This window comes from Lactobacillus gasseri ATCC 33323 = JCM 1131 (assembly GCF_000014425.1).
Lineage (GTDB): Bacteria > Bacillota > Bacilli > Lactobacillales > Lactobacillaceae > Lactobacillus > Lactobacillus gasseri.
The window spans coordinates 1,838,393-1,894,360 of record NC_008530.1; the positions used below are offsets into that span (position 1 = coordinate 1,838,393).

52 protein-coding genes, 1 pseudogene and 1 riboswitch (1 of these 54 running past the window's edge) are annotated in these 55,968 nt (G+C 35.1%); of the genes and pseudogenes, 33 read left to right on the forward strand and 20 right to left on the reverse strand.

What is annotated here, in order from left to right:
* The 3 genes from phnD to LGAS_RS09095 form a co-directional block, all read left to right on the forward strand.
* Nucleotides 1–412, forward strand: the 3' portion of a protein-coding gene (gene phnD / locus LGAS_RS09085; RefSeq protein ID WP_003648175.1) for a phosphate/phosphite/phosphonate ABC transporter substrate-binding protein. It extends 521 nt beyond the left edge of the window; the window shows 412 of its 933 coding nt (coding positions 522–933); its start codon lies beyond the left edge, outside the window; it ends in the stop codon at nucleotides 410–412.
* A 92-nt stretch (nucleotides 413–504) separates the two neighbouring features.
* On the forward strand, nucleotides 505–1,578 hold the full coding sequence (locus tag LGAS_RS09090) for a BMP family ABC transporter substrate-binding protein (RefSeq protein ID WP_011679001.1): 1,074 nt from the start codon (nucleotides 505–507) through the stop codon (nucleotides 1,576–1,578).
* Nucleotides 1,579–1,739: 161 nt separating this feature from the next.
* A complete protein-coding gene (locus tag LGAS_RS09095) occupies nucleotides 1,740–2,624 on the forward strand; it encodes a proline iminopeptidase-family hydrolase (RefSeq protein WP_025012183.1) in 885 nt (294 codons plus the stop codon).
* Nucleotides 2,625–2,677: 53 nt separating this feature from the next.
* On the opposite strand, the gene LGAS_RS09100 is transcribed toward LGAS_RS09095, so the two are convergent.
* Together LGAS_RS09100 and LGAS_RS09105 are read right to left on the reverse strand one after the other, a co-directional pair.
* Entirely contained in the window at nucleotides 2,678–3,694 is a 1,017-nt protein-coding gene (locus LGAS_RS09100) for a serine hydrolase domain-containing protein (RefSeq protein ID WP_003648173.1), read from the reverse strand.
* Nucleotides 3,695–3,759: 65 nt separating this feature from the next.
* Nucleotides 3,760–5,217, reverse strand: coding sequence for a PTS sugar transporter subunit IIC (locus LGAS_RS09105; protein ID WP_021314935.1), 1,458 nt, complete (start codon nucleotides 5,215–5,217; stop codon nucleotides 3,760–3,762).
* A 242-nt stretch (nucleotides 5,218–5,459) separates the two neighbouring features.
* Between LGAS_RS09105 and LGAS_RS09110 the strand changes: the two genes are divergently transcribed.
* From LGAS_RS09110 to LGAS_RS09145, 8 genes are all read left to right on the forward strand, one after another.
* On the forward strand, nucleotides 5,460–6,347 hold the full coding sequence (locus LGAS_RS09110) for a BadF/BadG/BcrA/BcrD ATPase family protein (RefSeq protein ID WP_021314936.1): 888 nt from the start codon (nucleotides 5,460–5,462) through the stop codon (nucleotides 6,345–6,347).
* A gap of 15 nt (nucleotides 6,348–6,362) precedes the next feature.
* Nucleotides 6,363–7,454, forward strand: a complete 1,092-nt coding sequence (locus tag LGAS_RS09115; RefSeq protein WP_011679003.1) for a DUF871 domain-containing protein — start codon at nucleotides 6,363–6,365, stop codon at nucleotides 7,452–7,454.
* Between the two features lies 1 nt (nucleotide 7,455).
* Nucleotides 7,456–8,250: an alpha/beta hydrolase gene (locus LGAS_RS09120; RefSeq protein ID WP_003648171.1), complete on the forward strand. Its 795-nt coding sequence runs from the start codon at nucleotides 7,456–7,458 to the stop codon at nucleotides 8,248–8,250.
* Entirely contained in the window at nucleotides 8,250–9,305 is a 1,056-nt protein-coding gene (locus tag LGAS_RS09125) for a dipeptide epimerase (protein WP_021314939.1), read from the forward strand. The genes LGAS_RS09120 and LGAS_RS09125 overlap by 1 nt, the downstream gene beginning before the upstream one ends.
* A gap of 4 nt (nucleotides 9,306–9,309) precedes the next feature.
* Nucleotides 9,310–10,041: a serine hydrolase gene (locus LGAS_RS09130; protein ID WP_011679005.1), complete on the forward strand. Its 732-nt coding sequence runs from the start codon at nucleotides 9,310–9,312 to the stop codon at nucleotides 10,039–10,041.
* 15 nt (nucleotides 10,042–10,056) lie between these two features.
* Complete coding sequence (gene murQ, locus LGAS_RS09135; protein WP_003648170.1) at nucleotides 10,057–10,950, forward strand: N-acetylmuramic acid 6-phosphate etherase; 894 nt, start codon at nucleotides 10,057–10,059, stop codon at nucleotides 10,948–10,950.
* 73 nt (nucleotides 10,951–11,023) lie between these two features.
* Nucleotides 11,024–11,785, forward strand: a complete 762-nt coding sequence (locus LGAS_RS09140) for a sulfite exporter TauE/SafE family protein (protein WP_011679006.1) — start codon at nucleotides 11,024–11,026, stop codon at nucleotides 11,783–11,785.
* Nucleotides 11,786–11,919: 134 nt separating this feature from the next.
* The gene (locus LGAS_RS09145) at nucleotides 11,920–12,330 is read left to right on the forward strand and encodes a hypothetical protein (RefSeq protein ID WP_003648168.1); all 411 of its coding nucleotides are present in this window, start codon (nucleotides 11,920–11,922) and stop codon (nucleotides 12,328–12,330) included.
* A 91-nt stretch (nucleotides 12,331–12,421) separates the two neighbouring features.
* On the opposite strand, the gene LGAS_RS09150 is transcribed toward LGAS_RS09145, so the two are convergent.
* Nucleotides 12,422–13,261: an aldo/keto reductase gene (locus tag LGAS_RS09150; RefSeq protein WP_011679007.1), complete on the reverse strand. Its 840-nt coding sequence runs from the start codon at nucleotides 13,259–13,261 to the stop codon at nucleotides 12,422–12,424.
* Between the two features lie 129 nt (nucleotides 13,262–13,390).
* Between LGAS_RS09150 and nagB the strand changes: the two genes are divergently transcribed.
* The 3 genes from nagB (at nucleotide 13,391) to LGAS_RS09165 (ending at nucleotide 15,638) form a co-directional block, all read left to right on the forward strand.
* Nucleotides 13,391–14,110 (forward strand): glucosamine-6-phosphate deaminase, encoded by a 720-nt coding sequence (nagB, locus tag LGAS_RS09155; protein WP_003648167.1) that lies wholly within the window; start codon nucleotides 13,391–13,393, stop codon nucleotides 14,108–14,110.
* A gap of 181 nt (nucleotides 14,111–14,291) precedes the next feature.
* Nucleotides 14,292–14,942, forward strand: coding sequence for a deoxynucleoside kinase (locus LGAS_RS09160; protein WP_003648166.1), 651 nt, complete (start codon nucleotides 14,292–14,294; stop codon nucleotides 14,940–14,942).
* Between the two features lie 21 nt (nucleotides 14,943–14,963).
* Complete coding sequence (locus LGAS_RS09165) at nucleotides 14,964–15,638, forward strand: deoxynucleoside kinase (protein WP_003648165.1); 675 nt, start codon at nucleotides 14,964–14,966, stop codon at nucleotides 15,636–15,638.
* A 56-nt stretch (nucleotides 15,639–15,694) separates the two neighbouring features.
* Here the strand turns inward: LGAS_RS09165 and LGAS_RS09170 are convergent, their stop codons facing one another.
* Complete coding sequence (locus LGAS_RS09170) at nucleotides 15,695–16,933, reverse strand: alpha-hydroxy-acid oxidizing protein (RefSeq protein ID WP_003653222.1); 1,239 nt, start codon at nucleotides 16,931–16,933, stop codon at nucleotides 15,695–15,697.
* A gap of 238 nt (nucleotides 16,934–17,171) precedes the next feature.
* On the opposite strand from LGAS_RS09170, the gene LGAS_RS09175 reads away from it, so the two are divergent.
* Together LGAS_RS09175 and LGAS_RS09180 are read left to right on the forward strand one after the other, a co-directional pair.
* Nucleotides 17,172–18,482: an NCS2 family permease gene (locus tag LGAS_RS09175; protein WP_003650577.1), complete on the forward strand. Its 1,311-nt coding sequence runs from the start codon at nucleotides 17,172–17,174 to the stop codon at nucleotides 18,480–18,482.
* Nucleotides 18,483–18,710: 228 nt separating this feature from the next.
* Complete coding sequence (locus LGAS_RS09180) at nucleotides 18,711–18,890, forward strand: hypothetical protein (protein ID WP_003648163.1); 180 nt, start codon at nucleotides 18,711–18,713, stop codon at nucleotides 18,888–18,890.
* Nucleotides 18,891–19,233: 343 nt separating this feature from the next.
* On the opposite strand, the gene LGAS_RS09185 is transcribed toward LGAS_RS09180, so the two are convergent.
* Nucleotides 19,234–19,968: a MerR family transcriptional regulator gene (locus LGAS_RS09185; RefSeq protein ID WP_021314941.1), complete on the reverse strand. Its 735-nt coding sequence runs from the start codon at nucleotides 19,966–19,968 to the stop codon at nucleotides 19,234–19,236.
* Nucleotides 19,969–20,272: 304 nt separating this feature from the next.
* Here LGAS_RS09185 and LGAS_RS09190 point away from each other — a divergent pair, with 304 nt between their 5' ends.
* From LGAS_RS09190 to LGAS_RS09205, 4 genes are all read left to right on the forward strand, one after another.
* Nucleotides 20,273–21,583, forward strand: a complete 1,311-nt coding sequence (locus LGAS_RS09190) for an NCS2 family permease (protein WP_003650572.1) — start codon at nucleotides 20,273–20,275, stop codon at nucleotides 21,581–21,583.
* A gap of 10 nt (nucleotides 21,584–21,593) precedes the next feature.
* Nucleotides 21,594–21,893: a nucleoside triphosphate pyrophosphohydrolase gene (locus LGAS_RS09195; RefSeq protein ID WP_003648162.1), complete on the forward strand. Its 300-nt coding sequence runs from the start codon at nucleotides 21,594–21,596 to the stop codon at nucleotides 21,891–21,893.
* 80 nt (nucleotides 21,894–21,973) lie between these two features.
* Nucleotides 21,974–22,071: riboswitch (purine riboswitch) on the forward strand.
* A gap of 84 nt (nucleotides 22,072–22,155) precedes the next feature.
* On the forward strand, nucleotides 22,156–23,469 hold the full coding sequence (locus LGAS_RS09200; RefSeq protein ID WP_003648161.1) for an NCS2 family permease: 1,314 nt from the start codon (nucleotides 22,156–22,158) through the stop codon (nucleotides 23,467–23,469).
* Nucleotides 23,470–23,608: 139 nt separating this feature from the next.
* The gene (locus LGAS_RS09205) at nucleotides 23,609–24,022 is read left to right on the forward strand and encodes a peptide deformylase (RefSeq protein ID WP_003648160.1); all 414 of its coding nucleotides are present in this window, start codon (nucleotides 23,609–23,611) and stop codon (nucleotides 24,020–24,022) included.
* A 61-nt stretch (nucleotides 24,023–24,083) separates the two neighbouring features.
* Here LGAS_RS09205 and LGAS_RS09210 read toward each other — a convergent pair whose 3' ends face one another.
* Complete coding sequence (locus LGAS_RS09210; protein ID WP_003650569.1) at nucleotides 24,084–24,629, reverse strand: hypothetical protein; 546 nt, start codon at nucleotides 24,627–24,629, stop codon at nucleotides 24,084–24,086.
* Between the two features lie 20 nt (nucleotides 24,630–24,649).
* Entirely contained in the window at nucleotides 24,650–25,207 is a 558-nt protein-coding gene (locus tag LGAS_RS09215; RefSeq protein ID WP_003653228.1) for a hypothetical protein, read from the reverse strand.
* Between the two features lie 158 nt (nucleotides 25,208–25,365).
* Between LGAS_RS09215 and LGAS_RS09220 the strand changes: the two genes are divergently transcribed.
* From LGAS_RS09220 to LGAS_RS09235, 4 genes are read left to right on the forward strand one after another with little or no spacing between them, the layout of a single operon-like run.
* Nucleotides 25,366–25,800 carry a CopY/TcrY family copper transport repressor gene (locus LGAS_RS09220; RefSeq protein ID WP_003650565.1) on the forward strand — a complete coding sequence of 145 codons (435 nt, stop codon included), beginning with the start codon at nucleotides 25,366–25,368 and terminating at the stop codon, nucleotides 25,798–25,800.
* 12 nt (nucleotides 25,801–25,812) lie between these two features.
* The gene (locus LGAS_RS09225; protein WP_003648155.1) at nucleotides 25,813–26,190 is read left to right on the forward strand and encodes a cupredoxin domain-containing protein; all 378 of its coding nucleotides are present in this window, start codon (nucleotides 25,813–25,815) and stop codon (nucleotides 26,188–26,190) included.
* 17 nt (nucleotides 26,191–26,207) lie between these two features.
* A complete protein-coding gene (locus tag LGAS_RS09230) occupies nucleotides 26,208–26,495 on the forward strand; it encodes a cupredoxin domain-containing protein (RefSeq protein WP_003648154.1) in 288 nt (95 codons plus the stop codon).
* Nucleotides 26,495–28,429 (forward strand): copper-translocating P-type ATPase, encoded by a 1,935-nt coding sequence (locus LGAS_RS09235; protein ID WP_003653230.1) that lies wholly within the window; start codon nucleotides 26,495–26,497, stop codon nucleotides 28,427–28,429. Before LGAS_RS09230 ends, LGAS_RS09235 begins: the two co-directional genes overlap by 1 nt.
* Before the next feature lie 53 nt (nucleotides 28,430–28,482).
* Here the strand turns inward: LGAS_RS09235 and LGAS_RS09240 are convergent, their stop codons facing one another.
* Complete coding sequence (locus LGAS_RS09240; RefSeq protein WP_003650561.1) at nucleotides 28,483–29,349, reverse strand: helix-turn-helix domain-containing protein; 867 nt, start codon at nucleotides 29,347–29,349, stop codon at nucleotides 28,483–28,485.
* 98 nt (nucleotides 29,350–29,447) lie between these two features.
* Between LGAS_RS09240 and LGAS_RS09245 the strand changes: the two genes are divergently transcribed.
* Complete coding sequence (locus tag LGAS_RS09245; RefSeq protein ID WP_003650559.1) at nucleotides 29,448–31,394, forward strand: M13 family metallopeptidase; 1,947 nt, start codon at nucleotides 29,448–29,450, stop codon at nucleotides 31,392–31,394.
* A gap of 208 nt (nucleotides 31,395–31,602) precedes the next feature.
* On the opposite strand, the gene LGAS_RS09250 is transcribed toward LGAS_RS09245, so the two are convergent.
* On the reverse strand, nucleotides 31,603–33,081 hold the full coding sequence (locus LGAS_RS09250) for an APC family permease (protein WP_003648151.1): 1,479 nt from the start codon (nucleotides 33,079–33,081) through the stop codon (nucleotides 31,603–31,605).
* 243 nt (nucleotides 33,082–33,324) lie between these two features.
* Here LGAS_RS09250 and LGAS_RS09255 point away from each other — a divergent pair, with 243 nt between their 5' ends.
* The gene (locus LGAS_RS09255) at nucleotides 33,325–35,424 is read left to right on the forward strand and encodes a putative ornithine decarboxylase (RefSeq protein WP_011679015.1); all 2,100 of its coding nucleotides are present in this window, start codon (nucleotides 33,325–33,327) and stop codon (nucleotides 35,422–35,424) included.
* Between the two features lie 3 nt (nucleotides 35,425–35,427).
* On the forward strand, nucleotides 35,428–36,696 hold the full coding sequence (locus LGAS_RS09260; protein ID WP_003653252.1) for a methionine gamma-lyase family protein: 1,269 nt from the start codon (nucleotides 35,428–35,430) through the stop codon (nucleotides 36,694–36,696).
* A gap of 65 nt (nucleotides 36,697–36,761) precedes the next feature.
* Here the strand turns inward: LGAS_RS09260 and LGAS_RS09265 are convergent, their stop codons facing one another.
* Nucleotides 36,762–37,202 carry a GNAT family N-acetyltransferase gene (locus tag LGAS_RS09265; protein ID WP_003648150.1) on the reverse strand — a complete coding sequence of 147 codons (441 nt, stop codon included), beginning with the start codon at nucleotides 37,200–37,202 and terminating at the stop codon, nucleotides 36,762–36,764.
* 237 nt (nucleotides 37,203–37,439) lie between these two features.
* On the opposite strand from LGAS_RS09265, the gene LGAS_RS09270 reads away from it, so the two are divergent.
* The 3 genes from LGAS_RS09270 to LGAS_RS09280 all read left to right on the forward strand — a co-directional run bounded on the left by LGAS_RS09270 (nucleotide 37,440) and on the right by LGAS_RS09280 (nucleotide 41,310).
* Nucleotides 37,440–38,783 carry an MFS transporter gene (locus tag LGAS_RS09270; protein ID WP_003648149.1) on the forward strand — a complete coding sequence of 448 codons (1,344 nt, stop codon included), beginning with the start codon at nucleotides 37,440–37,442 and terminating at the stop codon, nucleotides 38,781–38,783.
* Between the two features lie 53 nt (nucleotides 38,784–38,836).
* Nucleotides 38,837–39,235: an iron-sulfur cluster biosynthesis family protein gene (locus LGAS_RS09275; protein WP_003648148.1), complete on the forward strand. Its 399-nt coding sequence runs from the start codon at nucleotides 38,837–38,839 to the stop codon at nucleotides 39,233–39,235.
* Between the two features lie 212 nt (nucleotides 39,236–39,447).
* On the forward strand, nucleotides 39,448–41,310 hold the full coding sequence (locus LGAS_RS09280; RefSeq protein WP_011679016.1) for an endonuclease MutS2: 1,863 nt from the start codon (nucleotides 39,448–39,450) through the stop codon (nucleotides 41,308–41,310).
* 70 nt (nucleotides 41,311–41,380) lie between these two features.
* Here LGAS_RS09280 and LGAS_RS09285 read toward each other — a convergent pair whose 3' ends face one another.
* The gene (locus LGAS_RS09285) at nucleotides 41,381–42,031 is read right to left on the reverse strand and encodes a Crp/Fnr family transcriptional regulator (RefSeq protein WP_003648147.1); all 651 of its coding nucleotides are present in this window, start codon (nucleotides 42,029–42,031) and stop codon (nucleotides 41,381–41,383) included.
* A 143-nt stretch (nucleotides 42,032–42,174) separates the two neighbouring features.
* Between LGAS_RS09285 and LGAS_RS09290 the strand changes: the two genes are divergently transcribed.
* Nucleotides 42,175–42,732 (forward strand): hypothetical protein, encoded by a 558-nt coding sequence (locus LGAS_RS09290; protein WP_003650542.1) that lies wholly within the window; start codon nucleotides 42,175–42,177, stop codon nucleotides 42,730–42,732.
* A gap of 383 nt (nucleotides 42,733–43,115) precedes the next feature.
* Here the strand turns inward: LGAS_RS09290 and LGAS_RS09295 are convergent, their stop codons facing one another.
* Nucleotides 43,116–43,964 (reverse strand): helix-turn-helix domain-containing protein, encoded by an 849-nt coding sequence (locus tag LGAS_RS09295; protein ID WP_021314942.1) that lies wholly within the window; start codon nucleotides 43,962–43,964, stop codon nucleotides 43,116–43,118.
* A 95-nt stretch (nucleotides 43,965–44,059) separates the two neighbouring features.
* Between LGAS_RS09295 and LGAS_RS09300 the strand changes: the two genes are divergently transcribed.
* Nucleotides 44,060–45,319: an MFS transporter gene (locus LGAS_RS09300; RefSeq protein ID WP_011679018.1), complete on the forward strand. Its 1,260-nt coding sequence runs from the start codon at nucleotides 44,060–44,062 to the stop codon at nucleotides 45,317–45,319.
* An 87-nt stretch (nucleotides 45,320–45,406) separates the two neighbouring features.
* A pseudogene (locus LGAS_RS09605) lies at nucleotides 45,407–45,484 on the forward strand (isochorismatase); the annotation flags it as partial.
* 61 nt (nucleotides 45,485–45,545) lie between these two features.
* On the opposite strand, the gene LGAS_RS09305 reads toward LGAS_RS09605, so the two are convergent.
* The 8 genes from LGAS_RS09305 to rpmH form a co-directional block, all read right to left on the reverse strand.
* The gene (locus tag LGAS_RS09305; RefSeq protein WP_025012185.1) at nucleotides 45,546–47,099 is read right to left on the reverse strand and encodes a ClC family H(+)/Cl(-) exchange transporter; all 1,554 of its coding nucleotides are present in this window, start codon (nucleotides 47,097–47,099) and stop codon (nucleotides 45,546–45,548) included.
* A 90-nt stretch (nucleotides 47,100–47,189) separates the two neighbouring features.
* On the reverse strand, nucleotides 47,190–48,578 hold the full coding sequence (gene gndA / locus LGAS_RS09310; RefSeq protein WP_011679020.1) for an NADP-dependent phosphogluconate dehydrogenase: 1,389 nt from the start codon (nucleotides 48,576–48,578) through the stop codon (nucleotides 47,190–47,192).
* A gap of 144 nt (nucleotides 48,579–48,722) precedes the next feature.
* Nucleotides 48,723–50,531: a pyruvate oxidase gene (gene spxB / locus LGAS_RS09315; protein ID WP_003651252.1), complete on the reverse strand. Its 1,809-nt coding sequence runs from the start codon at nucleotides 50,529–50,531 to the stop codon at nucleotides 48,723–48,725.
* A 252-nt stretch (nucleotides 50,532–50,783) separates the two neighbouring features.
* Nucleotides 50,784–52,679, reverse strand: coding sequence for a tRNA uridine-5-carboxymethylaminomethyl(34) synthesis enzyme MnmG (gene mnmG / locus LGAS_RS09320; protein ID WP_003651620.1), 1,896 nt, complete (start codon nucleotides 52,677–52,679; stop codon nucleotides 50,784–50,786).
* Nucleotides 52,680–52,686: 7 nt separating this feature from the next.
* Nucleotides 52,687–54,072 (reverse strand): tRNA uridine-5-carboxymethylaminomethyl(34) synthesis GTPase MnmE, encoded by a 1,386-nt coding sequence (gene mnmE, locus LGAS_RS09325; protein ID WP_003648144.1) that lies wholly within the window; start codon nucleotides 54,070–54,072, stop codon nucleotides 52,687–52,689.
* 109 nt (nucleotides 54,073–54,181) lie between these two features.
* Nucleotides 54,182–55,057: a YidC/Oxa1 family membrane protein insertase gene (locus LGAS_RS09330; protein ID WP_003648143.1), complete on the reverse strand. Its 876-nt coding sequence runs from the start codon at nucleotides 55,055–55,057 to the stop codon at nucleotides 54,182–54,184.
* Between the two features lies 1 nt (nucleotide 55,058).
* Nucleotides 55,059–55,427: a ribonuclease P protein component gene (gene rnpA, locus LGAS_RS09335; protein ID WP_003648142.1), complete on the reverse strand. Its 369-nt coding sequence runs from the start codon at nucleotides 55,425–55,427 to the stop codon at nucleotides 55,059–55,061.
* Between the two features lie 48 nt (nucleotides 55,428–55,475).
* Entirely contained in the window at nucleotides 55,476–55,616 is a 141-nt protein-coding gene (gene rpmH, locus LGAS_RS09340; protein ID WP_003648141.1) for a 50S ribosomal protein L34, read from the reverse strand.
* Between the last annotated feature and the right edge of the window lie 352 nt (nucleotides 55,617–55,968).

Below are 55,968 nucleotides of genomic sequence, written 5' to 3' on the forward strand. Positions count from 1 at the left end.
AATTGCCGAACTTCACAAGAAAGGTTTAAATGTACCAAAGGATTGTAAGTTAGTTCAAGTTAAGGGACACGATCAAGCTGTTTTATCAGTTTATAACGGAGACGCTGACGCTGCCTTTGTCTTCTCAGACGCTCGTCCACTTGCTGCTAAGGATGCACCAGCTGTAATGAAGGATGTTGTTCCAATTTACTTCACTAAGTACATTCCAAACGATACTGTTTCAGTTAGAAGTGGTATGTCTAAGTCATTCAAAAAGAAGCTTGCTAAAGCATTCAAGGATATTGCTAAGACTAAGAAAGGCAAGAAGATCCTTGAAAACATTTACCAACACTATGGCTATGTAGATTCTAAAGACTCTAACTTCAATATTGTTCGTGAATATGAAGCTGAAGCTAAAAAAGCTCAAAAATAAGTTTAATATTTTTAAAGGCCACCCTGCTTTGACTTGTAGGATGGCCTTTTTCTCGTTTAAAATTAGAGTAGATTTTTAACCGAGGTTTTTAAATGAAACTAAATAAAAAATTTTCTCTATTACTAATAGCAAGTATGATCTTTCTAAGCTTAAGTGCTTGTAGCAAACCCACTCATGAAGACCAAACAAATAAAAAATTAACTAATCACATCGCCTTAATCTCAGACACCAACGGCATTAAGGATAATTCTTTAAATCAATCTGCTTGGCAAGGTGTTAAGAATTACGGTACTAAGAATAATCTTGTTGAAGGAAATAAAGGCTACAATTACTTCGTTCCTAAAGATCCTAAAGATTATCAAGCAACCATCTCAAAAGCCTTAGACAATGATTTTTCAACAATTATTGGCGTTGGTTATACACTTAGGCCTAATATTATTAAGGCAGCTAAGAATAATCCTAAAAAGAACTTTGTTATTATTGATACTCATGCTTCTAAGATCAAAAACTTGGCTAGTATCTCTTTTAAAAATCAAGAAGGAGCTTATTTAGCAGGCGTTGCAGCTGCCTACACCACAAAAAGCCACACAGTGGGACTTATTTTAGGACAAGACAGTAAAGAAATGGATTCCTTTAAAGCTGGTTTTACTCAAGGTGTTGCAGCTACTAGCCGTAAACTTCACAAGCATATTAAAGTATTAACCCAAACTGTAGGTAACTTTTCGGATGCTAATAAAGCTCATGATATTGCCCAGGAAATGTACAGCAAGAAAGCTGATATAATCTTTCAAGCTGCAGGCAAAAGCGGTCAAGGCGTCTTTAAGGCTGCCAAAGAAGTCAATCAAGCCAATCCGGTAGGACAAAAAGTTTGGGTTATTGGTTCAGATGAGGATCAAACAAAACTTGGAAATTACCAGGCAAAAGGCGGTCAACCAGCTAATTTTACCCTTACCTCTGTAATCAAAAGCGCAGATGTAGCTGTTGAAGATCTTGCTAATCAAACTGCTAAGGGTGATTTTCCTGGTGGAAAGAACTTAAATTACGGTCTTAAAAACAAGGGTATTTCTCTAGTACAAGGTAATTTATCTTATCACACCTGGATCAAAGTTCAGAAAGCTAAGCAGAAAATTATTGATGGTAAAATCAAAATAATGGTTGATCGCTAAAAAAGCTGTAGCATATATAAGTTCAGCACAAAAAAGTCATATTAACTTCTGGCAAAAAGTTACTTGTGGCTTTTTTTCTTTACTCTTGTTTCTCCATTAGTACTCATATTACAAAACACACTATAATATAGTTGTATAGATACAAAGAAAGCGTGTTTAAGATGGCTAATGAAAGTAAAATAGTAACTCTAAAAAATGGTTATCATGTATGGACTCGTAAAGAAGGACATGGTCCGATTAAGATTTTACTTCTGCACGGTGGTCCCGGTATGGATCATGAATATCTTGAGCCTTTTTCCGATTACATTAAAATACATCCTGAGATAGAAATTATCTATTATGATCAATTGGGATCATACTTTTCAGATCAACCTAATGATCCAAAGCTATGGACAATTCCTCGTTTTATAGAAGAAATAGAAGAAGTTCGTAAAGCATGGAATCTAGATCAATTTTATTTATACGGTCAATCATTTGGCGGATTATTTGCTTTAGAATATGCCGCTTCTAAATATGGTAAACATGTGAAAGCCCTAATTGATTCAAACATGGTCGATTCATATCAAGATTACGCAAAATATATTAATAAGTACCGCGAATCAATGGATCCTGCTGATGTTTCATATATGAAGAAGCAAGAAGAACAACACAACTATAATGATCCTCATTATCAAGAATTATTGATGAAACTATATCACCGCTGCATTTGTAGAATATCCCCATGGCCAGATGCCGTGCAAAGAACTTTTGACCATATGAATGAGCAAGTTTATGTCACCCTACAAGGACCAACGGAATTTAACATTACTGGTTCATGTAAAAATTGGACAATTCGGGATCGTTTATCCAAAATTACGATGCCTACTCTTGTATTAGGAGGAAAATATGACAGCATGAATCCAGATGACATTAAAGCTTTGGCCGATAGATTACCTAATGGCACAGCTCATATATGTCCTAATGGAAGCCACTTTTCTATCTTCGATGATCAAGAAGATTATTTTAATGCTATTACCAACTTTATTACATCAGTAGAAAAAGAATAAGAAAAAACTAGAGCTTACAAATTTAAGCTCTAGTTTTTTGTGCTATGACGATGTTATGGTAATTGTTCTGGGCTATTGAAAAATAGACTTACTGCCAATCTTCTCACATTTATCCATTTTTGGTTTCTTCTAGTAGGATTTACTCGATTAGTTAAACAAATAAAGAAAGTAGAATGATCTAAATCAAGTGCAATTGATGTTCCAGTAAATCCAGTATGCCATAAAGTTTTACTATTTTTATTCCATCTTTGCCACCCTAAAGTTCTACCCATAAAGTTATATTTAAATAGTACATTAATTATATCAGATGGAATTATCGTTTTGTCTTTATACCTTCCTTTTTGAAGATACATTATGCAGAACTTTTTTAGATCCCCAATTGTAGAAAATAATCCTGCATTACCTGAAACTCCATTTAACATATAAGCTGTTTCATCATGAACTTCGCCCTGAATCAATCCTCTTTGATCCGTCTTTTCTGTTGGTACAAAATCCTGTTTATTTTTATTTAAACAATATCCTGTACTATTCATTTTTAAAGGTTCAAAGACATGGACCTTTAAGCTTTCATCAAGAGACTCTTTATCCACTTTTTCAATAATCATCCCTAGCAAAATAAAATTAAGATCAGAATATATCATATCTGTTCCAGTTGGATAAATAAGTTTCTGTTTAAAAATAGCATCTATCACTTCATCTTTATTTGCATATGAATATACATTGGATAAATCAGCAGCCAATCCAGAATTATGAAGCAAAAGATTCTTAATAGTAATATCTGGATAACTAATTTGTGGAAAATATTTACTTACTTTATCATCTAAATCAATAATTTTCTTCCCCAATAATTGAAGTATACGACTTGTTACACCAACAACTTTAGTTAGCGATGCTAAGTCATAAACATCGCCATCTTTTAACGGTATTTCCTTGTCATAAGTTTTGTACCCTAAAAAACTAGTTTCTACTATTTTATTTTTTATATCTTCTAAGGCATAGCTTATCCCGGGCGTAGCACAATCAGTTATTGCTTGTTTCATTAATATAGATATTTCATTAGTATTTTTCATTTATATTTCTCCAAAATTAAAGCCCACTATAACTTTTCTAGCTATAGTGGGCTTCCTATTAAACACTAAGCATTTTCTTTTGCTAATCTCTTAAACTTATTCAGCGTATCAAAAAGTGCAATTATCTTTGTGCTTATAGTTGTTTTTAAAGAACTAGATTCAACCGATAAATTATTGTCAGTTAAATTAATTGCTTCAACATTATTACCTTTTGAAGCTTCTGTATTAGTAGATTTACTTGCGCTGTCTTTAGCTTCCTTTTCTAGTTGTTTCTTATCCCAAACTTTAAAGAATGGATAGTAAATAACAATAGAAATAATGACGTTAATAATAGATAAAACAGCAGCACGCCAATCAAATCCAGTTGCCATATAAGCCCCAATTGGTCCTGGTAAAGTCCATGGAACCAAAGCGATAGTACGTGATACTAAATGAAGAGCCATTGCAAAGTATGTCAAAGCACCAGTTACCATAGGTGTTACAACAAATGGAATTGCAAAGTATGGGTTTAAAACAATTGGTAAACCAAAAATAATAGGTTCATTAATGTTGAAAATACTTGGAATAATAACTGCCTTACCTAAGGTCTTACCAAATGAAGACTTAGACATAAAGGCTAACAAAATACATAGACCTAAGATAGTACCTGAACCACCAATATAAACAAACCATTGGAAGAATTGTTCAGTCATAAATCTTGGAGCATTAGCAGCGCTCACGCCATGTGCAATTGATGCCATGTTTGCATCTAGGTTCTTGTACCAGTATGGATAAATTGGAGTCGAAGTAATAGCACCATGGATACCAAATAACCAAAATAGTGAGTTAAAGAATGGTGGAATAACTGATGAAATAAAGTTATCTTTACCAAAGTTAGACAATGGTGACAATATTGCCAAAAGTCCTGCATTCAAGTCAAAATGCAATACTTCTTTAATTACCCAAGCTAAAATAATAATTACTGAAGCTGGTACCAAAGAAACAAATGAATTAGAAACTGCAGGTGGAACACCATCCGGCATCTTAATAACTAAATTCTTCTCTTTAAACCAACGAATAATTTCAACTGATATCATTGAAACTAACATTGCAGTAAACAAACCTTGTGCACCAAAATTGGTTGAAGGAAGAACTGTTCCAGCTAACATGCCAGATAATTTAGCTGCTTTAGCTGTTAAAGTACCTGGACTTACAGCTAATATAAAGAATGCCATCGTTGCAACAGTAGCTGAAGAATTTCTATCCAGTTGATAGTGCTCAGCCAATGCAGCAGCCATCGCATAGCATGAATACAAGGCCATCATACCAATAGAAAAAGTAACTGGTACTTGCAATGCAGGTAAATATGGAGTAATAAACTTTTTCCAACTATCTATTGGAAATTGAGAAATAATTGTAAAGAATGAACCGACAATAGCTACGGGAATAATAACTGCCATCCCATCTCTAATTGCCACAAAATAGCGATTACCCGCTAGTTTCGACATTTTAGAGGTGATTTTTGCGGCATTAAACTTAGCCATATTAATACCTCCCGATATATGAAACAAAAGTTAATATAACGTATGAATGAATACGCTATCACTTCTGGCTTTAATATAGCACTATTTTTCAGAAAATGAAATATTTTTTCTTAATTATGTTTATTTTATGCATTTTTAGATATTTTGTGAAATATTTTTTCAAGTTTTATTGAATAGTTACATAAAAAAAGTTACTATGAAATCGCATACAGTATTAGTAAAAAGTGCTTAGGAGGTTTCTCATGAGCTATGTAATCGGAATTGATAGTGGCGGTACCCACATAACGGCTACCGCTTATAAAGATAATATTGCAATTGCTACCACTACTGCTGGTCCAGGAAATATATTTCTGGATCCACAGCAAACCATTAAGAATTTAATTAACGTTATTACTGAAATTTCAGAAAAGTTATCATCAAATACTTGTAACTTAATTTTGATTGGAATTGCCGGACTAGAAAGTGCTGATAATCCACAGCCTTATTTAGATAAAATAAACGATCACTTCAAGTCATTAACTAAAAATATTATTTTTATAAGTGATGCCAAACTGGCTTTAATAAATGGTCTTGAAGGAAAAGATGGATTTTTAGCAATTGCCGGTACTGGATCAATTGTATATGGAAAACAAAAGAATAAATATTTACGTGCTGGCGGTTGGGGATATTTATTAGATGATATTGGTTCTGGCTATCGCATCTCCCAAGAAGCAGTTACCACCGCATTAGAAAAAATGGATCGAGGAGAAAATTCTTCTTTAACACCTGCTATTCTTGAATACTTTAAGGCGGACAATTTAAAAAATATAGTTAGTGAATATTACAAACTTAATCGTACAGAAATAGCAGCTTTTTCATTAAAGCTTGCTCAAGAAGCCGATCGGCAAAATGATGAAGCAATTATGATCTTACAACATCAGGCCGACTTATTAGCTGATGAAATTATTCACTTAATTGAACGTTATCCTCAAGAAAGTATTTCTCTAAATCTTGCCTTATCAGGATCCGTTTTAGTCAATAACCTTATTATTCAGAAAGAAATCGCATCAAAAGTAAAACATGTTTATCCTACTATAAAAATTATGGTTTCTGACAGAAGTAATACAGCAGCAGTCAATTATATTCAGTAAAGGAAGTAGTTAAGTATGACAATGAGAAATTTAGGCCTGTCAATCTATCCAGACCATAGTAATTACGATGACAATGTTCAATACCTTGAGCTTGGACATAAATATGGCTTTAAGCGTATTTTTATGAGTATGCTCGAAGTACAAGGAAGCGTAGAAGAAACTAAAGAAAAATACAAAAAGATAATCTCAATGGGAAACAGATTGGGATATCAAACGTTTCTGGATGTTTCACCACGTATTTTTAAAGATTTAAAAATTGATTATCATGATCTATCCTTTTTCCATGATATTGGGGCAACTGGATTACGATTAGACCAAGCATTTGATGGAGCAACTGAAGCTCTAATGTCTTACAATCCTTATAATTTAATTATTGAATTAAATATGAGTAATAATGTGGACTACTTAAATAACATTATTTCTTACCAAGCAAACACGCCATATATCTATGGTTGCCACAATTTTTATCCACAAAAAGGCACCGCTCTTCCTTATGATTTCTTTGTAGAATGTTCAAAACGCTTCAAAAAATTTAACATTCACACAGCTGCATTTGTTACGAGCCAAGTTGGAAAAATGGGACCATGGAATGTCACAGATGGCTTACCAACACTTGAAGAAGATCGTTACCTTCCAATTCAAGTTCAAGCAAAGCAGCTGTGGGCAACTGGATTAATTGACGATGTTATCATAGGTAACGCTTATGCATCTGGGGAAGAACTAAAAGCATTGTCTGAAGTTAATCCATATCAATTAGTTTTACATGTAAACTATGTTCCAAAGATAAACGACATTGAAAAGACAATTGTTGAAAAACCACAACATTTCCGTAGAGGCGACATGAATAGTATCGTTATTCGGTCAACAATGCCACGTGTAACTTATAAAGACATCCCTAACCCAGCTCACGATAATGAACAAGAATTTAAACGCGGGGATGTTTTAATTGGAAATGATAGCTTTGGAATATATAAAAATGAACTACAAATTGTATTAAAGCCACACATGGAATCAAGAAAAAATAAAGTCGGAGAAATTTCAAAAGATGAATTATTCTTATTAGACTTTATCAAACCGTGGACTAAGTTTAAGCTGTCATCAAAATAAAATGAGTACCATAATAACATCCACACTTTACTCTCCGCATTTAAAATTAGATTGGAACTATGATATCTATCTTCCAGATCAAGTTAATGTCCAGCAAAAGTATCCATTGCTTTTAATGCTCCATGGATTATATGGAAATCATACTAATTTTTTAGATACTAATCGTATTGACTCAAAAAATATCCTAGATAACCTAATGCGCAATACCAAAAAGAAAATTATCGTAGCTTTTGTAGACGGGTTTAATAGCTTCTACATCAACTCTCCATATGGTTTCAAAATGGAAACAGCAATTATTCAGGACTTATTACCCTATCTAATTCAGCAGTATCCTATCGCTACCAAAATTGGTATTGGTGGCATTTCAATGGGTGGATATGGTGCATCAAGACTTGCTTTAAAATATCCTCAAATATTTTCGGCAGCGTTCTTAATTTCACCTGCTGTTTGGAATATTAAACATATTCCTCATTTTATTCATAATTCTATTCATACATTTCAAGATGAACAACATAGTTGGTCAGAAAATTTCTACAATAAAATCTATCCGACTACTTATTTATCACCTATTTCAAATAAAATTAATTTTTATATTGAGAGTAGCAAAACAGATAACGTTGTTCCTATCGAAGATGTAATATGTTTTGCTCAAAAAGTTTCAAGCAACCAGAATCGTGTTCAACTAATAACTGATTCGTTTGGCGCCCACGAATGGAGCTATTGGCAAAAAGCAATAGTTCCAGCTTATATATGGATGATCGATCAATTAGAGCAGAAGAAAGGAGTGATAAATTAATGAATTTAAAAATTAAAAATATTACATGTTCCATTAAAAAAGTCCCATTAAAGAGACCGTTTATTACTGCCTTACACAAAGTCACAGAAATTGAAGGACTGAAAATTGTTGTTGAATTAAGCGACGGTCAAACAGGTACCGGAACTGCAACTCCTAATGAAAAAGTCACCGGCGACACCTTACAAAGCTCGTTAGATATTGTTAATCAAGTCATTAAACCTGCATTAATAAACCAAGACTTCAAAAATTGGAACAAACTTTTAACCACACTTCAAACCTGCATCGTTCATAATACTGCCGCAAAAGCAGCAATGGATATTGCCTTATATCAATTAAAGGCTAAAGAAAACAATGAATCTCTAGTCAACCTGCTTGGCAGTGAAAAAGGTAAATTAACAACCGACTATACAATTAGTATCGGTTCAGATGACCATATGGTTTCTGAAGCTAAATCCTTAGTTAAAGACGGCTTTACTGCTATCAAAATTAAATTAGGCAACAATTCTGTGAGTCATGATATTAAAACCATTCAAAAAATTAGTAAAGCGGTTGGTCCTGATATTTCCTTACGTATTGATTGCAATCAAGCCTGGAATTACAAAGACACTTTAAAAGCTAGTCGAATCTGGGCACAGGATAATTTAAATATTGATTTTATTGAGCAACCTGTTCTAAAAGACGCAATCTCAGATTTAACTTTATTAAGCGAAAATTCACCTTACCCAATTATGGCTGACGAAAGTGTCGCTTCATATCAAGATGCCATTAACTTAATCAAACATCACGCTTGTGACTACATCAACATTAAGTTAATGAAAACTGGTGGCTTATCAGAGGCAATCAAAATTAACGATTTAGCACAGGCTTGTGGTATTAAAACTATGGTTGGTTGCATGATTGAGCCGGTTGAAAGTATTGCCGCAGCTGCTGCATTTGCTGTTGCAAATAAAAATGTTAAATTTATTGATCTCGATTCAATTTTTATGGCTACACAAGATCCCGATCTTGGTAAGTATTTAAAAATTAAAAATAATGAAATTATTCTAAAGGACTAAGACAATGCAACTGGCCAAGATTCAAAAACAAATAGAAAATAATCCTTGGAAAACAGCAATTACTATTCGTAAAAATAATCAAACGATTTTTGAAACTTCAAACGCTAATATGGTTTTTAAATCAGCTTCATTAATAAAATTAGGGATTGCTCTTTATATTGAAGAAGAAAAGCCTGATACAATTGACAATACTCTTAACCTATCTAGTGATGATATTGTTGGAGGAGCTGGCATTATCAATAGGCTAAGCATTAAATCATGGCAGATTAGTGATTTATTAGACCTGATGTTATCTGTTTCTGATAATACAGCTACTAATGCTTTATTGAATTATTACAACATAAATACTATTAATGATTATTTACAGCAAAATTTTCCAAACATTTCTTTAGGTAGATTTTTAATGAAAAAAAGCACTAAAGAAAATACTTGTACAGCAAATTCTATGATGGACGTTTTTGAAAAGCTGCTTGCAGCCAATAACAAAGTTAGTCATGTAGTTCTCAATGCCTTAAAGCACCAAGAAGTAAGAAATAAACTAGTAGCTTACAGCAATCCTAAGTATGAAGTCTTCAATAAAACTGGCGAGTTATTACATGAGCAGCATGATATAGCACGCTTTAAAGCAAACGCTGATGTGATTGATTGCTGCGTATTAACCAATTATCAAAGTCAAAAAGATTATGAAAATATTTTAAATATGATGCAAAAGATCGGAAAAATACTTACACACTAGAAAGAAGTATTTACAATGGAAATTAAAAACTTAACTACGGAGCAACGGAACCCCGCGACTATGCACATTGATTCCATGTCAACTATCGACATGGTCAAAACTATTAATAAAGAAGATCAAAAAGTCGCTGTAGCAGTCGGAACTCAAGACGACAAAATTGCCCAGGCAATAGATGAGGCAGCTAAGCGCTATAGCAAAGGTGGACGTTTAATCTATATCGGTGCTGGAACAAGCGGCCGTCTTGGCGTTTTAGATGCTGCCGAATTAGTTCCTACCTACGGTATCAAACCAGAACGCGCAATCGGATTAATTGCTGGCGGTAAAGGTGCGATGTATGTTGCTGTCGAAGGTGCTGAAGATTCACAAGATCTAGCAAAAAGAGATTTAAAAGATCTTAAACTAAATAAAAACGATATCGTCTTAGGGCTTGCTGCCAGTGGCCGCACTCCATATGTAATTGGCGGTCTTGACTATGCTAAAGCCATAGGTGCTCTAACTATTTCCATTGCCTGTGTTAAAGACTCTAAGATAGGCCATCACGCCGATATAGCTATTGAAGCTGTTGTTGGACCTGAAGCGATTACCGGTTCAACTAGGATGAAAGCCGGAACTGCTCAAAAGATGATTTTGAATATGATTTCTACCGGTGTCATGATTAAGCAAGGAAAAGTCTTTGAAAATGTCATGATTGATGTTAAACCTACTAATTCTAAGCTAATTGATCGTGCCTGTCGCATTATTCAAACTACTACTGGTGTATCTACCCCAGAAGCTAGAAATACTCTTGAGAAGGCGAATAATGATGTTGGTTTAGCAATTGTGATGCTGAAAACTAATTCTGATCTTAATCAGGCTAAAAACTTATTAAAAGCAGAAAACGGAAATGTCGCAGAAGTTTTAAATAAGTAGCTTGCTAGCTAAACAGAAGGGGCTTATAATACCTACCATTGCAATATATCAATTTACAATGTGAGGTGAAATTATGAGTCCTTTTTTCTTATTCATTTATCTGATTTTTGGTGGAATTTTAGGTGGCCTTCTCTCAACAATTGCAAGTATGGCGTCCCTTGCCACTTATCCAGTCCTCCTTTCAGTTGGTATTCCCCCAGTTTATGCAAATACTACTAATGATGCAGCCTTAATCTGGACTGGTGTTGGATCAACTGCATCTTCACTTAAAGAACTAAAGGGTCACTGGAAACAAGTTAGTTTCTATTCAATTTTTACAATTATTGGATCAGCTTTAGGCTGTATGCTTTTAATTCAATTTCCCGGAAAAATATTTGAGAAGATTGTTCCCTTCTGTATCGCTTTTTCTGGTTTAATGATTTTATTCAGTGGAGAAATTCATCTTGGAAATGAAAGTGATCATCCTAATCGCTTAGTTCAAGCTCTATCACTTTTATGCTTATTGATTGCTGGAGCTTACGCTGGTTACTTCGGTGCTGCTAGTGGCGTTTTAATGTTAGTTATCTTGAATGCAATCAGTGACGACGATTTTCTGACTGTTAATGCTATGAAAAACATTATTGGCGCACTATCAAACTTGGTTGCGCTGATCATTTACATGTTTACTGAAAAAATTTATTGGAACGCTGCTATTCCCTTGGCAATTGGAGCGTTGATTGGTAGTTACTTTGGGCCACGTATCATGCGCCACATTCCGGTTAAGATCATTCGTTTGGTAATTGCTGTTTTAGCTCTCATTCAAGCTGCTTACTTTGCTTATACTGCATATAAATAAAAAAAGATTTTTATCTAGGAAAAATAAATTGGCTTTGCGTAATAAACATATGGGATGACTTCCTCAAATATTTAAAAGATGATAAATTTTATGAATCTTATCATACATATTCTGATCAAGATAGGTCAAAACAATTGCAGGATGGCGTGACAAAGATTATCATTAATTCACAAGTTTCAGCTGAAGGTCAGAGCGAAGATTTAAAAGCCTTGGCTAAATTAATGAACAATGAACCTGTGAATTTAAATAAACATTTTGATTACGCGCAAAGAAGAATTAAAGAAATTAACGAAGATCCAGAAACGAGGGAAAAGATCATACTTTACGAAACGAGAATGCTAGAACGTGAACAAGCTGCAGGAAAAGCTGGATATGAACAAGGAATGAGACATGGCGTTGAACAAGGAAAAGTGGATTCTGCTAAAATTATTCTCGAAAATCAATTGAATAATGGCAGAACTTTGGAACAAGCTACGGAATTTGTGAAAAAATTGAAGCTGATTTCTGATAAAGATCTCGAAAAATTGATCAAAATATATAAATAAAATTGTCAAAAAATAATTCTTAAAACAACAAAAGATTGATTAATCTGCGTTACTAAAACGTTGGTTAATCAATCTTTTTATTTTTTCTAATCTATATCATCGCAAGCGGCGTCTTTTCAGTCGGCTGTGGGAAGTCATTATCTATTAATTTTATTTCGTCTGATGTTAATTTGATATCTTGAGCAGCAATATTCTCCTTCATATGCTTAACCGTTCCCGCTTTAGGAATCGATAAAACATTACCATGTCTTAAAGTCCAAGCTAACATAATTTGGTGCGGAGTTACATTGTGCGCACGAGCTACTATTTTAAGATTATTAGTAATCCTAATCGAATCGCCTTTACCTGAGTTAAATGGAGAATACCCAATAAAACTGACGCTATGCTTTTCTTGCCAAGGTAAAACATCGTACTCTACCCCGCGTTCAGAAAGATTATACAGGTCTTCATTAGCAAAACAATCCTTGCCACCTGGAACACTAAACAGTTCTTCTAAGTCAGCTACATCAAAGTTAGATACACCCCAATGGCGAATTAAGCCTTCCTTTTGTAATTCTTTTAATCCACGTACTGTCTCAGATAAACGCTTATCGCCACGCCAATGAAGCAGATACAAGTCTAAATAATCAGTTCCTAGTCGTTTTAAACTCTTTTCTAAGCTCTGACGCTCTAATTCTGGAGAAGCATGATATGGATAAAATTTTGAGATCAAAAAAATTTGACTGCGATCATAGCCTTTGATTGCTTCACCAATTAATTTTTCACTTTTTCCTTCACCATACATTTCTGCAGTGTCAATTACCTTAATTCCATTATCTAAACCATAGCGAAGCGCCGCTAATTCGTCTTTTTTCTTAGAAGCGTCTTCGCCAATTCCCCAAGTTCCCATGCCTAAACCTGACAAGTTATTTTCTTGAAAACTCTTCTCCATCTCTTCTCACCTCATCTAAATTTTACCGCAGAAAAAAACAAATTTAAAAATGTTAGCGGTTTAAGTTGACTAGACCAATTTTATATTTTATAATGGACTAGACCAATGAATGAGGAGGTACACATAATTATGAAAATCATCGTAACTAAAGATAATATTGAAGGCGGCACTAAGGCATTTGAAATTATTAAAAAGGGAATGGAAAACGGCGACAAAGTTTTAGGCCTTGCAACTGGTTCTTCCCCAATTCCAATGTATGACGATATGTGCGACAGCGACTTAGACTTCTCTGACATGACAAGTATTAACTTAGATGAATACTACGGCTTAAAACCAGATAATGATCAAAGCTATCACTACTTCATGCAAAAACACTTATTCGATAAGAAGCCTTTCAAGCATTCATATATTCCAAATGGAATGGCAAAAGATATTGACGAAGAAGTTGACCGTTATAACGACATTATTGCTGCTAACCCAATTGACATCCAAATTTTAGGTATTGGTAGAAACGGACACATTGCCTTTAACGAACCAGGTACTCCATTTGGCAGCTTAACTCACAAGGTTCAATTAACTGAAAGTACTATTAAGGCAAATTCACGCTTCTTTGACAATGAAGACGAAGTTCCTCGCCAAGCTATTTGTATGGGAATTAAGTCAATTATGCAAAGTAAGAAGATTGTTTTACTAGCCTTTGGCGAATCAAAGCAAGATGCAGTTAAAGCATTAGTTGAAGGTCCAGTTACTGAAGAAGTTCCTGCATCTATTTTGCAAGATCACCCAGATGTAACAGTTATTTGTGACGAAGTAGCTGCAGCAAAACTTGATCCAAAATACAGAAAATAATCCTCATTTAAGACTATTTACTTTGACGAATTAATCTTTTAGATTAGTTCGTCTTTTCTTTTTGCACTTTTTTGATGTGTTCTCTTGACTTTTTTCTTTTATAGCAAATTAAAAAACTACTTGTTTTCATACCAGATATTGAATTACACTATTAAAGCAAACTATATCTTGTAGAAAGAACGTGATGACAGTTATTGTATTGAGCGGGCCTATTGGAGCCGGAAAATCCAGTTTAACCAGTCTTCTTGCAGAGCATCTAGGCACCCAAGCATTTTATGAAGGTGTAGATAATAATCCAATTTTGCCACTTTATTATAAAGACATGGCACATTACACCTTTCTTTTAAATACTTATCTTCTAAACCACCGTTTGGCTCAAATTAACCAAGCTATTCGCGATCATAACAGTGTGTCTGATCGTTCAATTTATGAAGATGCCTTATTTTTCAAAATGAATGTTGACAGTGGAATCGCAGATCCGACTGAATTCAAGATCTACGATAGTTTACTTGAGAATATGATGGAACAAGCTCCAGGCAACCCAAGTAAGAAACCTGATTTGTTAATTTATATTCATGTATCTCTTGATACCATGCTTCACCGCATTCAAAAGCGCGGTCGTACATTTGAACAATTATCAACTGATCCAGGCTTAAAAGACTACTATGCTCGACTTTTATCTTATTACGAGCCTTGGTATGAAAAATATAATGCATCCCCTAAGATGATGATTGACGGCGATAAATATGACTTTGTTGCAGATGAAGAGGCACGAAAAGAAGTTATCAGCACAATTGATCAAAAGCTTACTGATCTAGGTAATCTAAACTAGCTAACGAATAGAAGGAACGTGATGACAGTTATTGTATTAAGTGGGCCCATTGGAGCCGGAAAATCCAGTCTAACAGGTATTCTATCTAAGTATTTGGGTACTAATCCCTTTTACGAAAGCGTAGATGATAATCCTGTTTTGCCATTATTCTATGAAAATCCTAAGAAGTACGCATTTTTATTGCAAGTTTATTTCTTGAATACTCGCTTCCAAAGTATCAAGTCAGCATTAACTGATGATAATAACGTACTCGATCGTTCTATCTACGAAGATGCACTTTTCTTTCAAATGAACGCCGATATTGGCCGTGCTACTAAAGAAGAAGTAGATACTTATTACGAACTTCTACACAATATGATGAGTGAGTTAGATCGGATGCCTAAGAAGAATCCAGATCTTCTTGTTCATATTGATGTATCATACGATACAATGCTTAAACGTATTCAAAAGCGTGGTCGTAACTATGAGCAATTAAGTTATGACCCAACTCTAGAAGACTACTACAAGCGTTTGCTTCGCTATTATAAGCCTTGGTATGAAAAGTATGATTATTCACCAAAGATGACTATTGATGGTGATAAATTCGACTTCATGGCAAGTGAAGAAGATCGTCAAGAAGTCTTGAACCAAATTGTTGCTAAGCTCAAAGAAATGGGCAAGCTTGACGAAGATTGGAAACCAAATTTAGTTAAATAAAGCAAAAACTGCGATCCATACTGGACCGCAGTTTTTCATATATTCACACCATTAAACTAATGTCTTGAAGCGCCGCTTACTGCATCTGCCGCTTCACCTGTTAGTTGATTTTCTTTAGTAACAGGATATGGCTTCATCACACTCTTACTCGTTGAAGAAATTCCCCAATCAGCAGTGTAATCAAGATGATCAATTTTTGCATGTTTAATATCTTCAATTGTCTTACAACCAGTTAATTGCATATCAATTAACAATTCCTTATTCAATTGATCAATAACTGACTGAACGCCTTGAGCACCGCCAAGTGCTAAGCCGTATAAGAAGGGACGACCGATACCGACTAAGTCAGCGCCTAATGCTAATGCCTTAAAGACATGTGATCCGCGACGAACGCCACCATCAAGGATAATCGGAACAGGGTGATCACAACTCTTCACAGCCTTTGCAATTTCAGGCAAAACGTCAATTGTAGCAGGAGCGCCATCAACTTCACGTCCTCCGTGGTTAGAAACTACGATTCCGTCTGCACCTGCACCAATTGCAAGCATAGCATCTTCAGCGCATTCAACACCTTTAACAATTACAGGTACATCTGCAATTTCCTTAATCTTGCGAATATCATCTGGCCCAATATTTTGAGCAGATGAAGCGTACATTTGAGCAACGCTTTGTCCCTCTCCTTTTCCACCAGTCCATTCATTAAAGAAAGCAAGTGGAACAGGATAAGTAAAGTTAGTCCGTAAATTGGCTTCACGGTAGCCACTAACTAGTGCATCTACAGTTAAGAAGAAACCAGTAAAACCGGCTTTAACTGATTCTTCAATCACCATCTTATTGAAGTCCCAGTTCTTGCTTAAATATAATTGCATAAAGCGAGGCGAGTCACCGACTGCGCTTTGCACATCTTGAACACTCTTATTCGCATAAGTACTCATCCCAAATAAAGCGCCAGCAGCCTTTGCACCCTTAGCTGTATCAACTTCTGCTTCTGCATTTGCAATACCATGACAGGCAATTGGACAAATCATGACCGGTGTCTTTAACTCCATCCCTAAAAATTCAGTATTTAGTTTCGGATCCTGCATCCCAGTTAAAGCACGAGGCACAATTTGAAAATGGTTAAATGCTTGGGTATTATTCCGCCAAGTCCATTCATTTTCAGCACCACTAGCTATGTAGTAATAGGCTGCTTCTGGTATTACGTACTTTGCTTCGTTTTCTAGTTCATCCAAGTTAACCATGTGTAGCTTTTCTTCTCTAGTACTTTGTGGAAAGCCCTTATAGTAAGTTGTCATTGATATTTCCTCCAATCATTAAGTAGGTTTCTATACACCTTAATTTTAGGACGATTTCATCAATTTATTAAATAAAAGCTATTATGAAATAATTCACTAAGTCCGACATACTTACTATTTATGTCTTTCATAGCGCTTTCTTTAATTAAAATTCGTGTTTACATTTATTTATCAGAATGCTACACTGTAAAAGTTGCTTATTTAAAGCTAAAAACGAACATTATGTCTGGAGGACAAAATGAATTTTATCAAAAACTACTTTCATTTAGAAAAGTTGGGAACTAATGTTAGAACTGAATTTATTGCAGGTCTAACAACCTTTATTAGTATGTCTTATATTCTTTTCGTTAACCCAAGTGTTCTTGGCGCTAGTGGGATGAATACTGGCGCTGTATTTACCGCAACTGCTTTAGCCGCTGCTCTTGGTACAGCAATTATGGGTATTGTAGCTAACTATCCAATTGGTGAAGCACCTGCCTTAGGTATCAACGCTTTCTTTGCCTACACTGTATGTATTGGGATGAAGGTATCTTGGGAAACTGCTTTAGCCAGTGTTTTCGTTGCATCAATTATCTTTATTTTAATTACCTTGTTTAAGCTAAGAGAAAAGATCATTGATTCTATTCCTTCAGACCTTAAATTTGCCATTTCATCAGGTATTGGTCTTTTTATTGCCTTCCTAGGTCTACAAAATGGTGGCCTAATTGTGGCTAATAAATCAACTTTAGTTGGTTTAGGATCACTTCATAATCCACTCGTTTGGATTACAATTTTTGGTTTAATCGTTACTGTAATTTTAATGATCTTAGGCGTTCCAGGTGCAATTTTCATCGGAATGATTGCTGCATCAATCTTTGGCATTTGTACTGGTCAAATTGCTGTACCACATAAGTTCATTTCTTTAGCACCAAGTCTTGCACCTACCTTTGGTCAAGCCGTTTTCCACGTTAAAGACATTAATTCTCTCCAAATGTGGGTTGTTGTTTTAACTTTCTTACTTGTTACATTCTTTGATACTGCTGGTACCTTAATTGGTCTTGCTCAACAAGCTGGCTTTATGAAGAACAACAAAATGCCACGTGTTGGTAAAGCATTAGCCGCTGATTCAACTGCTATGATGTTTGGTTCTATCTTTGGTACTTCACCTGTTGGAGCTTTCGTTGAATCAAGTGCTGGTATTGCAGTTGGCGGTCGCTCAGGTTTAACTGCTGTCTTTGTTGCCATCTTCTTCTTAATCTCAATGATCTTTAGCCCACTACTTGGCGTCTTCACTACTCAAGTAACTGCTCCTGCTTTAATCATTGTTGGGGTTTTAATGGCACAAAATACTGCTCACATTCATTGGAATAAGCTAGAAATTGCCGTTCCTGCCTTCTTGATTTTACTTGGTATGCCACTTACCTACTCAATTTCTGATGGTTTGGCATTAGGAATGATTACTTACCCAATTTGTATGGTTTCTGCAAAACGTGGTAAAGAAGTCAGTCCAATGATGTGGGTACTGTTTGTAGTATTCATCATCTTCTTGTGGGTTTTGAATTTTAAGTAGGATAAAATTTACTAACGAAAATACCGATTATCATCCATCTTGATAATCGGTATTTTTGTTGCTTTTATTATCTGTAAAGTATACTTAACAAAAAGCGCGATTTTTATAAAGTATACTTTACAGCATCTATAATTAAGTCGTTCATAGTATAATATAAGTATAAAAGTAATCCTTATTTTCCCCACTCAACTGTTTAATTTTTGCAAATACAGAACAGGAGGAATAAAAATGATCATTACGGGTAAAACTATTTTTAAGATAGTCTATATACTTAGCATAATATTCAGCATTACTTACATCGTTTGGAACACTCTTCAGCATAATCCATTAGATCCAACTTACCTTTTGGTTGCCGTCATCAGTATCGTAGCAATGACTTTAGTTTTTATAAAAATCAACAAAGAATAATAATTTCATATCATAAAAAAGGCCCGTACATTCGCACGAGCTTTTTAATTACCAGTTATAATCTGCCAACAAAAGTTTCACTATTCAAACTTTGAATGCAATCTTTACTAAATTGATTAATCTTTTTGCTTGGTACTTTTTTGTTAGCTTTGTCAACCTACATCGACCACCACAAAAAATAAAAACGCCGCTCAATATTATAACTTTGGAAGAGTTATTGAGTAGCGTTCACCGTAAAAAATAATCTTAACCACCGCTCTTAAAGCGGGCTGTATAAGGAGATCCCCGCATCGCCTTTTTTCATATCTAATTATATAGTAATGAATGTCATTTTGATATTTCTTTAATCTCTACAAATTTCTAAGCAATATAATTTCTTTCCACATTTTGGACAAGTTAATTTTCTAAACTTAGGTGTGTGCGGAGAAAAATTAAAAGTTAAAAATGACGGAATAAAGACATCTCCGCAATTTGGGCAAACATATTCAACTTGTTCATAGTAATACCTTGATAATCCCCAAGCTGTTGCAAAAACTATTGCAATTAAAGCTACGACTTCAATTACTAATATTGTCGTCATCTTCATCTGATATAAATAAACTGCAGTCCCAATTCCTGCTATCTCAAATAGCGTTAGGAGTCCACCCCATACCAAGAGTCTGCTTCTCAAAGCTGTCAAATTCTTTTCTTTTCTCATAATATTTGTAATGTCAGAAATATTGGTTAAAGTAGCAGGTAAAAAATTAATTTTTTGTAGATTCTCTATTTGTTTTTGACGCTTGTTTAATTCATTAATTTTTTGTTTATTTTCTCGATACTGCTGCTCTAAAAGCAAATCAAGCGATTGCCCACCACGCTCATCTTGAATGAGCAACTTTATCTGCTTTAATGAAAAGCCAAGTTCTTTTAGATAAATAATTAATTCTATCTGCCTTATCTGTTCTTTTTCATAAAAACGATAGCCATTTTCTTCAATATAAGCTGGCTTAACAAGTCCTTTTTCATCATAGAATCTTAGAGTACGCGTACTTACTTCCAGCATCGCAGCTACTTCACCAATTGAATATTTTTCTTGCATTACTTTCACCTCCTAGCTTCAAGATATCAATTAACGCAAGGTCAAAGTCAATATTTAAATTATAAAATATTATATTTCCCAGGTAATAATGTTCGGATTCTACAAAAAATATATCATTTCTTAATTCATTAGTATCTTTTTTTGTAATTTAATCGAATAATTTTGACTATCATCCTTGAAATAGTTAATATTTTAGATATAATTTTAGTTGAAGATTCGTTTTTGAATGGCTAAAGAGTTAATTTAGTTGTTTAAAATTTTATTTTCTTTCAAAATACGAACATTACCACATCTGGAGGGTTACATGAATTCAATTGGTAAATTTTTCCATTTAAATGAAAACCACACTTCATTTAAAACAGAGTTTTTAGCTGGACTAACTACGTTTGTGAGTATGTCTTACATTCTGTTTGTTAACCCAGCTGTTTTAGGAGCAAGTGGCATGAACAAGGGAGCGTTGTTTACTGCAACAGCCTTATCTGCTGCTTTCACGTGTATTGTAATGGGACTAGTTGCCAATTACCCTATTGCTTCTGCACCAACCTTAGGACTTAACGCATTCTTTACTTACACCGTCTGCTTAGGAATGCACGTTAAATGGCAAACTGCTTTAGCTGCTGTTTTTGTTGCTTCGATTCTTTTCATCTTACTAACTGTATTTAAAGTACGTGAGATGATTATCGATGCTATTCCTAGTGATATTAAATACGCAATCTCAGCTGGTATTGGTTTATTTATTGCCTTTATTGGTCTTCAAGGTGGTAAATTAATTAGCAAGAGTGATTCCACTTTAGTTACTGTTGGTGCTTTGAACAATCCACTTGTTTGGATCACAATTTTTGGTTTAGTTGTTACTATTTTCTTAATGATCGCCAGAGTCCCTGGTGCCATCTTTATCGGAATGATCGTGGCTGCTGTCTTTGGCATCGCCATCGGTCAAATTCCAATGCCTAAGGCCTTTATTTCAGGAGTTCCAAGTCTTTCACCAATTTTTGGTCAAGCTGTTTTCCATATTAGTGATATTAATACTGTCCAAATGTGGATCGTTGTCTTCACTTTCTTACTGGTTACTTTCTTTGATACTACTGGTACTTTAATCGGACTTGTTCAACAAGCAGGCCTCATGAAAGACAACAAAATGCCACGCGCCGGTGAAGCTCTAGCAGCTGACTCATCTGGTATGTTAGTTGGTTCTGTTCTTGGTACTTCACCTGTTGGTGCCTTTGTTGAATCAAGTGCTGGTATCGCAGTTGGTGGTAGAACTGGTCTAACTGCTGTCTGGGTTGGTATTTTCTTCTTAATTTCAACTATCTTCAGCCCAATCTTAAGTGTCTTTACTACTCAAGTAACTGCTCCTGCTTTAATTATTGTTGGGGTATTAATGGCTGAAAACTTAGCACACGTTCACTGGACTGACCTTGAAATTGCAATTCCATGTTTCTTAATCGCACTTGGCATGCCTCTTACCTACTCAATTTCAGATGGTCTTGGCTGGGGCTTAATTATTTACCCAGTATCAATGCTTGCTGCTAAGAGATTCAAAGAAATCACGCCAATGATGTGGATTTTATTCTTTGTCTTCGTCATTTACTTCGTAGTTCTAAATGTGAAATAGGGTTAGGATAATGAAAAAGCTAGTTAGAGACAAAATACCTGAATTCGCTACCTATGCATCTTATCGTCAACTAAAACCTGATGAAAGAGAAGATGCCTTGAAAAATAAAATCGTCGAAGAAGCTAATGAGGTTAAAGCTGCACCCGACGATCAAAATCTCCTTGAAGAATTAGCTGATGTTTATACAGTGTTAGAAGCATTTTTAGATTTTAAAAATATTAGTAAAGAGGAATTACTAAAACAAGTAGAGGCAAAAAAAGCTGAAAAAGGCGGCTTTACCAAATTCCTTTTGATGAATACTGATAAATAATATCTCCTTAAACAAGTAGTTCACATGACTACTTGTTTTTTATTTATCTCCATTTGCGTATACGATAAATTTCTGCTAGAATACTTAACAATCAAGTTATCTATATATCGTCGAAATAAGGTCGACAGTATCTACCCTGAGCCATAAATTCAGGACTATAGGTATCAGACGTCATAAATTTGCTTTAAAGGACATCTTTTACCCATGGCTTTTTTGGGTAAACTGTGTCCTTTTTTCATTTTTATTTTATGTTGGAGAAATGATGCAATTTTTAGATAAAGTCTTTCATTTAGAGGATGCACATACTAATGTCAAACGCGAATTAATCGCTGCTCTTACCACGTTTGTTTCATTGTCATACATCCTTTTTGTTAACCCTAATATTTTAAGTGCAGCTGGTATTAATAAAGGCGCTGCTTTCACTGTTACTGCAATCGCAACTGCAATTGGTTGTTTCTTAATGGGATTCATTGCTAACTACCCAATTGCCTTAGCACCAACTCTTGGTAGTGCAGCCTTTTTCTCATATAACGTAGTTATTGGAATGCATATCAATTGGCAAACCGCTTTAGCTAGTGTGTTAGTTGCTTCAATCTTGTTTATTTTAATTACTGTTTTAAAATTACGTGAAAAAGTTGTTGATGCTATTCCTCAGGACTTAAAATATGCAATCTCTGCTGGTATTGGCCTATTCATTGCTTTTATTGGCTTACAAAATGGTAAATTAATCGTTGATAATAAATCTTCTCTAGTTGGTTTAGGATCATTCAATAATCCAGCTGTTTGGATTACTTTATTTGGCTTAATTTTAACTGTCATCTTAATGGCTGCTAAAGTTCCTGGTTCAATCTTCATCGGTATGATCGTGACTGCTATCTTTGGAATGGTAATTGGTCAAATTCCAATGCCACATGGTATTGTTTCAGGTGCTCCAAGTATTGCGCCTACTTTTGGTCAAGCAGTCTTTCATTTAAAGGACATTAACACGCCACAACTATTTATGGTTGTTTTAACATTCTTATTAGTTACTTTCTTTGATACTGCTGGTACTTTAATTGGGATGACGCAACAAGCCGGGATGGTTGACAAAAACGGTAAAATTCCACGTATTGGTAAAGCCTTCTTGTCAGATTCACTTGCTATGGTTGAAGGTTCTGTTCTTGGTACTGCTCCACTTGGTACTTCTGTTGAATCAAGTGCAGGTATCGCAATGGGTGGTAGAACTGGTTTAACTGCTATTTTTGTTGGTATTTTATTCTTAGTTTCAATGATTTTCAGTCCTCTTCTAGCAGTAATCCCAACTACTGTGACTGCCCCAGCTTTAATTATCGTTGGGGTACTAATGGCAGGAAACCTTAAATATATTCACTGGGATAACTTCGAAATTGCCTTTCCATCATTCTTGGTTGTTGTTGGTATGCCATTAACTTACTCAATTTCTGATGGTTTAGCCTTAGGGATGATTGCTTACCCAATTACGATGATTGCTTCTAAGCGCTACAAAGAAGTATCACCAATGATGTACATTCTATTTGTAATATTCGTTATCTTCTTCCTTATTACAAATATGGGATAAAAATAAAAATGAGATCGTACGCGATCTCATTTTTTATTACCTCGGCAATAATTTACTAGCTTTAGATCATTATTTATTCCATAATGTTAGATATATTTACTAGTGCGCCAAGCTAGTCAATCGAGGAGTATTTGGAATAATGTCAGTTAAACCTATCATTCATGATGAACTTTCTTTAAAATTCAAATCTACGCTAGTCACCAAGCAGGATCTAGCAGCAGCTGAAGATTTGAAAGACACCTTAATTGCTAATAATGGCAAAGCTGCTGGACTTGCAGCAAATATGATCGGTGTACAAAAGCGAATTATTGCTTTATTTGTTGGTCCACTTCCAATTGTGATGCTTAATCCAATTATTGTTAAAAAAGCTGATAAGTATTTAGCTTATGAGGGATGTCTTTCTTTAGAAGGAGAACGTCCGACAGAAAGATATAAGAAAATTACAGTGAAATACCAAAATGAAAACTTTGAAACTCGTCAGCAAGCATTTTCTGATTTCGTCGCTGAAGTAATTCAACATGAAGTTGATCATTGTAATGGAATTTTGATTTAAACTATGTATTTTCAAAAAAGGTAGCACCTCGACTAAAAATCGAAGATGCTACCTTTTTCTTCTATAATTCACGATTTGTTGGTCCACGTTCAATCTTAATTCTAACAATTAAATGAACTAAGTTATATAGCAGAGTAAATGCTAGTAAAATCAACCAAAAATACCAAAATGCATAAATAATTAACAAAATAGCTGGAAAAACACTTAAAATAACTGCAATTAGACTATCAGCTAGTTTCAATTTTTTATTAAAAATTCCACTTCTCACTAATTGATATGACTTAAAACCTAAATATCCTGCACCAGTTAGTCCAAATATTCTTAATAGCACGTCAACATTCACAAAGACACATACCATGCTTAATCCCATATACAAAACGCCAATGACAATCAATATAATTCGTACTGATCTAGTAATAGCATGGCTTTCTTCTAATCCTTGCTCTATATCAACAAGATAATAAATAATCGCGCATAAACCGACTAATCGATACAACCAGCCAATATTCCAAAATGCCAAAAAGAACATAACGCAACTTAAAATAACTTCGGCCACACCAAGAAGACGGTTTAGTTTTCTGTTCTTAACAATTAAGTCTGGCCGCATACAATCATTCCCATCTGATCCTATAATTCACGATTTGTCCCATCGTGTTCAACCTTAATTCTGACAATTAAGTGTAATAAGTTATATGCCAACGCAAAGATCAAAAGAAATAGCCAGAGAATATCTCTTGGAGCTAATGCAACTACTAATGACGCCACTACTATTCCCAAAAAAATTGCTATCATGCTATCGGCAAACTTCAGATTCTTATTCTTCAAGTCTTTACGTAAGACCGCATTAGTTTTAAAGCCCAAATATCCAGCACTGACAATTCCAAATGCCACTAATAAAAAATCTAAATTAACAAAGACAAAAATAATACTCATAAGCTCGTAAATTGTACCAAGAACAATAAAAATAATTTTTTGCGTGCGACTAATTACCTTACTATCTTCTAGCATTTGTTCCACATCAATCCAGAAATAAAGAATAACCGCCACCACAATAAAAATGAGTAGCCAGCCGATGTTTTTTACAGTAAAAAAGACCATCATAACTACAATCAGCAAACTGATAAATCCAAAATACTTATCTTGCTTTTTTCTTTTTGCTAATTCAATCCATCTTTTATCGTCCATCTACTCACCTTCCCGTTTTAGTTGTCTAGATTTTACTATGAAATATTTGCTTTAACAATATTTTAATCATATTTTTATACAAATTGTGTAGTTTTCATTGTTGACAAGCGTAAACATAAAGATATATGATTACAGTTGTAAACGAAAGGAAAGTAAAAATGAACGAAAAGAATTTATCTCCTATTTCAGACAGTGAATGGGAAGTAATGCGTATTGTCTGGACATTAGGTGAAACTCACACAAATCAAATCCTAAAAGAACTTCAAGCAAAAAAGAATTGGTCAGACTCTACTATCAAAACACTAATTAGACGTTTAGTTCAGAAAGGCTGGTTAACTGCCAAGCACGAAGGACGACGTTATACCTACACTGCTACTGTTAGTCAGACAGATATGATGTACAACGAAGCTAAATCCTTATTAAACCGAATGTGTGACATGCATAAGGGCGAAGTGATCTTAAAACTTTTAGAGGACTCACCTATTTCTAAAGGCGATTTAATGAAGATGCAAGAAGAAATTAGTCAAAAAGAAAAAACAGCACCGGACATGGTTCCATGCAACTGCTTAAAAACCGGCTCTACTATTTGCTAGGAGGACTTAAAAATGAATACTAGTCAAATCATCGTCTTAATTATCGGAATAATTTTAATTGGCTTTATTGTTTGGTGGTTCTTTGGCAAACATAAGGAAGCTACAGGAAGTGGAACTATTGTTAATGACGAACAAACTGCGACAATTGTAGTTAACGGTGGATACTCTCCTTCAACAGTAGTTCTAAAGAAAGGGATACCTGCACAAGTTAATTTTGATATGCGCGATTCTACTGCCTGTTTATCCCACGTTGTCTTTGAACAATTAGGCGTTAATAAAGATCTAACTAAACAAAAAATCACTACTGTCAATATTCCAACTGACAAAACTGGTACTTATAACTTTGCCTGCGGAATGGACATGTTTCATGGAAAAGTAATTGTTAAATAAAGAAAGGAACTACTAAAATGAGTATTTTTTCAAAAAAACAAACTAAAAAAGTTGTTGTTAATGCAGAAAATCACGGCTACAAACCAGATGTAATTACTTTTAAATCAGGTAAACCCGCACAAGTTAAGTTCATTCCTTCTGATAACATGGGCTGTATGAACGAGATTGTCTTCAAAGATCTTGGTATTGACAAGGTTCTTGACGGTAAAAACGAAGTAGTTGTTAACATCCCAACTGATAAGCCAGGTACTTACAATTTTGCCTGCGGAATGGATATGTTCCATGGAAAGGTCGTTGTTAAATAATGAAACTATCAAATATTAAGCGTTTTTGGATATCATTCATCCTATCTATTCCAATGCTTATTCAAATGTTCGCCATGCCTTTTCATTGGATGATGCCAGGATATAACTGGATTGCGCTTATTACGACTACGATCATTATGGCGATTTCTGCCCTACCTTATTGGAAAAGTGCAATTGCTGCTTTCAAAAAGCACAGTGCTAATATGAACACCCTAGTTGCTACAGGTACAGCAGTTGCTTACTTCTATAGTATCTTTGCGATGATTACCAACCGTCCAGTTTACTTTGAAAGTGCAGCCTTTGTTACTGTCTTTGTCCTACTTGGTGATGCGATGGAAGAAAAGATGCACGATAACGCATCAAACGCTCTAGGTAAATTGATGGGCTTGCAAGCAAAAGATGCCGAAGTTCAAAGAGATGGTAAGTTCGTTAAACTTCCACTTGATCAAGTTAAAGTTGGCGACATTATCCGCGTTAAGCCAGGTGAAAAGATTCCAGTTGATGGCGAAATCTTAGAAGGTGTTACAACGCTTGATGAATCAATGGTTACCGGCGAAAGTATGCCAGTTGTCAAAAAAGTTGGTGACACCGTTGTAGGTTCCACTATTAATAGTAACGGCACAATTACTTTCAAAGCCACTAAGGTGGGCTCCGACACAATGCTCGCTCAAATTGTTGACTTAGTTAAAAAAGCGCAAACTAGTCACGCTCCAATTCAAAATTTAACAGATAAGATATCCAATATCTTTGTTCCAGCTGTAATGATTATCGCTATTTTAACTTTTATTATCTGGTATTCATTTTTAGGTGCGACTGCTGTAGAAGCCATGCTATTTGCCGTTAGCGTTATCGTCATTGCCTGCCCATGTGCTTTAGGTTTAGCCACACCAACCGCATTAATGGTCGGAACTGCTCGCAGCGCCAAAATGGGCGTCTTAATCAAAAACGGTGAAGTATTACAAGAAGTTAGCGACTTAGATACAGTTGTATTTGATAAAACTGGTACTATCACAGTCGGTAAGCCAGAGGTGACTGACGTTGTAGGTGATCAAAAGCAAGTTCTAACTATTGCTGCTAGCCTAGAAGAGTCCTCGGAGCACCCTCTTGCTACAGCAATTGTCAAAAAAGCTGAAACTGAAAAATTAGCAATTGAAAAAGTTGATGATTTTGAAGCAATTGAAGGTAAAGGCGTTAAGGCTAACTACAATGGTCAAACTGCTTTTGTTGGTAGTGATCGCTTACTGGCAGATGTTGATATTTCCCAGGAAATGTCACAAAAAGGTACTGCCTTACAAAATGAAGCTAAAACGGTAGTCTATGTTGGCTTAGACGGGAAAATTATTGGCTTAGTTGCTATTCAAGATGTACCAAAGCCAAGTTCACATGAAGCTATTAAAGAGCTAAGAGAGCGTGGTTTAAAGACCATCATGCTTACAGGAGACAATAAGAATGTCGCTGAAGCTATTGCTAAACAAGTAGGTATTGACCAAGTCATTGCTGGAGTTTTACCTAATGAAAAAGCAATGCACATTCAAGAACTCCAAGAACAAGGTAAGAAAGTTGCTTTTGTAGGTGACGGAATTAATGATGCTCCAGCACTTTCAACTGCTGATGTTGGAATCGCTATGGGATCAGGAACTGACATTGCCATTGACTCTGGTGGTATCGTCTTAGTTCAAAATGACCTACGTGGTGTTGTTCGCGCACTTGATATTTCTAAGAAGACATTTAACAGAATTAAGTTGAACCTCTTCTGGGCTCTAATTTACAATACAATTGGTATTCCAATTGCAGCAGGATTATTTGTTGGCTTAGGATTTACTCTTAGTCCTGAATTAGCTGGTTTAGCTATGGCATTTTCATCCGTTTCTGTAGTTGGTAGTTCATTGATGCTTAATAAAACAAAAATTGCTGGTGATACAGCTAAAGCATAGTTAGATAACCAAAACGGCCTAGTATCAATTTAGATACTGGGCCGTTTTTTAGTCTATTGTTCTTTATATTTATCCAAAAATTTTATCATCTCTTTACCAAAAGCTGACATCCCACCCCATTCAAAACTTTTTAGAATCAATTTACACTTCTTTAAATGTCTTGCCTTTCTATCAGTGTGATAAGCAATTAGTTCTTCATAAAAAGTAAGCATTTCACGATAAAGAAAAAATTCAGGGATAACCTTAATTTGCTGGCCTAGACTGATAAGCTTATTTGTTTCATTATATTTTTTCTCTTCAATTCCCTGCTTTAATACATTCAGTATAATCGCAAATAAAATTTCGTCTTGCCTTTCGACTTTTTTCTTTTTTAATGCTTTAACAATCTGTCTAATTATTTGCTGATTACTATCAAAATCATATAAATCTACAAAATTCGCATAGACTGATAATTTATAAGTATCATATTCTGGCATTAAGAATATCTTTTCTTTTAGCTGATTTCTTAAATTAATGTCAAAAGTTTCAGGATCGTCTTTTTCTGATTCTAAAACACCATCAATTATCAGCAGCATATCTTTCTTCATATCAGCTTCGACATCTAATTTAACAGCTTTTGCCTTAATTTTTTTAATTTGAGCTAATGAATTATCTGCATAATTAGCTTTAGTTATTTCCTCAAAAATGGCATTAACTTTATTTACCTGCTCTTGATGTGGATCTATTTCTAGTTTTTCAAAAAAAGTCTTAACTGAAATGGCATTATGCGTTAGAAGCAATAACAAATCATCAGCAGTAATTCGATGAATATTCTTTTCAACTTTAGAATAGTAAGACTGACTAACAATTCCAGCCGAAAACTCTTTCTGATTTTTATTTTGTTTTACGCGATATTCTTTAAGCAATTCACCAACAGTCATTTTGGCACCTCAAAATAATTCGAATACGACTATTCTAGAAATAATTTTACTTTCTTGATATTATGAAAGCAACATTAAATTTAAAGGAGTAATCAGTTATGAACAGATTTAAAATTCGTGGCGGACTTGGTGATTCTGCCGTAGCAAACCCTGACGTTAAATTACAAGATAACTTATACTTAGCTACTAATTCAAACTGGCTTGAACATGCAGAAATTCCAGCTGACCGTCCCATGATTGGTGGCTTCACAGAGTTAGACATCAAGGTTAAAAAGCAATTGTCACAAGATTTTGATAACTTTGCTTCTAACGACAAATCACTTCCTAAGATTGCAAATCTAGATAAAGCTGTTCGGCTTTATCAACTTGCACTGGACTTTAAGCAAAGAAATGCGGACGGCGCTCAACCTATCCAAACAGACTTACAAAAGCTTACTTCTCTAAAGAACTTTTCAGATTTTGATAAACATACTGTTGATCTAGTTAAGTCTGCACTTGCTTTTCCTTTTAATCTTAGCGTTGATGTTGATATGAAAAATACAACTAAGAATGCTCTCTACTTTAGTTCGCCAGAAACATTCTTACCTGATGCTGGCAACTACAAAGATTCTTCTGCTGATCAATTACTAACTATTTTTGAAAAACAATCAGTGCAACTTTTAAAACTAGCTGGCTTTAATGAAAACGAAAGTAAAAAATACGCCGCTAATGCTATTAAATTCGATAAACTCTTAGCCAAATATAAAAAATCACAAGAAGAATTAAACGATATTGCTGGTATTTATAATCCTTACTCAATTTCCGACTTTAAAGCAGCTTTTACTAACATGAATATTGATCAATTGCTTAATGGGCTACTTCCTAATTCACCTGAAAAGGTAATTATAACTGAACCTAAATTCTTGCAGCACATTAATGAACTATTAAGTCCTGATAAATTTGAGGAACTGAAGAGTTGGCTTGTAGTTACCTTCATTAATCATTATGCTACTTATCTTTCTCAAGAATTTCGTGAAGCGGCCTTTGCTTACGATCATGCAGTATATGGAGCAAAAGAATTGCAAAGCCAAGCCCAGCATGCTTATGGGATTGCTAATAATATACTAGGCGAAGTCATTGGTCTCTACTATGGTCAAACTTACTTTGGACCAGAAGCCAAAGCAGACGTGGAACAAATGATAAGAAAAATTCTTGCAACTTACAAAGCAAGACTCCAGACTAACGACTGGCTTACGTCTTCTACACAAAAGCAAGCTCTAAAAAAGCTCGATGCAATTACGTTAAAAATTGGTTATCCAGATAAACTTAGCGACCTATATGATCAAATTCAAGTATCATCAGAAAAATCTTTATATGAAAACATTATCGCTGCTAATCAAACCCAACTCGTCCATAATTTTAGCCAATTAAACAAACCCGTTGATCGAACTCTTTGGGGAGCAGATCTTCCAGCAAATGAGATTAATGCAGGTTATAATCCAACAAATAATGATATTACTTTCCCTGCAGGAATCTTGCAAAAGCCTTTTTATAGTCTAGATAATACCCTAAGTGAAAACTTAGGTGGTATTGGAGCTGTTATCGGTCATGAAATTACGCATGCTTTCGATCCAAATGGTTCTAAATTTGATGAAGTCGGCAATATTCGTAATTGGTGGAGTGACGAGGATTATGTTAAGTTTAATGAACTGTCCAAATCTGAAATCACTTTATTTGATGGTATTGTCTGTGGCGGAATTAAAACAAATGGTAATCTAACTGTTGGTGAAAATGTAGCTGACTTAGGTGGCCTTACAGCTGCAGTAGAAACTGCCAAAAAAGAAAATGGTAATTTGCAAGAAGTATTTCAAAGCTGGGCTAAAATCTGGCGTGGTAAAATGACGCCCCAAGTTAGAAAAACGCTCATTGCCTATGACCCACATGCACCACGAGAGCTTAGGACAAATGTTACTGCCCAATCTATTGATGACTTTTATACAGCTTTTGATATTACGCCTGGCGATGGCATGTGGCTTGATCCTGAAAAACGAGTACATATTTGGTAATTAAAAGTTTTCATCATAAAGTAAGTTTTTGCAAGAAGTCTGATAAATTTACTTTACGAGGTAAAAATATGAAACCTGAGTTAATTAACAGACCGCAATATTTAAACAAACTAATTGATTTTATTGCTACAAAAGATTGGTTACTAAATTAAAAACGCAAAAAAGACTGAATCTAGAGATATCAAAATCTCGATTCAGTCTTTTTTAGTTAGTCTAATTTTTCACCCATTGCTTGTTCACGTTTAGCTTCACGTTTTCTAAGCCATGGTAAAACGAATCCTAATCCAAACAATACTACAACAGTAATAATGTTCATCCATAATTGGTGAGTAAAGGCCTTAGTGCCTACTGCAACGTTTTGAGGGATAAATCCTAAAGTAGCACAGACAAAGGTAAATAGTAAGCACCAACCACCAACAGTTAAAGCACCAGCCTTATTTTTAATAAAGACATAGTCTGAGTGGTACTTATCTTGGTGCATTCTCATTGCTACAAAAGCAAAGAATACCCAACAAGTCTTATATGGTGAAATAATTCCGTTAACGTTCAATAGCCAGTTATAGATGGTATTAATGTTAGGCAACGTTCCTGTTAAGAGTAATAAGAACAAGCTAAGTCCAACAGTAAATGTGTACGAGTGAATTGGACGTCCATTCTTGTTTTTCTTAGTAAGCCATTTAGGCATGAACTTAGAACCAACATCCCCTGCAAATACACGACTTGATGCATCAAGTAACACTGCAAGTTGAGCCATCATGAAGATTGCTTGCACAACCGCAAAGATGTACATTAACACCTTACCTACACCTAAGCTTTCACCAAGTAATTGGAAAGCGTAGTAAGGTCCATTCATCTTGAAGTCATGTGGAATATGGTGAGCGTTAAAGAACATTGCTAAAGCCAAGGTTCCAAAAATCGTTAAGAAACCAGTCATAATAGCAAGCATCCACATTGCTTTTGGAAAATCTCTCTTAGGATTCTTCATTTGTTGTACGTAAGGTGCAGCAAGTTCAGCACCAGACATTGCAAAGATCAAAAGACCAGTAGTTGAGAAGTAATTCAAACTGAATGAAGGCTTAAATGCTCCCCAGTTAAATGGTTGAGTTGCAATATGGTGTCCATGCATTACTGACCATGCAGCAAGCAATACAAAGAGCATTGACATAATGAACATTGCTCCCCCACCAATTAAAGAAAGAATTTCTAGTGAATTACGAAGTTTGTTTTCTAATAAAATAAAGATCAAAATGATCACAAAAGTTAAGATTCCGAACCAAAAGGTCGACATCTTCTTGTCTAAGCTGTTGTTGCCAAAAATCATCCAGCTAAATGAAACAATAACTGAGTTTGATACATCAACGATATATGGCACACTCTGCACCCAATACATCCAAGAGGTCCAGTATCCTAAGGTATCGTTTGTACTTCTTCTGACCCAAGAAGCAAGTCCACCGTCTTGATTATCAAAAGTCAAACTCATCTGACTACTAATCAATGCGTAAGGAATAACGTAAGTAAATAAAAGAAAGATCCAAGAAATTACAACTGAAAGTCCTTGGTTTTGAAATGGATAGAAGATATTTTCAAAACTAATAATCGTTACAAAGTCAATCAGCGCAATAACAGGCCAACTCATATAGTGCTTTTTATTCGGTTCTAAATCATTTAAGACATCTGGTTTATCCAATTTTCAATTTCCTCCAAAATTAAAATATTTATCTAAATCCAACGTTTTAAATTTGGAGGCTTCAAAACTATCATTAAAGTATTCAAAATCACTTGTAGAAATCCTCTATAAATCGCTATAATTTATGCCGTAGTCTTCTTGCAAATAAAATTGCGTACAAAAACGTTCGCACAAAATTATAAGGATTTATAAAAATTTTGCAAGTCTATTTTAGAAAATATAGTAGGAAAACAAGGTGATTAAATGAATTTTCTAAAAATTGCACTAAGCAATGGACTTAAAAATAATAATTTTAATTCATGGCAAACTACTAATTTGAATAATAAACCTCAAGCTAGTGAACTTGCCGCTATTGTTTTAGCAGAGGGCGACCAAGATAGTCTTAAAACTGCTCAAGATCTACAAAAAACTTCTGGCCTTGGAATTCCTATTATTGAAGTTTCACATGAAACAATTTCTAATAATGAAAAAAGAAAAATAATTAACGCAGCAAATAAATACACCAAAAAAATGGTCCCAGGCTTTTTAACTGATTTAGTTAATTTTGCTGAAGATCATCCAGTAAGCTTTACTACTCCTGGTCACCACAATGGCCTCTACTATGAAAAACACCCCGCTGGCGTTGTCTTCAATCGCTTCTTTGGTAAGAACCTGATGTTTGCAGATACTAGTGACACCGTACCTGAACTAGGCGACACTATGACGCACGAAGGGACACCTTTAACTGCTGAACAAAAGGCTGCTGAAACTTATCACGCTGACAAAGTTTACTTTTGTACTAATGGAACTACTAGTGCTAACTCAATTTGTGCTAGTGCCTTACTGACGAAAGATGATCTAGTTCTCTTTGATCGTAACAATCATAAATCACTTTATAACAGCGCCTTAGTTATGAGTGGAGCTAAACCAGTGTACATTCCAACTGATCGAAATGCACTTGGTTTAATTGGAGAAATGGATCCTAATTTTTTAAGTGAAGAAAAAATTAGAGCAGAAGTTGCTAAAGTTGACCCTAAAAAAGCGAAAGCTAAGCGGCCATTTAGATTAGCTATTATTCAGTCAGAAACTTATGACGGCCTTTTCTATGACGCTAAATGGATGATCGATAAGATTGGTAAGCTTTGCGACTATATTCTATTTGACTGTGCTTGGGGCGGATTTGAACAATTCGTACCAATTATGAATCATTTATCTCCCCTTAATTTAGATTTGGGCCCAGAAGACCCAGGTATCTTAGTAACCCAATCACTCCATAAGCAACAAGCGGGGATGGGACAAGCTTCCCAAATTCTAAAAAAAGATGCTCACATCAAAGGCCAAAAACGCTATGTTGATCATAAGCACTTTAATCATGCTTATCTTAAATTTGTCACTTCAAGCTATTCATATCCTCTTTATGCTTCCTTAACAGTTAACTCATACTTAACAAGTGGCGAAGGCAATAAAAAATGGTGGGATAAAATATTACGACTAGGAATTGAATGGCGTAAGGAACTGATTAGAAAGTCAAAATTATTTAGACCACTCGTAATTGATAATTTTGAAAATATTAGTACTGACGACTTAGCAACAAATGAAAAATACTGGGACTTAGAACCTAACAATCTTTGGCATGGCTTTAGTAAAATTGCGACTGGTCAAGCAATGATTGATCCACTAAAAATTACAGTAGTCACTCCTGGCATTGATGTTAAAAGCGCAAAATATGAAGACATAGGAATCCCTGGTCCAGTAGTGGCAGAGTTTCTAATGGAAAAGAGAATTATTCGTGCAAAAGATGATTTGTACTCCCTCCTCTTCCTGCTTACACCTGGCGATACCAAAGCTGAATTAGATACACTACTGAATGCATTTTTAGAGTTTGAACAATACTATAACGAAGATGCACCATTAGAAAAAGTATTACCTAAACTGACTAAAGTATATGGCGATCGCTACAAGGGTTATACTTTAAAGCAGCTTTGCCAAGAAATGCATAATTATTACCGGGGAAATAAAACTTTCACTTTGCAGCAAGAGCTATTTGCTAAACCAAATATGCAAAATTACCCAATGACACCAGAACATGCTGACTATCTCTTTATGAAAAATGAAAGTGAGCTAGTTAACCTAGATGATGTTAAAGGAAGAATTGCGGCCGAAGGTGCACTTCCCTATCCACCAGGTGTCTTTATCGTTGCCCCAGGGGAAAAATGGAGCGATATTGATCAAAAGTACTTTGAAGTTTTAGTAGGAGCAATCGAGCGCTTCCCTGGCTTTGTACCTGAAATTCAGGGCGTTTACTGGGATCAAAAAGCAGATGGTAAAATAAGAGTACAAGCAGAAGTATTAAAGGAGAATTAACTAATGGTTTTATCTTGGAAAGAAAACTTACCAACAGAATTAAAAGAAAAAGTCGATAAAGTCGACAAAATAATTGAACCTCGTTTAGAAGAAATTGACGAACAAGTTTTTTATAATCAGCAACGCGTTTTAGACCTATTTAGAAAACACCGCGTAGGAGAAGAAGATCTAGTTCCTTCAACTGGCTATGGTTATGATGATGTTGGTCGTGACAAGCTTGAAGCAATGTATGCCGACTACTTTAAAACAAACGACGCTTTAGTCCGTCCACAATTTTCTTCAGCAACACATGCGATTGCTGTTGGTCTTTTCAGTATGCTTCGCCCTGGTGATACTCTTTACTACTTAACTGGTATGCCATATGACACAATTCAAGAAGTTATTGGTTTAGCAGGCAACAAACCAGGAAACATGAAAGAGTGGGGCATTGACTTTAAGCATACTGACTTACTTGACAATGGCGAAGTAGACTATGATCAAGCCAGAAAAGACTTACAAGATCCAAAGATTAAAGTCGTAACGATCCAACGTTCTCTTGGTTATGCTGTACGTGCAAGTTTCACCATGGAAAAAATCAAGAAAATGCTTAAGTTCATCAAAGAAGTTCGTCCAGATGTAAAGATCTTCGTTGATAATTGCTATGGTGAATTTTCTGAAACCGAAGAGCCAACTTTCTACGGTGCCGATATGATGGCAGGATCTCTATTTAAGAATGCTGGTGCTGGTATTGTTAAAGCAGGTGCTTTCTTAGTTGGTAAAAAAGACCTAATTGAAGGAGCAGGTTCTCGTCTTAATGTTCCAGGTGCTGGTAAAGGAGAAGGCGCTACTTGGGGCTATCTAAGAGACATGTACCAAGGCTTCTTTATGGCACCCCACACTACTGGTGAAGCTTTAAAAGGTATGATTTATACTGCCGCTCTTTGCGAAGAAATGGGGATGAAAGTTGCGCCTAAGTGGAATGATCCAAGAACTGATATTGTTCAAACAGTAACCTTTGGAGAACCTGATCCAATGGTTAAATTCTGTGCTGCAATTCAACATTACTCACCAATGAACTCATTTGTTGATCCTATTCCATACCACCAAGATGGTTATGAAGATGATGTTGTTATGGCTTCAGGTAGCTTTACTGAAGGTTCTACAATTGAATTATCTTCAGATGGCCCTCTTCGTGCACCTTACCGTCTATATATTCAAGGTGGTTTGTCTTACGCTCATGATAAGATCGCAATCACTCATGCAGTGGAAGAGACTTTCTACAAAAAAGATTAATATTAATCAACATATCTAAAACGGCCAGTGATTTTTCACTGACCGTTTTTATTTTCCTGATAAACTTATTTCAAAATCATTTTTTCTTTCGTTTCTTCTACAAATCCGCGACTACTGTATAGTCCTTTTGCTCTGATATTTGTAGGAAAAACTTCTAAAAATGCTGGACGTTTTAAGTAAGGAATGGCTGTATCTAATAGTTTTCCTCCTATACCCTTTCCTTGATATTCTTTTAACACGTAAATATAGCCTAGTTCATTCTTCCTAAAAGCAATAAATCCTACTACATGACTATTAACTTCAGCTACATAGATCGTTTCTGAAAATAGTTCTTCTTTATATATTGCCTCTTCAAGCGGAGCATACAGTTCAACAGCGTTTCCAACAATTAATTCCTGCATCCTCGCTTCATCATGTACTTCACATAATTGAACATAGTCTGTATTTTTATATTTTCTGATAATTACTTCTTCTGACATAACTAACCTAATTTCTATTTGAAACATCAGGAGAAATAAACTCCTGATTAACGACTAAATTGGCTAGCTTCTGTACGTAATCTCATTTCCTTACCAGCTTTCTAAATTTTTAATAATATTAACGTATGCTTAAATTTGTGTCAATATCTAAGCAAAAATTAATTTATCTTTGCATCAATTAAAAATCTTTGTTAGGGTGGAATATATACTTTAAATTTTTAAGGAGGATTTTTTCGAGTTAATCTAGATGATTTAACTCATGTTATGCGAAAAGAAAGGCAGAATAATACAAAGAATATCAAAGAAAAAAAGAATTATAAAAAGGCACCTCTCATGCCTATTCACTTACGAGTATTTATGGCCGTCGTATTAGGTCAAATCGCTTGTGGTTTTGCTTTAGGCATTTCTGGTACAGCTCTTTCTAATGCTAGTAAATATATTACAATTAATGATCTCTGGACTGGATTAATTGGAGCTGGATCTTTAATAGGACTAGCTGGAAGTATTCTAATTGGTCGCTTATCAGATAAGATTGGTAGACGAAAGTTATTAATGCTCAATATGTATATTTTAGGTATTTTATCTCTAATGCAATTACTGACTAATAATCTACCCACTCTTTTCATCATCAGAGTATTAATTGGATTAATGATTGCCGTCGATTATACTGTTGGAAATGCACTTTTAACTGAGTGGCTTCCTAAAGGAGAAGACAGCAAAAAGCAAAGCCACTTGCTTATCTATTGGACAATTGGATTTATTGCCTCATATCTAACAGGTACTTTTATTAATGGCTTTGGCTCACATACTTGGCAAATCATTTTAGCTACGGGAGCTATTCCAGCATTTATTGCCGCTATTTTCAGATCTATTTTTCCCCTACCTGCTTCACCAAGCTGGCTTGCAAGCCACGGTAAAGTCAAAACAGCTAATAAAGTTATCAAAAAGCATATGGGGCGTAAATGGGGAATTCCCAAGAGACTTAAAAAGGCTAAACCAGTCAAAGAGGTTTCCTGGACAATATTATTTTCCGGGAAATATTTACGTCGCACTCTAGTCGGTGGACTCTTTTACGCTTGTCAAGCTTTTGCTTTCTTTGGTATTAGTATTTTCCTTCCAATTCTCTTGCAGAGTATGCAACTTACTGATCAAAAAATTTCAGGTATTATCTATAATGGCGGTATGCTCATTGGGGTTATTCTTGGAATCCTACTTTTCAATAGAATTAGTCGACGCGCATTCCTTATCAGTAATTTTTTGCTTTCAGGTATTCTAATTGGATTTTTGGCTATTACCAAAAACCTTAATTCAAATATCCAACTCACTATCTTTTGTATCTTCGCGATTATTTTATCTTCTGGTCTAGTACTTGATTACCCATATCCAACTGAACTATTCGATATTAAGGTTCGTGGAACCGGCGTTGGAACTTGTATTACTATCAGCAGATTTGGTGCCGCAGCAGGTACCTTTTTACTGCCAATTTTGACTAATCAAGGCGGTGCAAGCTTATCAATGCTAATCTGCGCAATTGTTATTTTGGCTGCCTTTATCATCTGCCTAATTTGGGCACCTGAAACCTCACCAAAATTTAAGCAAAATAATTGATTCTATTCTACTTTTTTCTAAAATAAAAATAGAAAGAGTCAGGAGGGATTACTATGGTAAAAATGACAATTAGCCAAGACGCAATTAACTTTCTAAGAAATCGTGGTTATGATAAACATGAAATAATTTTGATTGTTGATGGTGGTGGCGGTGATTATTCAATTGAAGGTGGGTCCTGCAATATTGGCATGGATTACTCTCTAATTTCACTAGATACAATGAAACATGATTCACGCTATTCAGTAAAAATAGAAAATAATGCTGACTTTGAAATTTATACCTCCGATTATGATTTAGCTTTTTTAGGTGATAACTTAGTTCTAGATATCCACGATACTACCTTGCGCCTTCGTAACGATTCTGGCATCTTAACTGGTGCTGTTAAGATTGCTAAGGCAAGCTTTCTTGCCGAGCAAGCTAAAAAAGGTATTATAAATCAAAAAAATTGTTAATTAATAGTTCTACTCTCAAATATAAATTTGAGAGTTTTTATTTACCTTAATTTATAATGCTTTTTTCGTAAAAATGTTATATCATTAAAATCAATAATTTAGAAAAGGACATATTGCCATATGATGCTAATTGTATTTTAGTCTCAAGGGACTAATTTACTTTCCCTTGAGAAAAAAATTAAAATCAATTTTCTTAAGGAGAAAAAACAAAATTGAATAATACTGACGAAATCGAATTTTCACGTATACGTAAACTTGTCTCTCACTATGCTGTTTCACCCGAAGCAAAAGACAAAATTCTAGTTCAGCCACTTGCCACTAAATTAGTTAAAGCAACTGCTTTACTTGATGAGACTGCAGAAATGGTCTGGATTTTAAATCATGGATTACACATACCCTTTATTAGTTCAGATGCCTTGACCCCAATTTTAAATAAGGTCAAAAAAGGTTTTATCTTAAATCCAGCAGAATTAGAACAAGTAGCAGACTTCGTTAGAGTTACGCGTCTATTAGTACGCTTTTTTAACAAGCAAAGAAATAATACTCCAATTATTGCAAGTTATTGCGATACTTTAACTATTCTAGACGCACTAGAAAGCGAAATTTATAATGCTATCGAACGCGGACAAGTTTCTGATAATGCAGACAAAGATCTCGCTAAGTTAAGACAAAGAAGCAATAAATTAAGCACGAATATTCAAGATACGCTGCAAAAATATTTGCAAAGTAAAAAATATCAAACTATGATGCAAGATTATCAGATAATTCAAAAAGACAATCATTATACCCTCCCGATTAAAGCAAGTTTTAAACATACTTTTGGTGGGAGTATTATTGATCATTCTAATAATGGAAATACAGTTTTTATAGAACCCACTAAAATCGTGCATCTTACCCAAGAAAAAGCAACTGTTGAAAATCAGATTTATTTAATTGAAGCTCAAATTTTAGGTGATTTATCAGCAAAAATTTACCAGGAATTATCTCAGCTAGAGGCAAATCTTAATATTATTATTGACCTAGATTGTATCTTAGCTCGAGCAAAATACTCTCAAAATATTAATGGCAAACGACCATTGTTAAATGAACAAAATCAACTCCAATTAAACGAAATGAGACACCCTCTTTTATCTAATCCGGTTCCTCTTTCACTTAATTTAGATTCTACTAAGCGAGGTTTAATAATCACAGGCCCTAATGCAGGCGGAAAGACTGTCACTCTAAAAACAGCTGGTTTGGCCATTGCAATGGCAGAATTTGGACTATTCTTACCAAGTTCAGGGATTTGCTCAATTCCAGTAATGACTGCTATATATACTTCAATTGGCGATCATCAGGACCTGGATAACTCTCTGTCTACATTCTCTGCTGAAATGAAACAAATGTCTTACATTGTCCAGCATGCAACAAAATATAGTCTAATTTTATTAGATGAATTAGGCAGCGGTACAGATCCAAACGAAGGTGCTGCCCTTGCTATTGCTCTGCTGCAAGCATTACAGCTAAAAGGCAGTTTAATCTTAGCAACCACTCACTATAGTGCAATAAAAGACTATTCTACTAAGCATTCCGCTTTTATCACTGCAGCTATGGACTTTGATCTAAAGACACTTGAGCCAACATATAAGTTACTGTTAAATCAAATAGGAACCAGCCGTGCTCTATGGATAGCTGAAAAGAATGGGATGCCTCAAGAGGTTTTAACGCAAGCCAATAATTTCTTAAATACTGGTAAATTTCCTTTAAATCAAAGCAAAATTAAATTTGCAAATAATCAGAAAAAAATCAAATCGACAGTTTCTTTTAAAAAAGGTGATCGTCTTAAAGTTCCGGAGTACGAACAAGATGTTTTATTCTATCAAAACTCGGATCTTGCAAATCAAATCATTATCTTTGTTAATAAAACTTTTAAGACAATACCAGTTAAGGGAGCTAAGCTAGTTAGAAAGGCAAAAGATCTTTATCCAGAAGGTTACAATCTTGATCTATTATTCATACAAGATTGGAAAGAATATAAATTAAACAGAGATTTAAATCGTGGCTCTAAAAAAGCCTGGAAAAAATTAAAAAAATAGACAAACTTAGATAATGATATAAACCCAGAAATTCGGACAAGAATTTCTGGGTTTTATTTACCGGCTCCTTTTACTTTGCAATTGTGATAATTTTTTTATCGACTTGAATTTTATTTTCCTTAGCCAATTCTTTTAACTTACGACTTAAAGTTTCTGGCGTAATGCCCAAATAACCAGCTAGGTCTTTTTTCTTAAGATCTAGCTTTACTTTATTTGTACCTTGTTTTTTTGACAAATCATTCAAATACGCCATAATTCTTTGCTTAGCATCCATTGAATTGCGACGCACTGTATTTTTTTCCGCAGTGACTAATTTTTGACCAAAATCATTGAGTAGACTTAAGGCTAGATCCGGCGTTTGACGAACTAATTTTTGAAAATCATTCCGTGTCATTGAGCATACCCAAGCATCAGTAGTTGCCTGAATAAAATTCTCACGAGCGCTAGTCGAAAATAAATGTTCTTGGCCTTCAGAATCGCCCTTATTCAGCAAGCCTAAAATCGTCTCTTTACCATCTTCATTAAGACTATAAACTTTAGCCTTTCCCTTATCCATGACAAGCATCCCGTCTTTTCCATCAAAGGGTTGGCGAATCAAACTGCCTTTAGGAAAATATTCTTGATGCGTCGAAATGGTAACTAGCTTTTTTCTAAGTGATTCTGGTAAATCCTTAAATAAAGTGGCATTACTCAAACAAGCAAGTGGCGAATGTTTTGTCATTTTTCATACTTCTTTCTTGATATAAATCAATTTTATTATATCCTATCTTTTTATAATTAACTTGTAAGCACTGATAAATGAATTTTTAAGCTTTTCGATTTATGATAGAGCTGAAGTGTTACTTAAAAGAAAGGATCTTTATTATGGCAAAATATATCGCTCACATTAACCCATTAAATGCAGAAAAAATTGGTTGTCAGCCCCATGGGACAGCCGAATTTATCGAAAATGGCGATCAACTTCACATTAAAGTAGAAATGTTTGATACACCAAAGAATATCGAACACTGGGAACATTTCCACGGCTTTCCTGATGGTAAAGTCGCTCAGGCTGCAACTATGACTCAAGATGTCAACCACGACGGCTTTGTCGATTTACCTGAAACTGAACCAGTATCAGGAACTACGATGGTGCCACTTGATGCGGATCCTGCCAAAATGAATATTCCTAACAATACTTACCCTGTCGCTGACAGCAATGGTTATTACGAATATGAAATTGATGTGCCTTTGACCGAATTACAAGAAAACTTCAAAAAAGCTTTCGGCAGCACCGATCTTCAATTAGATAAACGCGTAGTTTATGTCCACGGAGTTCCTGAGAGCATTAAATTGCCGGACACTGTTAAGGGCTGTGTAATGGATTATGATACTCACACTACCTTGCCAATTGCCGCAGGCAAGATTGAAAAAGAAGACTAATTAGATAATTTAAATTAATTGAATATTTATTCTAAAAAGCTGTTACTAATAATAGCTTTTTATTTTTATGTGTTTCATTGAGAAAGTATTAATTTTGTCGATACATTCAAGTACGTAGTTGTGATCTGATACTAATAATACTATCAAACAGATGCAAGTTTGCACGATCCTAATGTATCGTCACCATCTGTTTAATAAGCATATAAAAACGGGTCATTAGTAAAAATGACCCGTTTTTTGGTTGTATATTAAAGTTAATTAACCCTTGATAACAATAATTACTACATCTTCTGGTTTCATGATTTGGTCCCCCTTTTGTTTAATCTTTATGCTACTAATTATATTTAGCTACAGTAATTAAATTGTAATTAGTCATATTTGACTCAAAAATTATCTTTAATGAATTTTCTGAGTTCATTGCTGTATTCTTTCATGCCTGCATCTTGTAGGGTTTTAATAAAATTCTTGCACTTATTTATTTTTTTCGCATCATTACTATTTTTAATTTCAATTATATTTTTGAAAAACTCAATATCTATTTTATAAAAAAGCAATTGTGGCGTAGTTTTTATATTTTGAATCTTATTAAGAAAGTAAGAGACGTTTTCAAATTTATCATTTTCAATAGAAAAAATAAGAATATTGCATACTATGGCTAAAATAAGTTCTTGGATATTAGAGTCATTGGTGGATTGATACTGTTTTAAAATGTTTCGCGTAATTATTTCATTATCTGATAAACTATAAAATCGCATAAAGTCGCAGTAAAGCATTAGCTTATCTTGAGTATAAGATGGAATGTCAAAAATTTTATTTTTAATAGTCGATGTTAGCTTTTCACTATTTAGTTTTGGATTCATTAATGCTAAAAATCCATTAGTCATTAATGTTTGATAGTTTTTATCATATTCGCTTAAAGTACTTTCGTGAATAATTTTCTTAATATTATGCATCTGCTCTATATTATTAGTGTAATAAGCTTCAATCATCATATTTTCTAATTCTTTTGTTTGGCGGTATGAATTATCGCTTTTTTGACTAAAGCTATTAAAAAATTCCTGTACAGAAATATTGTTATATTGAAGCAAGCCTATTAAATTGTCCGCTGTAACTTGACTTATATTCTTTTCTACTTTTGAATAATAAGACTGCGTAACAATTGAACCAATAAATTTTCTTTGGCTCTTGTTTTGTTTTAAACGATATTCTTTCAAAAGACTGCCAATCATCATATTTATCCCTCTTTGCAATGAGTCATATATGACTTATTTTACTATATATATCGCTAATTTGCTAAGCTCAACCTAATTAAACGAGGTGAATATGAATGAATATATTTTTAACTAATAAAAATTATCGTAGATTTTCAATTGCTAGTTTTCTTTCTAGCGCAGGTGATATTCTTTTCTACTTGGCATTTATGACTTATGCAAGTAAATTAAAAAACTATTCTTTAGCACTTTCATTAATTGCCATTTCAGAGTCTTTACCTAAATTATTTACAATTTTTGGCGGTTACTTTGCAGATAAAACGCAACATAAATTTAAAAATATATTTTTAAGCGCCATTATTCGTTGTGTTTTATATGGCATCGTTGGACTGCTATTTATCAGTAATGTCAATCAATGGAGTTTAGTAATTATTGTTGTAACAATTAATTTGATTTCAGATACATTTGGAGCTTATTCCAGCGGATTAGTTTCACCATTAGTCGTTGATCTAGTAGGAAAAGATCATTTCGGAGAAGCAGAGGGCTTTACTAATGGGGTTAATGAAGTTATTAATATAGCAGCACAGTTTATAGGTTCAGCATTGCTGCTAATTATGTCATACTCATCCCTTGCGTTTTTGAATGCTGTTTCATTTTTACTTGCTGGAATTTTGTTTGCGAGTGTGGGACTGAGACAAAAATCTATTGCGTCGCTTAAAAGCCATGAAATTAATACTCAATCTTTTTTGGTAACAATGAAGGCGTCTTTCAAGCAAGTTAAAAAGCAGACTGGCCTTTTAGAGGTTGTCCTGATTGTTGCAGTTTTGAATGGATCGCTAAGTTCAATGGGATCATTAATTCCAATTATGATAGCGGCTCATAAAACAGCAATGGTAATTTCAAGATATAGTTTTACGATTGCTTTGATGGGTGTAGTAGTAGCTTGCGGAGCTGCTTTGGGAAGTATGTTTGGTACGCAGTTGTTTAAGAAATTCACAATTTTTTCTATGACAATTCTAGCCACTTTAATCGCTTTAATGACCACTTTTGCGATTTTTGCAACTAGTATCTATCTTGTTTTAGGATTGTATTTTTTATTAGCATTAACAGCCAGCGCAACTTCAATCAAATTGACACAATGGCTAGTAACGTCCGTCGAGCATAAGATTTTAGCTTCTACTGTCGGTCTATTAAACACTATTTTGATTGCGTCTGCTCCCTTGATGACTACTATTTTAACAACTGTTTCAGGTGCAACCAATATAAGATATGCCCTTATTTTGCTTGTAGCTTTAGAAGTAATTACTTTTTTGGTAGAACTTAAAGTAAGTCATAAAGTAAAAGTAGCCTCAATCATATCTTCTGTAAAGGAGTGAAATATTTATCTATACCGCCTTTTATGTCTCAACAGTTCAAGAGATTAGAACAGTCACTTTGCATGATTTTTCATAATTTGTTGCGGTGTTGCAAGTTTTGATGAAAATGGACATAAATGGGCCTTGAATCATTTTAAAACTTGCCTAGGTGCGACTATACTTTAATTACAAAAAAATAAGCCCTCTAGCTTAAATTTGAGCTAGAGGGCTATTTTGTATATTTAAGCTATCCATCTAATTCGACACCTTGCAATTTTTTAATTGCATCATAGACTTGTCCGCGTCGATTTTGATCAACAGCTAGCACTAATAAATCGCCAGCTGCAATCACAGTGTCTCCGTGAGGAATAATATCTTGACTGCCGCGATGAATAACTTTAATTAAGGTATCATCCGGCCATTTAACATCTTCTATCTTTTCATCGACTAATTTACTGCTTTCATAGACTGGGATTGAAATTTGATCTTCTTCGCCGCACAATCCCTTTTCACCAGATTTTGGCTCCATAGCAGCCGCTAAGCTATCATAAATTGGACGGCCGCCAAGTAATTGGTCAACTAACAAAGCAATAAATGCTACAACAGCTAACGGCATTAAATGTAACAGCGATCCGACCATTTCAGTAATTAAAATAATCGCTGTAAATGGTGCTCGAATAATTGCTGCAAAATAACCAGCCATGGCAAAAATAATTAAATTAATAACTAATTTTTGTGGCAATAATCCCAGCTGCACCATAAATAGACCGTAAGTTGCGCCAATTAAAGCACCCATTGTTAAAATTGGTAAAAAGATGCCGCTCGGCAGACCCGAATCATAAGAAACAATTGAAAATGCAATTCTAATTACATAAAAAATCGCCAGCATCCCTACTAAATTCCAACTGCTATAAGCAATTGACTTAGGCAAAGACAAAATCAAATGATTACCTGGTCCAGTAATTAGTGGCAAATAATACATAATCGGCATTAAGATCACTAGTGGGATTAATCCGTGTAGCCAGCGCGGAATAAAAGTGATTTTTGCATAAAACTTTTTTAAATTAAACAAGCCCAATTTATATAAGTGTCCTAAAAGCCCCAAAATAAGTCCTAATAACACTAAATGCCAATAAAGTGGCATTGGGAAGGAATGATTGTAAGCTAAAGCTAAAGCTGGTTTTTGACCAAATAAGTTAGATACAACAAAGTTCGAGGCAATCGCACCCACCAAGGCATTCATCCACACACGTGGCGAAAAATTATGAAAAATTTCCTCTAAAACAAACAACGCACCACTTAAAGGGGCACCAAAAGCAGCTGATAAACCACTGGCAGCACCTGTTGCTAGCAAAACTCGTGAATTTGTTTTAGTTTGCTTAAAGCCTTGGCCGACTCCTTGACCAATTGTGGAACCTAATTGAAGCGATGGTCCTTCTGGTCCTAAAAACAAGCCTGTTCCAATAACCATAATGCCGCCGATTAACTTTCGCCACAAAATCGGCCACCATTGCAAAGTTAATTTTCCTTGCATTTGTAATTTAACTTCCGGAATACCAGACCCACCAACGTGCGGATATTGTTTAACAAAATATCCTGCAATTATGCCAGTTAATGCCAGTCCTGCTACGATTACAATAAACCATAATGGATTTTGGTGCGACTTCTTAAATAAATCGAGCCAAAAAGCTTCGGTTTTACCAATTCCATATCTAAAAAATCCCACTACAACTCCAGCAATTAATCCCACGCATAATGCTTGCAGCATTAATTTGAGATTGCTTTTTTCCCCGTATCTCATACTTTCCCGCTTTCTGATTGATATAAATATTATTTTACCGCAAAAAGCCACTACTTTCGTAGTGGCTTTTTAGTTTCATGTGAAACATTATTATTTTTCTTCATACCATTCAGTATGGAAAGTACCTGGACGATCGTTTCTTTGGTAAGTGTGAGCACCAAAGTAATCACGTTGCCCTTGAATAATATTTTGAGGTAAACGTGGGTTAAAGATTGATTCTAAGTAGTTTAAAGCTGCACTAAGAGTTGGTGTTGGTACGCCAGCATCAGCAGCAATTTTAACAACTTCTCTTAAAGCACTAATATTTTCTTTCTTTACCTTATCGAAAAATGGAGCCTTGAACAAGTTTGGTAAGTCTTTATCAGCATTGTAAGCAAACTTAATATCATGAAGCATTTGTGAACGAATAATGCAGCCGGCTTCCCAATTTTGAGCAATAGTTGAGTAGTGTAAACGCCAATTATAAGCCTTTGCAGCCATTGTTAATTGCTCAAATCCTTGTCCATATGAAACGGCCATTGCTAAATATAAAGCTTTAGCAAGTTGATCAACTAAATCTTTTGGAGCCTTTTCTGGATCAATCTTTGGTTCAGGATCATCTCTCAAAGTTGCTTTCGACATAAAGCGTGCAAGAACAGCTTCTGCAATCACAGTAATTGGAGCGCCAAGACGAATTGCATCTTCCAGCATCCAGTTACCAGTTCCCTTGTAAGAAGCTTCGTTTAAAATATGATCAATAATGTGGTCATCAGTTAAATTATCTTTCTGCTTTAAAACTTTAGCAGTAATTTCAATTAAATAAGCTTGTAGAGCACCCTTATCCCAATTTTTGAAAATTTCACTCATTTCATCATTTGAGTAATGGCCTACGGTACGTAAAACATCGTATACTTCAGAAATAATCTGCATAATACCATATTCAATACCGTTGTGAACCATCTTTACATAGTGTCCACTTCCTGCTGGCCCAATGTAGCCAACACATGGTTGACCAGTTGGCGTCTTAGCAGCCATAGCTTCAAGAATTGGTGATACTTCTTCATAAGCCTTTTCATCGCCACCTGGCATTAAAGCTGGGCCATTTAAGGCACCTTCTTCACCACCAGATACACCCATTCCGATAAAGTGAATACCATGTTTTTCCATTTCTTCATAACGACGATTAGTATCATAAAAATTAGAATTACCACCATCAATCACAATATCGCCCTTATCTAAAAGAGGCAATAATTTTTGTAAAGTTTCATCAACTGGTTTTCCAGCCATAATTTGAACTAAGATTTTACGTGGCTTTTCTAGTGAATTAACAAATTCTTCCCAAGTATAAGTCGGCTTTAAATCTTTATCTTCATATTTTGCTAAAGCATCGACCTCTGGTTTATCAATCGAAAATCCAGAGACAGAGTATCCATGATTTTTAACGTTTAAGGCAAGGTTTTTACCCATAACGGACAAGCCAATAACCCCAAATTGTTGCATATTTTTGCCTCCACATATTTAATAAAATTCTTCATCTACTAGTATACTTTTTTATTGCAAATTTCGCACAATTTTGCTTACTTTTTATCAAAAAAATAAAGAGTTCAACTATGTGAACTCTTTATTTAATTATTTCCTAGGAAATTAATGACGTGATGCGCCTGATGAAGCATCTTCTTCTGCTTCGACTGGTTCTGCCTCAGTATGTTCAGAAGCCCCTGATGCGGCATCTGCTTCAACACCATACTTGCCAGCAAAGTAACTAAATGGTTTCAAAGCTTGGGCATCGTACTTAGCAACGAATGCTGGATCATCTAAGGTATTCAACTCAGTTGAATATGGCATATCATGAGTGATCTTGCAGTCGATTAGAACTGGACCTTCCATTTTTTGAGCAGCTGTTACTGCATCTTCAAATTCTTTCTTATTGCGAACAGTAAAGCCCTTTACATTCATACCTTCAGCACTCATTGCCCAATCGTTATCAGGTAGCTTTACACCTGATAATGGTTGGTGTGATTCATCAACTTGTTCAGCTTCAATGTATCCTAAAGTCTCATTAGTAAAGACCACGTTAATTACATGCATATTGTAACGTGCTTGAGTCAAAAGCTCTTGGTTCATCATAGCAAAACCACCATCTCCGGCTAGGTTCCAAACTTCACGGTTTGGATAAATAGTTGCTGCAGCAAGAGAAGCTGGAGCACCATAACCCATAGTTGCATAGAGACCTGAAGTAGTCCATTTTTGATCACCATGCAAGTGCATTAGACGATCAAAATTAATGTTTACGTTACCGACATCTACTGCAAATACTGCATCGTCAGCTGCTTTCTTGTTGATAACATCAAAAATTGGTTCAACTCGCATTGGAATTTCATCTGAATCATTGAAACTTTCAAGCCAAGCCTCCCAGTTTTCACGATCAGCAAGAGCTGCTTTATACAATGGAGATTCTGAACGACTTTCACCTGCTTCAATTAAGGCACGTAAAGTCTTCTTAGCATCAGCTAACATTGGAACAGTTACTGCATGACGTTTACCTAATCTCTCAGAATTAATATCAATTTGAATTACTTTTGCCTTAGGGTTAAAGAAGAATACTGAGAATGGTGAATTATTACCAACCCAAACAACTAAATCAGCATGAGTTTGAATATCGTTACTTGGCTTAGCACCAACACGACCAATTGAACCCATATATGCTGGAAATTCATCTTCAACAATTCCTTTTCCTAGAACTGATGAAACTAGTGGCATCTTGAATTTATCAGAAAATTCTTTCAGTTCCGCACTAGCATCTTCAGCACCATGACCAAAGTAAACAATTGGATTTTCAGCATTTTTAATTAATTCAAGCGCCTTATCAACCTGTTCCTTACGAGGTGCTGGGAAGTTAGGTACAACTTTATGTGCTGCAGCATTGTTGCGGAAGTTATCTTCGATCTTATCCCAACCAAAGTCCTTAGGTAAGATTAAAACTGCTGGACCTTTTCTTTGATAAGCTTGACGAATTGCTTCATCCATCAAAACCGGAATTGATTCAGCTGTTTTTGCTTGGTGATTCCAAACAGCAACAGGATCAAACCATGGCTTTTCATCAAAAGCTTGGAAGAAGTCAATATCTTGACGACTTGTTGGAACGTTAGCAACAATCGCAACCATTGGAGTCTTATCATATTTTGCATCATAAAGTCCATTCATTAGGTGAACTGCACCTGGACCAGCAGAGCCAAAGCAAACTCCAACTTTCCCACTAATCTTATATTCAGCAGAAGCTGCTAAAGCACCAGCTTCTTCATGTCTTACTTCAATAAACTTTATCTTATTTCTCCAGTTATGAATTGCATTCATTGTTGAGTCAAATGAACCACCTGGAAAACCGTATATATGGTCAATTCCCCAGTCATACAAAACTTGGAACATTGCATCTGAACCACTAATTTTCGTCATAGTCTATAAGCATCTCCTTAATGATTTTTCTTACACCTTGATTAAAACACATTTATTAACTAATTGAAAGCGTTTGCCATAACTGATATATCAATATTTAGAGCATACTCAAAAATAATTATTTCACAAACTATTTACCTTTCTGCTTAACTTATCGGTAAAACACAATTTTAAAGTGTGATTAAGTGATCATGCTCAACAAAAAAAGCAAAAAAACTTTTTAAAATTTTTTTGCCTTAATTCAATTATTATTTATTTCTTTATCTTAGCAATTCTGCCTTGTTGAATGTAAGCAGTCAAAATTGCTAAATCAGCCGGATTAACCCCAGATATTCTTTCAGCTTGCGCAATAGATTCAGGACGAATTTTTTCGAACTTTTGACGTGCTTCAGTCGCTAAGCTTGGAATTGCATTATAGTCGATATCTACCGGTATTTTCTTTGACTCTAATCGATGTAAACGATCAACCAAAGTCTTTTCTTTTTTAATATAGCCTTCATATTTCAATGCTATTTCCACTTGCTCTTTGACATAACGATCAGTAGCTAAGGTTTGACCACTTAATTTTTCAACGGCATCGAACGTAACGCGAGGACGTTTCAAAAAATCTGCCCCACTAACTCCTGCATTCAAACGGTCCTGCTTGACGCTAGCCAAATATTCTTGTACTTCATCAGTTGGATGAATTGTAACTTTTTTAATAGCTGCCATTGCCCGGGAAATAGCCTGCTTTTTAGCTTCAAATTTTGCATAACGCTCTTCTGAAATCAAGCCTAATTCATGACCCTTTTCAGTCAAACGTAAATCGGCATTATCATGACGAAGAAGAAGACGATATTCTGCTCTACTTGTAAGTAGACGATATGGTTCATTAGTTCCCTTAGTTACTAAATCATCGATCAAAACACCAATATAAGCTTCATCTCTTTGCAAAGTAAAGCCAGGCTTATTTTGAGCACTCAAAGCGGCATTGATTCCAGCAATTAAACCTTGTCCAGCTGCCTCTTCATATCCTGAAGTTCCATTCATTTGACCAGCAGTAAAGAGATGCTTAATATTCTTAGTTTCTAAAGTGTGCTTTAATTGCCAGGGCTCAATAACATCATATTCAATCGCATATCCTGGACGCATTAATTCTGCTTTTTCTAATCCAGCAACACTATGAAGCATCTTTAATTGTACTTCTTCAGGCATTGATGTAGAAAAGTCTCCTACGTAGATTTCCTTGGTGTTACGTCCTTCTGGCTCTAAGAAAATTTGGTGACGATCTTTATCTGCAAAACGAACTACTTTATCTTCAATTGAAGGACAGTAGCGTGGTCCTACACCTTTAATAACTCCAGAAAACATTGGTGCTCGGTCAAGGTTGGCTCTAATAATGTCGTGAGTGACAGTATTAGTGTATGTCATATAGCAAGACATTTGATCTTTTAAGTAGTCACTATCTTTACTAGTGTAAGAAAAATGTCTTGGTTCCTTATCGCCAGGCTCTTCTTGAGTCTTTGAATAATCAACTGTATTACCATCAACACGTGGAGGAGTACCAGTCTTAAAACGACGTAATTTAAAGCCTAATTTTTCAAGATTTTCAGGCAATTTGATCGACGGTAAAGAGTTGTTAGGACCTGAAGAATAGGTTAATTCTCCAATAATAATTTTTCCTCTTGCAGCGGTTCCAGTGGTTAAAACTACGCTTTTAGCATGGTATTTTGCACCAGTATTAGTTATTAATCCTTTGCATGCTCCGTCCTCAACGATCAATTCATCTGCAACAGCTTGCCGCAAAGTTAAATTAGGTTCATTTTCAATGGTATCTTTCATATGTTCATGATATTGCCATTTATCTGCCTGTGCACGCAAGGCTCTAACTGCAGGACCCTTTCCCGTATTAAGCATTCGCATCTGAATGTAAGTCGCATCGATATTCTTACCCATTTCTCCACCAAGGGCATCAATTTCACGCACAACGGTTCCCTTGGCTGGTCCACCAACTGATGGATTACATGGCATAAAAGCCACCATATCTAAATTAATAGTTAAAAGAAGTGTTTTTTCTCCCATACGAGCTGCCGCTAAAGCTGCTTCAACTCCAGCATGTCCAGCCCCCACAACAATAACGTCATACTCGTTCGATTCGTATGTCTTCATTTTTCTCCTACTTTCCAAGACAGAATTGACTAAATAACTGTGTAATTAATTCGTCAGGTGCACTTTCACCAGTAATTTCACCTAAAGTATCCCAAGCATTTTTAAGATCAATTTGAACCAAATCTAGAGGCATTGCATCATCAATTCCACTAATTACATCCTCTAGAGACTGCTTTGCTTTAGTCAATAATCCAGCTTGTCTTTGATTCGTTACCAAAATTTGATTTTGAGAATTTTCTATTCCGCTAAAGAATAATTTTTCAATAGCATTCTCAAGTGCATCCATATTCTTTTGTTTTAAGATTGACGTTACAATAATAGGATTATCGGTAATGTCTTTAATCATTTCCTGGGAAATTTTTGTACCTAGGTCCTGCTTATTCAAAATAATGATCCGCTTTTTATTTGCTGTTAAGTCTAATAATCTCTTGTCTTCAGCTGTTAAATCTTGACTTGCATCAAGAAGTAAAAGAACCAGGTCAGCTTCTTTAATAGCCTTCTTAGAACGTTCAACACCAATCTTTTCAACCTTATCTTCTGTGTGGTGGATCCCAGCAGTATCAATCAACTTAAGTGGAACACCCTTAACAGAAACATACTCTTCAAGCGTATCTCTAGTAGTTCCAGCAATATCGGTTACAATTGCTTTATCGTCTTGAGTTAAATAATTCAAGAGCGATGATTTTCCAACGTTTGGTCTGCCGACAATTGCAGTTGCTAAGCCATTACGGATAATTTTCCCTTCTTGAGCTGTTTGAAGTAATTGCTCAATTTGTTTTGAAACTTCTTGTGCTTTCTTTTTCATTTCTTGAGAAGTTAAATCATCCATATCATATTCTGGATAATCGATATTAACTTCTTCATGAGCCATTGTATCTAACAATTCTTGACGCATTGTCTTGATTTTATCTAGTAATCCACCAGCTAGTTGCGTCATCGCAACTTGGCGAGATTTATCAGTTTTAGCTCTAACAATATCCATTACTGATTCAGCTTGAGTTAAATCAATTCGGCCATTCATAAATGCTCGTTTAGTGAATTCGCCGGGATCTGCCATTCTAGCTCCATTGGCCAAAAGCAATTGCAAAATATCATTAGTAACGATCATTCCACCATGACAATTTATTTCGACCATGTCTTCTCTGGTAAAGGTTTTTGGGGCACGCAACACGCTAACCATCGTCTCATCGACAACTTCCTTAGTTTTAGGATCAACAATATGTCCATAGTGAATTGTATGCGTAGGAACTTTGGTTAAATCTGCCCCTTTAAAAAGCTTGTTTGCAATCGCTACTGCATCTTCACCAGATAGACGAACAATTGAAATTCCTCCTTCGCCAATAGGGGTAGAAATTGCAGCGATTGTATCAAATTGTGTTAATACTTGTGCCATTTTTTCACCTACATAAATAATTAAATAAAAAAAGTGCCCACTCCACCACTATAAAAACAATGATGGATAAAGCACTTTGACTACTTTATCTTAACAATTTAAAGATAATTTATTTTTGTTTTTTACGTCCTAAACGTTTGTATACACGACGAACTTTACGTTCACGTTCACGTTCTGCCTTCTTTTGTTCTTCCAATTCACGTTGATACTTGAATGGATTTTGCAAAATAAAGGTTTGAACTACTTGGAATAAGTTTGAAATCACCCAGTAAAGTGAGATCGCAGATTGGATACCAATTGCCGAAACCCCAATGATAAGAGGCATTAAGTATGTCATTCCCTTAGTCATTCCATTTTGTGAGGATTGAGGCGTTGACATCTGACTAATATACGTACTTATAAAAGTAAATGCAGCTGCCAAAACAGGCATGATGTAATATGGATCGGGACGTCCCAAATCCATCCACAAAAACCGACCATTTTGTAACTGTGGAGTCCGCCAAATTGCTTGATACAAGGCATACATAACTGGCAGCTGAATTAGCATCGGCAAGCATCCAGTATAAGGATTAATGCCGGCTTCTTTATACAACTTACTAGTTTCTTCTTGCAGCTTTTGACGTGACTCAACATCCTTGCCAGGATACTTTTTACGCAATGCATCCATCTGTGGTTGCACTTTTTGTTGCTTAGCCATGCTCTTAATAGAAATGGCATTCAATGGTAATAAAATTATTCTTACTATAATAGTAAAGATAATGATTGCCCAACCATAGGAATCACGAACTAAACTTGCAATCCAAAGAATAAATTGGGAAATATAGTAAACAATATACCGATCCCACCAATTGCCACTAGTATGAGAAATAGGAGCAACACTTGATCCATTAGTAGATGCACAACCTGTAACTACTAAAGCTAAGGTTAACATTCCTAGACCTAATAGAATCAGTTTCCAATTTTTCTTAGATAAATGATTTCTCACTCTACTTTTCCTCAGTTTCCGTCTCTTCGTTTGATAAGACTTTAGCTAGCCTTAAGACATGAATAAGATTCTTTTTGGTTCGTTCCATGTCAAAATCTCTTGCATAGGGCCTAGCGATTACTAAAAAGTCTAAATCAGACCTTATCTCTGGCTTAAGTTCTGTCAGTGTAGCACGAATGAACCGTTTGAGGCGATTACGTGCTACCGCCGTATGACCCACCTTTTTCCCAACAGAAATTCCAACGCGAAAATGCTTTTGTTTTTCTTTGGGCAAAGTATAGACAACAAAGCCTCTATTAGCCATCGACTGTCCTTCTTTAAAAACTTTTTGAAAGTCTCTCTCAGTTTTTACACGGTAGCTTTTTCTCAATCTGGTTCATCCTTACTTAAATTAAAAAAACCACTGAGCTTCAGTGGCTTAAGCAGATAAGACTTTTCTACCCTTTTTACGGCGTCTTGCTAAAACCTTACGGCCGTTTGCTGTAGCCATACGCTTCATAAAACCATGAACGCGTGAACGGTGACGCTTCTTAGGTTGGTAAGTTCTCTTAGTTGACATTAATGTTGCACCTCCGTTTTTCAATGCTTAATAAGCACAATTTCTAAGATAGAATAGCATATTTACGCTTAAAAACCAAGTCTTTATCAAAATTTTCCTGAAAAGAAAAGCTTTTTTAAAGTTATTTTCAAATTTATATTTTGTGGATATCTTGAATACATATTTTTTTACGTTTTTTATCAACAAGATAATTCTCAAAGTTATGCACAATCCACACCCTGTTTAGAACATAATAAACACCCTGTGTATAAATAAATGTTTTTCGTCTCAAATACTGCTATACCACTAATTTTAAACTCACATAAATTTGTGGATAACGCAAAATTGAAATTTTATTTCATAGATCAGTGGA

Excerpts from the sequence above, each read along its gene's own strand:
- LGAS_RS09300 (WP_011679018.1), top strand. The coding sequence starts at position 44,060 with ATGAATATATTTTTAACTAATAAAAATTATCGTAGATTTTCAATTGCT.
- LGAS_RS09210 (WP_003650569.1), bottom strand. The coding sequence starts at position 24,629 with ATGCGGCCAGACTTAATTGTTAAGAACAGAAAACTAAACCGTCTTCTT.
- LGAS_RS09220 (WP_003650565.1), top strand. The coding sequence starts at position 25,366 with ATGAACGAAAAGAATTTATCTCCTATTTCAGACAGTGAATGGGAAGTA.
- LGAS_RS09230 (WP_003648154.1), top strand. The coding sequence starts at position 26,208 with ATGAGTATTTTTTCAAAAAAACAAACTAAAAAAGTTGTTGTTAATGCA.
- LGAS_RS09295 (WP_021314942.1), bottom strand. The coding sequence starts at position 43,964 with ATGATGATTGGCAGTCTTTTGAAAGAATATCGTTTAAAACAAAACAAG.
- gndA (WP_011679020.1), bottom strand. The coding sequence starts at position 48,578 with ATGCAACAATTTGGGGTTATTGGCTTGTCCGTTATGGGTAAAAACCTT.
- LGAS_RS09215 (WP_003653228.1), bottom strand. The coding sequence starts at position 25,207 with ATGGACGATAAAAGATGGATTGAATTAGCAAAAAGAAAAAAGCAAGAT.
- LGAS_RS09180 (WP_003648163.1), top strand. The coding sequence starts at position 18,711 with ATGATCATTACGGGTAAAACTATTTTTAAGATAGTCTATATACTTAGC.
- LGAS_RS09095 (WP_025012183.1), top strand. The coding sequence starts at position 1,740 with ATGGCTAATGAAAGTAAAATAGTAACTCTAAAAAATGGTTATCATGTA.
- LGAS_RS09225 (WP_003648155.1), top strand. The coding sequence starts at position 25,813 with ATGAATACTAGTCAAATCATCGTCTTAATTATCGGAATAATTTTAATT.
- spxB (WP_003651252.1), bottom strand. The coding sequence starts at position 50,531 with ATGACGAAAATTAGTGGTTCAGATGCAATGTTCCAAGTTTTGTATGAC.
- LGAS_RS09100 (WP_003648173.1), bottom strand. The coding sequence starts at position 3,694 with ATGAAAAATACTAATGAAATATCTATATTAATGAAACAAGCAATAACT.
- murQ (WP_003648170.1), top strand. The coding sequence starts at position 10,057 with ATGGAAATTAAAAACTTAACTACGGAGCAACGGAACCCCGCGACTATG.
- LGAS_RS09185 (WP_021314941.1), bottom strand. The coding sequence starts at position 19,968 with ATGCAAGAAAAATATTCAATTGGTGAAGTAGCTGCGATGCTGGAAGTA.
- LGAS_RS09190 (WP_003650572.1), top strand. The coding sequence starts at position 20,273 with ATGAATTCAATTGGTAAATTTTTCCATTTAAATGAAAACCACACTTCA.
- LGAS_RS09245 (WP_003650559.1), top strand. The coding sequence starts at position 29,448 with ATGAACAGATTTAAAATTCGTGGCGGACTTGGTGATTCTGCCGTAGCA.
- LGAS_RS09105 (WP_021314935.1), bottom strand. The coding sequence starts at position 5,217 with ATGGCTAAGTTTAATGCCGCAAAAATCACCTCTAAAATGTCGAAACTA.
- LGAS_RS09275 (WP_003648148.1), top strand. The coding sequence starts at position 38,837 with ATGGTAAAAATGACAATTAGCCAAGACGCAATTAACTTTCTAAGAAAT.
- LGAS_RS09285 (WP_003648147.1), bottom strand. The coding sequence starts at position 42,031 with ATGACAAAACATTCGCCACTTGCTTGTTTGAGTAATGCCACTTTATTT.
- LGAS_RS09175 (WP_003650577.1), top strand. The coding sequence starts at position 17,172 with ATGAATTTTATCAAAAACTACTTTCATTTAGAAAAGTTGGGAACTAAT.
- LGAS_RS09255 (WP_011679015.1), top strand. The coding sequence starts at position 33,325 with ATGAATTTTCTAAAAATTGCACTAAGCAATGGACTTAAAAATAATAAT.
- LGAS_RS09195 (WP_003648162.1), top strand. The coding sequence starts at position 21,594 with ATGAAAAAGCTAGTTAGAGACAAAATACCTGAATTCGCTACCTATGCA.
- LGAS_RS09200 (WP_003648161.1), top strand. The coding sequence starts at position 22,156 with ATGCAATTTTTAGATAAAGTCTTTCATTTAGAGGATGCACATACTAAT.
- LGAS_RS09240 (WP_003650561.1), bottom strand. The coding sequence starts at position 29,349 with ATGACTGTTGGTGAATTGCTTAAAGAATATCGCGTAAAACAAAATAAA.
- LGAS_RS09090 (WP_011679001.1), top strand. The coding sequence starts at position 505 with ATGAAACTAAATAAAAAATTTTCTCTATTACTAATAGCAAGTATGATC.
- LGAS_RS09150 (WP_011679007.1), bottom strand. The coding sequence starts at position 13,261 with ATGGAGAAGAGTTTTCAAGAAAATAACTTGTCAGGTTTAGGCATGGGA.
- LGAS_RS09260 (WP_003653252.1), top strand. The coding sequence starts at position 35,428 with ATGGTTTTATCTTGGAAAGAAAACTTACCAACAGAATTAAAAGAAAAA.
- LGAS_RS09290 (WP_003650542.1), top strand. The coding sequence starts at position 42,175 with ATGGCAAAATATATCGCTCACATTAACCCATTAAATGCAGAAAAAATT.
- rpmH (WP_003648141.1), bottom strand. The coding sequence starts at position 55,616 with ATGTCAACTAAGAGAACTTACCAACCTAAGAAGCGTCACCGTTCACGC.
- LGAS_RS09115 (WP_011679003.1), top strand. The coding sequence starts at position 6,363 with ATGACAATGAGAAATTTAGGCCTGTCAATCTATCCAGACCATAGTAAT.
- LGAS_RS09165 (WP_003648165.1), top strand. The coding sequence starts at position 14,964 with ATGACAGTTATTGTATTAAGTGGGCCCATTGGAGCCGGAAAATCCAGT.
- LGAS_RS09205 (WP_003648160.1), top strand. The coding sequence starts at position 23,609 with ATGTCAGTTAAACCTATCATTCATGATGAACTTTCTTTAAAATTCAAA.
- nagB (WP_003648167.1), top strand. The coding sequence starts at position 13,391 with ATGAAAATCATCGTAACTAAAGATAATATTGAAGGCGGCACTAAGGCA.
- LGAS_RS09120 (WP_003648171.1), top strand. The coding sequence starts at position 7,456 with ATGAGTACCATAATAACATCCACACTTTACTCTCCGCATTTAAAATTA.
- LGAS_RS09235 (WP_003653230.1), top strand. The coding sequence starts at position 26,495 with ATGAAACTATCAAATATTAAGCGTTTTTGGATATCATTCATCCTATCT.
- LGAS_RS09305 (WP_025012185.1), bottom strand. The coding sequence starts at position 47,099 with ATGAGATACGGGGAAAAAAGCAATCTCAAATTAATGCTGCAAGCATTA.
- LGAS_RS09130 (WP_011679005.1), top strand. The coding sequence starts at position 9,310 with ATGCAACTGGCCAAGATTCAAAAACAAATAGAAAATAATCCTTGGAAA.
- LGAS_RS09265 (WP_003648150.1), bottom strand. The coding sequence starts at position 37,202 with ATGTTTCAAATAGAAATTAGGTTAGTTATGTCAGAAGAAGTAATTATC.
- LGAS_RS09140 (WP_011679006.1), top strand. The coding sequence starts at position 11,024 with ATGAGTCCTTTTTTCTTATTCATTTATCTGATTTTTGGTGGAATTTTA.
- LGAS_RS09125 (WP_021314939.1), top strand. The coding sequence starts at position 8,250 with ATGAATTTAAAAATTAAAAATATTACATGTTCCATTAAAAAAGTCCCA.
- mnmE (WP_003648144.1), bottom strand. The coding sequence starts at position 54,072 with ATGGCACAAGTATTAACACAATTTGATACAATCGCTGCAATTTCTACC.
- LGAS_RS09270 (WP_003648149.1), top strand. The coding sequence starts at position 37,440 with ATGCGAAAAGAAAGGCAGAATAATACAAAGAATATCAAAGAAAAAAAG.
- LGAS_RS09110 (WP_021314936.1), top strand. The coding sequence starts at position 5,460 with ATGAGCTATGTAATCGGAATTGATAGTGGCGGTACCCACATAACGGCT.
- mnmG (WP_003651620.1), bottom strand. The coding sequence starts at position 52,679 with ATGAAGACATACGAATCGAACGAGTATGACGTTATTGTTGTGGGGGCT.
- LGAS_RS09170 (WP_003653222.1), bottom strand. The coding sequence starts at position 16,933 with ATGACAACTTACTATAAGGGCTTTCCACAAAGTACTAGAGAAGAAAAG.